Below are 57,671 nucleotides of genomic sequence, written 5' to 3' on the forward strand. Positions count from 1 at the left end.
CGGCGGAATCCCGGCCACGCTCGACCTGCTGTTCAAGTTCACGGGACTGTCCGGCGGCATCATCGGCGATCTCGCGCCCAATCCGCCGACCCCGCCGCTACCGCTGCCACTGCTGTCCAGCAACTGGATCATCGACTGGCGGCGCTACTTTGAAGTGCTGGCCACCAATCCCGCTGACGTCAGGCTCAATCCCTCGCGCAAGCTCGATCCGTTCGTGGTGCCGCAACTGCATACGCTGCCGGGCGGCGGCGGCAGCCTGCCGTTCCGCAATTTGAAGCGCGGCGTGCTGCTCGGATTGCCGTCGGGACAGGATGTCGCCAAGGCGATGCGGATCAAAAACCCGCTGACTTCGGCCGAGATCGCCAAGGGCACCGACGGCGCGGTGGCCAAGAAGCATGGCCTGCACGAGCATACCCCGCTCTGGTACTACATCCTGAAAGAGGCCGAGCAACGCGGCGGCGGCGAAAAACTCGGACCGGTCGGCGCCACGATCATCGCCGAAGTCTTCGTCGGCCTCGTGCATGGCGACCGCCAGTCGTATCTGTGGCTCAAGGGCAAGAACTGGAAGCCGACGCTGCCTTCGAAGACGCCGGGCGATTTCACCATGGCCGATTTGCTGCGGTTCGTCGGCGATGTCAGCCCGATCGACGGCATTTCGACGGTGTAGCGGTAAAATCACCGATGAATCCTGCGATTGCGTTGTAAATCACGGCGCGATCGCAGGCTGGCGATCAGGCTTCCGCTCTGGTATGGAATCGCGATACCCGCCCGATTCAGCGGGTTCGCGGTCCCGTAGCTCAGCCGGATAGAGCGACGGTTTCCTAAACCGTAGGTCGCATGTTCGAGTCATGCCGGGATCGCCAACGCTCAAATGCAAGAAACCCAATAAATACAGGCGTTTTTCGCCGTACGCACTCTGTTCGGGCGTGAAATGGAGACTACGAAGGCCATTACGCCCAGTACACGCTATTACAATGGGTTACGCCCAGTACCGTCTGCTCCATGCAACACCGATGCAACACGGAAGAGGCGCTTTGTTCGTCATTCGTCCAGCGCCCGATCGCTCGGTCGGCGAGTGCCGCATCCGGCGCCGTATGCGTTGAGGACGACATTGATGCTGTGTGCCATCCCTCCCTGAAGTGGCCAGACGTTATTCAGGGAAGCTACCGCAGGGGCGCAAAGTTGCGGATGTGTTCCCTAATCGCTTTCAATATCATCCCTCATCTTCAGTCGTGCTCGCGATAGACGTGACATCACCGTACCTACCGGAACGTCGAAGACCGTGGCTGAATCCGCGGGTTGCTGTACATAGACGCCCTTCAATTGCTTGCTCAACTCCCCGAATAGCAGCGCAGCGTTCTCTTGGCGGTCGCGGTCGAGGACCTTATCCTACGCAGATGCGGCGAGCGTCCCGAGCGTCCCCGTCGGAACCTTAATGTCGCGACTTTCCCGGGCACGAGAGAAGCTTCTGCAACTCATGAAGATAGGGACGGACTCGCCATATCTTGGAAAGCCGAAGCTGCGGAGGGTCAATGAGCAGGCCCATAACGGGTGATGATCTGCACTCATACGACGATGGTCTTCTGAACGCCGTGAGGCGTGCCGAGGTTGCCGATTATCTTGACGCCCATCCGGATGTGGCTCGGCAGATCGACGGATATTTGAACCAACGAGCGATGCTTAGCGCGGCCTTGGCACCGATCGCGGAAGAGCCGCTGCCGACGGCCCTTAACTTGTCGCGCATATTGGAAACAAAACGCAGACGGCGCGCCTGAGCTAAGGGCCCACAGTCCTCCAGGATGGGCTCCGATCGCGGGATAGCCTTACGGCGGGTTGAAACCTCAGCAATGCCACGGTGCGTGCCCCCAGCGAGGAAAGCGACCGGAACTCAGCCCAGTACCTTCGTCTGGATTTTCTTCATTGCCTTGTCGTCGTCTTCTCGGGCATCGAACAAGTGCCCGTAGGTGTCGAAGGTAAGTTCGATCGATGCATGGCCCATCATCGTTTGGATCTTCTTCGGAGAGAAGTTCGCGTCGATCCAAAGTGATGCGCAAAAGTGTCTGAATGCGTGCATGCCGAATTTGGCGCGAGCTTTCACCACCTTCCTGCCATCCTCGGTCGTCGTGGTGGTCCTGATGACGATGCCAGCCTCGATCTGCATGGGTCGCAGGAAGCGATTCATGATGTTGGCGAGGTTCTGCACAGTGCCGGTTAACGAAGGAAAGACGAGATCGAGGTCGCTGCGCGGGCATCGCAGTTTCCATTTCTTGAGCTCGAGCGCGAGTTGAGCCACAAAGCGCACGTCCCTCGTGCCAGCTTCGGATTTCGGCTTCGCGATGCGTCCCCATTTGTCCGCGCGCTGTCTGACCGTTAGGATGTGCGTTTTCAAGTCGATATCGCTCCAGGTGAGCGCTCTCAGCTCGGACGCTCGCAGCCCGGCAAAGATCAGTACGAACACCATGACGAGATGATCTTGCCAGGCCATGGTCGTCGTGGCGATCATCGTCTTCATTTCCTCCATCGTCGGCATGGGGGGCCGCTTGTAGTCTCGCTTGGCGTGCTTGTAAGGGGTAAGCGCGATCGGGTTACTGACGACCCAACCCTTGCTCTGCGCGTAGCGGAAGATCGCTCCTGCATTGATCCGCACGCGGCGAACCATGTCGCGCGAACGGCACTGGTCCAACAAACTCTCGTAGAAGTTCTTTGCGTCGACCGTCGTCATGGCGGCGAGCTTGTAGTGTCCGATGAAGGGATTGATGTGGTCCTTGACGCGTTGGCGGTAAACGTCGAGCGTCGTCTTTTCGAGTCCGTTGCGCTCGCAGTCCTTCAGCCACTCATGCGCCGCCTCTTCGACCGTCTTGGAGGCAGACGCCGCGACATGAGTGCCGGCGGCGGCGATGGTCGCGGCGCCGGTGATCGGCGGTTGGTCGATGGCTAACTCCCGCGAACTCGTCGAGAGCGTCTCGTCCGCGCTTGAGCTGCCGCTGACCGAGGTGACCGGTCACATGCGTTTTTTGCGTGAGGAGGGTTTGGTCACGACGGGTGGAAGGGGGATTACGGCTCCGCGCATGACGCATCAAGACGCCGCGTCGCTCATATGTTCGCTCTACGGCGCGGCGTTGATGAAGGACGGCGTGACGAGCGTGAAGGCGTTGAAGGCGCTCCCCGCGGTATCGCAGGGCGTGCGGCGCCCAGCCGCTTACAGTCACGCGGGCGGCCGCGCCTACGACGGGCGCGTAGATCTCCTCGGGAGCGAGCCGCAGGCCGGCGTAGTAGCAGGTCTCGCGGCGGCCCTCCGGCTGCTGGGTCGCGGGAACGAATTCATCCGCTACGCGTCCCACCGCTTTCCGGAAGCCCAGCTGAACGTGAGATTCAGCGTCCAATATCCGCAGCATTTTGCGTCTCTGACCGTACGGTTCGTCGGTGTCTCCGACATCTGGACCTTTGGGCAACGTGGGAAGCCACGAACGAGGAAGACGTCAGCCTGTGACGAGGTCGGCTTGACCGAGATCGCGAAATGCTTGGAGGCGCCATGAGCGGCGACGCCAAGCTGGATCTGCTCAAAGGAGCCGACCAGATATCGGATTTCATGTTCGGGACGAAGGAGGAGAGGCGGCAAGTCTACCACCTCGCCGATCACCATTGTTTGCCGGTGATCAAGATGGGCAAGAAGCTTTACGCCCGAAGGTCGTCGCTCGTGCAGTGGCTCGCGGATCGGGAAGGGAAGGCAAGCCGAGATCCATGATCCCAGCTTCAGAGGTCCAATGTTTGACGTGCGAAGCTGTGGAAGACTTCTTCGATAAAATGGGTCGGCTTTCCTAAGGATAGCGCCGGGGGCACGATGACGGTCGAAGCTAGAAATCCCTGTGAAGGTATGTCGAAATGCGAGGTCCAGGCATTCGAACGGATTGCCTTCGGAGCGCCTCCGCGCTGTTCGGCAGGGACCATCGCAAACCTTCTCAACGCCGCTCTCATCGAACGGCACGAGGTGATACTCGCGGTAGATCGTCTCGGACCGGTCTTCAATACGAGTACTCGGTGCCGATCGCGATCCATTTTCAATGGTGCGAGTATAAATCCAGGCCGAAAGCGAGAAGCCGCCGGGTGAAGATGGCGGCCGTGGCGTCGGTCGATGGCTTGCCGCTGTTCAAATCCTAGCGTGGTCTCAACTGGGTTGAGGTGTCGCAGAAGGCAAAACCGCCGATCTCAGCAGTTGACAGCTTTCCTCTAGAATGGACCGGTGCAGTCCAGCTTCGGATATTTGCGTCACGCGCTTCGCCGGCAAGAATCGCTTCATTTCCGCCAGGAATGCCTGTGCCGTCGCTTCGGTGGACAGCTCGGTCAGGCGCTGCGAAGCCTTTTCCTCGACCTCGAGCGTTCCATAATCGCCGAACTTCTTGGCGACGATTCCGCGATCGGCTTTTGCTTCCAGGCGGTCCTGGAGAAACCATACGTCCCATACATCGCGGAATTTGAGTGCGGTCCGGGCGGTGAGCGCCACTGCCTTGTCGGCCAGTATTTCGTCCGGCGTTTCCACCGTCAGGATGACATCGTCGACCTGCACTAGTCCCGGCGTGGCGCGTACCGGCATGGGCTTCGTGGCGTAAGCGGGAACGTTGGCGAACTCGATCTTGATCCGCGACTTCGGGGCGTTACGGATCGCCTCCACAGGCACGATGATTTGCCAAGCCGCGACGTTGACGCCGGACTCCTTGACGAGATCGGGATGTGGAGGCTTCTTTAGCGATATCTGTGCGGCATCGATGCCAAAATCGCGGCTGAGGGTCTTTTTCGTGGTTTCCAGGGCCGCTTCTATGAGTGTCTTGAACTCGACATCGCTGAAGTAAGATCCGGACTTACCGCAGACGAAATCCAGATCCTCGCTGTAGCGTTCTCCATCGTAGCAGAGGCGCAGGGCCGTGCCGCCCTGAAAGACCGCGTGCCGCAGAATGCCCGCTTCGGACATCGCGGACAGCAGGTGCAGATGGATGGCCTCCTTCACGAGATTCTGCTCCATCTCCGCCGCGATGCCTTGGCGGCGCATGAATTCTTCGATGGAGCTCTTAAGCGTGGACGCCTTGCGATTCATGGCTTTGCTCCTCGGCGATGGCATCTGCCAGGGTATCTTCGTCAATGAGGTCGACGTTTCGTCCGACACGGCGAAGATCGCGCGCGGCGCAACGGATCGTTGCCTCCAGCGTACCGTCGTCCCCGCGATAGACGTCCGCGCCGAGATCGATACCGCGGCCGGTGTGCGTGAATTCGACGATGCCCCAAGGCGTTTCGAACGTACCTGAGGATCCCGTGGTCATGCAGGTCAAAGCCGTCGCGACTTGCGAAATGGCCCCTGCCTCCGACAGCTTGGTCTCAAGACTGACGTAGCTGATCTCTCTGGGACGCAGGAAGCGGATCAGGCCACGCCGAAGGTCGGAGGGTAGCGAGCGCGCCGAAGGATTGACGTACGTTCCTCGGGCCGCCCGCGTGAGCACGCCTTGGTCGGCAAGCCGCTTCATCATGAGCTTGATGTATCGCGGGTCGTCTTTGCCAAAAAGACTGCCGAACGAGCAGGGTGTGAAAGCCCACACGCCCGAACGATCCGCCGCGTTCAGTTTTTCAACCAATTCTCGTCTTTTCATGTATAATACAATAGTTATCAAAAAAGATAACTTCAAGGCAGCTCATGGGATTGCTTTGGAATTAAATCAGATATAGGTTATCAAAAAAGATATCTTAGAAAATCGATATCTCGTTCGGTTAGCGGATCGTTTGCGACTTGAGCGTCCACGGATGCGGCGCCGAGGCTATAAAACAAGGGGTTTCGTGAGATAATGACGGCATCGTTTCCGACCATTTCCGGACGATGGTAGATCACCACGATGAATGCAGCCGCATCAGGCTCGACGTTATGGCCGCGCGCCGGCGCCTCGCTCGAGCTGCTGCAGATCGAACGACCGGCGGATGCGGGAAGAGGCCGCAGGAGCCATCGCGTCGCCGGCAGGAGAGGTTGGTTTCGTTGGAAGGTTAGCGGATGTTGGAGACCGCGTGACCCGGGGACGATGGGTCGCTTCGTCGGCGGCGACCCGCGGAGACGAACTGCTCAGGTGGCGATGCGCATAGAGCCGACGTCGAACAGCGAAATCGCCGGTTGACCCGTTTCTGCCGACGTGACGCCGGTTTCGATCGTGACCTGCGTTCCAGCGCCATCACTGCGGAGGGAGGCCGGCGATTGCGCGGGCCTCTGCCGCGCTCATGCCACCACCACGCCGGGGCCGTACGGCCTCGGGCGAGGGGTCCAAGATCTGGCCGGTCGAAAGAGCCAGCAACAGCCGCCGAGTCAGAAAATATTTGCCGGCGATCTCGCAAACGGCAAGGCGGCCCTGGCGGATGGAAGTGCGCAATGTGGGTACTGTGATGAGCCCGTCCGGCCAATGCAATTCCACCGCCTCCTTGAGTGTCATGAGCTCGTCCATCTCCCACGATCGGGGGTCGGGACGCGCTTCGACACGCTTCGATCGCGCCGGCTTCGTTCCTTTCGTCATGGCGGTCTCCTCAACACCTGTCCGAATAACGATCGATCGCGGACACGGCCTGCACCTCGAGCGGAGCGTCCTGGCGGCCGTAGATCTCGCTGCGGAGATAGTCGCGTTCGCGCTCGAGCCCCTCGTCGGCGACGTCCAGGTACCAGCCGCGTCGAAAGCCGCTTCGTCCCTCCCAGCGGTAGCCGCGGGCCTTGAGCGCTTCGCGGGCGGCAAACGGCGCGCCGGTTGCGCGGACCCGCCAGCGGGTGGCCCGCGCCTGCTCCAGCAGCGCCGCCATGCCAGGTCTGCCGCTGCGGGGCAGCGGCAGGGCGAGAATGGCGATGGCCGCCACGCAGTCGTCCAGCGCCCGGTGGCCAGCAAAGTAGAGGCCATGGCCGATCGCCAGATGGCCTAGACGGGCGCTTTCGAATCCCTCGTCCGCCCACGGAACATCGCGGTAGGAACAGCCCCAAGGGAGCGCGGCGAAGCGCGGGCACAATCCCTCGCAGAACGGACGATCGAACGAGCTGTTGTGGCCGACCGCAAGCGAGGCTCCGGCCAGAAAATCCGCGATCCGATCGGGATCGATATGCTTGCCGGCGACCGCCTCGTCGGTGATGCCGGTCAGTCGGGTGACGAAGGGCGGCAGCGGTCGACCGGGATCCCGGAAGGACTGGAAGGAATCGGTGATGCCCAGGATGCGCCCGTCGATCGAATAGTCGAAAGCCGCCATCGCGAGTTCGATGACTTCGTCGTGACCGTGCGCGAGGCCCGTGGTCTCCACGTCCACGAAAACCGCGCGCCTGGTCTGGCTTCCGTCGGCCGGCAGCCGGGGCGGCGGCTTCAGGCGCCGCAGCACCCGGTACGTCCCCGCCGCCTCCAGCATCGCCGCCATCCGTTCCAGGTCCTCCACCGTCGCAGCCGTGCCCACAGCCGGTGCCGACGCTTCTGCCTGCGTCGCGCGCCCCGGCGCGGGAAAGCGGAACTTCGACGCGGGCTGGCGCAAATCCAATTGCAGGTCGCTCGTCATGGACATCTCGTAGGATTGATCTCTGGATCCCGCCAAAAGGCGAATGGCCCGGCTGGTCGATTATGCAGTCGGCCGTCGGCGGGACTTGCCGTATGCGCTCAGCGTGTTGCGGATGAGCCAGGAATTCGAAAGGTCCCGATGAAGCGCGCAGCGGCCGGGCAGGTTGCGCAAAACGAACGAAAGAGCCGCCGCAGCCGCCGCATCGCCTCCGACCGCGAGACGCAGCAGCGCAGTCATCGCGAGATCGATCTGCGGCGTGATCTCGCGCACGGGCATGAATGTGATCACGAGCCGGATGGCGGCCGCCGGGTCGCCGTCGATAGCGGCCCGCCAGTCCTCCCGACCGAAGATCACGGTTCGATCCAGGAGTTCATCGATCGCGCGCACATCCGCGTCGTCGAATTGCGCTGAGCGCAACGTCCTCCACTTCGCCTTCGGATCGAATGCGGACGCCAGTGCATCGGGTCGGTCGCCACCGCGGGTCGTCGGCGCCTTCCGTGCCCGACTGCGGAAAATCCTCTTGGTACTCATACTGTCGTCTCCACGCTTACTGAAATAGAAAGGAGCAGCCCTTTCGGGCTCTCGCCTTGCCGCGCCACGCCGGGCCACGCCCCGCCACGTCATCCCCGTTAGGGGCCGGGGACCTCTTCAACCGCGAACTTCCCGAATTTCGGCCGCCAATCTCCGACGCCCACCAAGGCGCCGGCTATCTTGAAGAACGTCACGACCTCTTCTCGGTCGAGAAGAGACGGCAAATACGATGCCGTGAGCTCGGCCGACCAGACCGGAAACCGCGGCCGCGTCCGCATCGTCTTGGAGTGGCGGATCCGAACGCCGGCTCGTTTGCGGAATTCTGTGTTCTTCCACATCGTCGGCAGATCGCGCGGACCGTCGTGATGGATCATCGCCGGTGCGACGATCTCCAAGCCCGCGGTCGCTTCCCGCCCTTTCCGCTTGAATCGCGCGCCGTCCACAAAGACGCTTTCGAGCACGTGTTCGGGCAGGCAGGGCTGCGAATCGTGCAGCCAAAGGCTTCCGTACCATTCGAGCTCGGCGATGATCTCGTGATCGGCCTTCGTCTTCGATCGCTTGCCGGTGAATGCCGCAAGATCGACCGAATGCTGGTCGAGCGGGTCTGCGAGGGCGCCGTTATGCATGAGGAGCGGCCGCATGCCGGTGAGGCGCAAGGAAATCTGCTCGAAATCATCCATGGCGGCGGTATCCCATAGTAGGGTCGAAGAGCGGCACGGGGCGCTCAAATAGCGGCGCCGTGTCGACGACGATCGGTCGGATCGATGCATAGCGACGGCGGCGAAGCGCGTCCGTGATCGCGTGATGGCAGTAGCTGCAGAGGGCCGTGAGGTCGCCCACAAGTTCGCTTCCCAGGCGCTGATATGTCCTGTGATGCACCTCCAGGCGCGCCTCGTCGTCCGCGGCGTAGCAAGTCCGGCACCGGTGGCCGGCCGCTTCGAGCTCGGCCAGACGCGCGGTGCTGCTACGCCACCTATTGCTGCTGATGTATTCGAAGTAGGTCATGTCTCTTCTCGCCAGCTTCATAATTATACGTTATAACGTATAAGACCGAGCGTGTCAATAGTGATATAGATCTGGGGTCAGTCGATATGACGGACGACAAGAAGGAAGGACGCAAGCGCGTGCCGAAAGGCAAGCGGCAGATGCTGTGCATCCTGGACGAGGACGTGATCGAGCAGGTCAAGATCGCCGCGGTCAGGCGCAACTCGCGCGTCTCTCACGTCGTCCAGATCGCGATCGTGGAGTGGCTCGCAAAACAAGAACACAGGATCTAGACAATCAAGGTGTCGAAATCAGCTCTTGTCGGGCCGGGAGAGAAGGGTGATGACATCGACCTTGAGGGCGGCGGCCAGCCGGCACAACGTCTCCAACGTCGGATTTACGGTTTCCCTGGATCGTTCGATGTCGCTCAACAGGGCCTGTCGTTTGAGGTCGGCCTTTTCCGCCAACTCTGCCTGCGACAACCCGGCCTCTTCCCTCAATCTCAGGACGTTGTCGCCCAGGACCTTCCGGTATCGCAGGAAGCTCGGTGGCTGCTTTTTCTCGTTTCGTCCCATGCGCGCTCGATTCTAAGGTCAAACGCCGTCACTTTTTCTGATTCCCGGCCGCCAGTCCAACGGCCGCCGGTGGGCCGGCACCAGAGCATCTTCCCCCGCCCAACAGTGAGGTTATCATGGCGAGTCGCCCCATTTTGGCCCGTCAGGTCGGGAATGCCCAAGCCACGATATGATATCGGCGTCATCGTCGCGCTGCAGGAAGAGCTCGAATACGTCATCGAGGTCGCGCCGCTTGTCGAATCTCTCGCCTGCGGCGGGACGCATTTCCATGTGCTGGATTTCGGGCCTTTCAAAGCGATCGCGTCGTTGGTCGGTCAGATGGGCCCGCTGCCCGCGATGCACGCCACGCAGCGCCTTCTGGAGTACGCCGACATCGGGCTGCTCGTCATGCTGGGGACGGCCGGCGCCCTCGACGACGACCTGTTCGTCGGCGACGTGGCCGTGGCCACGGAAATCAACGAGTATCAAGCGAATTCCCGGGCGGAAACCGCCGAAGGCGGCTACGAATTCAGGTACTCCGGACGCCATTGGCCGCTCGAATATCGCATCAGGGAGGCGCTGAATAACTTCGAATTCTCGGCCCGTACCTCCTATCAGGCCTGGCGGGACCGCGCAGCGCGGATGTATGACGGCCTGCCGGTGCGGGACAAGGGGGAAATCTGCACCCCGCCGCCCAAATTCCATCGCGGCAACATAGCTTCCGGCAACGTTGTCGCCGCATCCAAGGCGTTCGCGGCCGAGATCAAGCAAGTCGACCGCAAATTCATCGCCATCGATATGGAGGCGGCCGGATTCGCCTATGCTGCCACCGAGCGGGTGCACCGGATCCCCCATCTGGTCATTCGCGGCATATCGGACGGCGCCGACGAGAACAAGAAGAAGCTCGACAAATCGAGCAAGAACGCCTGGCGCCGCTATTGCGTCACGAATGCCGCCACCCTGCTGCAGGCGCTGCTCCAGTGGGAGGGCTTCCAAGAAGCCGTTGGGCTCGCGGTCGCCGCGGACGGCGGACAACCGCGCCCCGACGTCATCCGCCGATTGATCGAGGCTGTGAGGCACAGCCCAGGCGGCGCATGGGCCGCAGGCGTGGCGCTCGGCGTCTACTCCCACGGGCCGTTGGTCGTCGCCTCCGGCAATGCCGTCCCGGTCGACGTGAACAGGCTCCGGGCCAGCGATGCCCGTTTCCGCTCGATGATCGAAAGCATCGAAGGGCGGGTCGAACCTTCCGGTACCTTCTCCGTCGAGGTCGCAGCCGAGGCCGTCGTACGCGCCGTAAAACGCTACCGCGAGGGCTTGTCCAACAGTGCAGCCGACGCTCTGATCGCCGATTTCGACGCGGTTGTCGTCGAGATCGTCTGCGCCGGCGACCAGACCGACGACGCCCAGACGCCGGTCCTGGCCGAAGCCGAACGGCTCGACGAGGATGCGGGAGCGCAGGCCGTCGTCGGCTTCCTGAAGGACCGGATCGGGACAGGCCCGCGCATTCGCGAGCGCTACTTCAGCGCTCTTGCCGACATCGGTGCGGAAGTCTCGATCGTCGAACTGGCGCAATCGCTTGGACCACCCAATCTCACGCGCGGAGAACTCGAGCATGCGATGTTCGCCTGCCCCGGGCAGGACCGGAAAGATCTGGCGGAACAACTCTGGAAACGTCACGAAGCGGAGTTCGGCGACCCGGCCGCCATCCTGACGCGTCAGGAGTTTGCCCGCCGGTTTCCGAGCTTCCGCGCATCAGGAACATAGCTCATGGCCTCAAAGGGACATCCCATCGAAGTCGACCTCGAGCGCATCCTTCCGTTGCTCGCGCGCGAGATCTATACTTCGCCGTTCGCGTTCCTTCGGGAGAACGTCCAGAACGCCGTGGATGCGATCAGGATGCAGCGCTACCGGGAGCGAGGTTCGAAGCGTCGCACCCGGCACGGAATCACGATCGAACTCGTCGGCGATCGCTTGTCCATCACCGATACCGGCATCGGAATGACACGCGACGATCTCGCCAACTTCTTCTGGAGCATCGGAAAGAGCGGCAAGCACACCGAGGAAGCCAGAACGGCCGGCGTCGTCGGTACCTTCGGCATCGGCGGCATGGCGAATTTCGGCGTATGCTCCCGGCTCGAGGTGCTGACCCGAACGCGCTCGAGCGACATCGCGATCAAGAGTTTTGCCGAACGGGCACGCCTCTCCGCCAAGGAAGACTGCGTTTTCTACGAGGAAGGTGCGAAGGATTCGAAGCCGGGTACGAAGGTTACGGGCACGCTCGTCGAACCGATTTCTCTCGACCAGATCTACACGTATCTCGATCCTATCGTCAGATACCTCGACGTGCCGCTCAGGGTTGGCGATCGGACCCTCGGTCAGACGGACTTTCCGACTGTGGAGCGAGACGAAGGCCGGATTTGGAACGTCAAGAGCGGGCCGGCCGAAGCCGCCATATGGATAAGAGCTCTTCAAAACGGTCAGGCCGAGATCGAAGTGGAAGAGTTCAGTTGGGAAGGAAAACAGACGGACGTGACCGCCGTATTCTCCACCATGCGCAACGTTATCTCGGCATATCAACACGGATTCATGCTGGCCAACGTACCGATCACTACCGTGTTCGGTCTGGGCGGAATGATAAACAGTTCAGTCCTTCGTCCCACCGCAGGGCGCGAGGCGGTGACCGACGAAAGCCGGCGGCTGGTCCAGTCGCTCGTGCAGGCGATCGAACGCGGGCTTGCGGAGCACATTTCACAGACCGCAGGACTCCCGGAGCGCTTCTCGTCCTTCTATCGATACCTTTCACAGACGAATCTTTGGAACCTCGCCGGTGCGACGACTGTCCGTGTTCACGGGTCGAATCAAAGACGGCGGCTCGATTCGCTCAAGTCGGTGGCACGAGGGAAACTGTACTACGCAAGAGAAGGTCACGATCAATCGATCGTTCAAGCGTTCGGCGAACAAGGGAAGACGGTCGTTCTACTGTCGTCTGACGGTCAGCGCCAAAGAGTCGAAAGCAGCTATCTGCAAAGCTACTGCAACGGCATCCTGCTCGCTGATCGCGTCACTTGTCTGAAAGTCATCAATCGGCTTTCGATGTCGGAGGAGGTCTTTCGATTTCAACTGCTGGAACGCCTTCGCACGCAATATTTGGTCGACGGTCTGAACCTCAAAGCCGGCGAACTGAGCCACGGCGCGATGCTATGGCCCACGTCGAATCCCGAAGGAGGCGGAAAGGTCCTTTTCGTCGACTTCAGGCATCCGCAGATAAAGCGCCTCGTAGCGCTTCGCGATTCCTATTCGTTCGACGCGGTGTTCGATATCTTCATCCGAGACTCCATCTTTCCATCATTAGAATCGTTCTTTCCCGATCTCAGAAAGCGCGACTTCGACGCTCTGCTCCGTAGGCTTCAGTCGACGGTCGAGTATTTCGAGATCGATCCTGCGGATATCGGCCGGATCCAACAACTAGCTTCCATAACCAAGATGGATCCCGAAAAGGTCGCGTCGGTCTTCGGACGGCGAAGCTCCGGATACGCGCGGCCGACATCCGTCGGAACTGCGGACGTGGTGCCCGTCCCCTCCCAAGTAAGCGAAGCCGCGCGGCAAAAGGACGGTCAGTCGATTGAAGAGCGTCGACGAGAACTTGAAATCCGTCTTTTGGAAACGAAAATAGATGCGAAGATCCTTGATGCCCGAGACGTGCACGCCGATCTTGGCCTATCCAGGTTCTATCTGGCTCTCACGAGCGACGCTCACGTTCTCTATCGAAGGATTTTCCTGGAGCGCAAGCCCTCCGCGGACTTTTCGTGGGGAGGGTATCGGGGCGGTTATCTGTTCTACAGCGAAGGTTCGGCGGTCGTTTATTACGACATCCAGTTCGAGCACTTGGTCGAGGAGAACGACCAGCGCGAACGCACAGGCAAAGTGACCCTCGAACAAGCTCCCCTCGTTCTCGACAATCAGGTGTTTCTGCCGATACCAGTGGAATTCGAGTCCGAACTCGTGCCGAAGGAGCATGCTCTCAAGTTCACGGTCCGCCATCAGATCCTTGGTGTTCGCGACGAGTGACCGCAATCGCTCAGGGTTACAAGTCATAGATAGCAACAACCATCAACGGAGCCGAGGCATTGACGAGCACGCACAGGGTCGCCCTTTTGGCTGCGGCCGACGACCTTTCTGCAGAGCTCAAGAACCTCGGCCTTCCCCTTCGCTTCAAGCGCTTGGCGACGCCCGAGCGATTTCAGGAAATGGACGGATGGTGGATCACAATCGCATATTGGAAAGGGCCATCTGTACGCGGGATGCTCGCTTGATCACTCGCTAGACTCGGTCTCGGCAAATCGACCTTTTGGACCGGATTCTGGGCGCCAGCCCGACGGAAGCAAGGTCTCATCGATCGAAACGACCAGTTGCTCGATTATCGGCAGGTCTTAACGCGGCCCGCGTGCAGGAACGCCTCGTCCAACGCCAGCGGCGATTCAAATAGCGATCTCGCGATCGCAACGCGGTTCGTTGGTTGCCTGCACGCCTCCGTCGGTCCCGGCGAGCCCAACCGAAATCACCGACCTCCTCAGGAAGGACCCTGCTACGTCGGAAGATGAAGGGGCATCTAGCAGGATTGCATTGCCGCCCGACCGAATTGATCGACCGGCACCGTGAGGCCGTCATCGCCGTGGTCGATCGCTTGCATGAACGCAGGCACCTTTCGGGTAATGAAGTCCGTGATCCTTACGCACGCAGCCGTCCCGATCGGGGGCGGAATCGCCTTGTCATCTGAAGGTAACGAATCCAGCACATACGGTGATATCAGGGGTGCGAATCCCTCCCTCTCCGCCACCCCCTCGAAAAACAGCAGTAAAACAGCGGGGCATTTGATCCGATAGGGTTTTTTGCGCCAGTCCGGACGACCGTCGGTACACAGAAACGGTACACGCGATGGTCACGGCGCTCGGCACCCCGAAGCGGCATCCGAAAAGCGGATTCTATCTGTTCAGGAAGCGCGTTACCGAACGGCTGAGGCAATCCGTCGGCAGGCGCGAGATCAAGTTCTCGCTGCGCACGCGCGACCCGGTCGTCGCAAGGATCCGCAATCTCGAAGAGACGGCGCGGCTCGAACGCGCATGGTTACGCTGTTGGCCTGACGACTATTTCGCAAACGTCGACGTCCCCGGGCCGCGCGACTCAAAGGCGATGACGCGGGCTATTTGCATCAGGGAAGTTCCGAACACTTGCATATTCTTCTCGATGCTCGCCTCTGCCTTAAGTCGCCTGGCACGCTGGGACGGCAGCAGACTTGAGACTAGGGAAGGAGAGTCTCGTGGGAGAGGCCCCTATCTTTTCCTAAAGCGTCCCGGCAGGCCTTCCAATAGCGACAGATCGTACTCCAGGCCGATCCAAGTGCCGGTGCTATCCTTCACCTGGGCGGCTACGGTGAACGGGCGCTCCGTGTCTACCTCCCTGAGTACGGCGTATTTTCCGTCTCTAATCTTTCGTATCCATACAACAGCTTTAGCGAACTTGTCGTCCAAATGGAAAATCACCGGACCGTCGAGGCGCGTGCCGTCTTCAGCAGAGACGGTGAGATTGAAGAAGAAATATTTCGGCCGAATCTCGTCTAATTGCGCGGTAAGCTTGCGGCCGCTTCTCTCGGAGAGGCCTCCCCAGCGTCCTCGTTGCGGATCCTTCGTGTCCAGAACTGGACCCGGTTCGGGTGGCTCATCGGACGACCCGCGCCTTTCCGGCAGTTCGTCACCGGCGACAAATAAGGTCTCGATCGCGCGTCGCCAATTGCCGTAGTGCCGAAGTAATTGACGAAGGTCTTGGCCGAATTCAGATTCTCCGGCGTTGCTTCCGAGGAGCGTGCGAATCACCTCGGGTATGTCTGACGCCTCGTCCGCGCGACGTAAGATCTGCAGAGGGTCGGTAGGGAGATCGGTCTTGCCTGGGCGAGAGATGCCGATGAAATTCGTTCGCAGCGGTTCCTGAGAAAGCAGGCGATCCCTGAGCGAGGACGGCATCGAACCTTGTTGCAGAATTCTCGCGGCCGCATAGCCGAAGGGAACGATCCAATCTTCGTCTCGTTGTGCGAAGAAACGCCGTACCACTTGCATGGATTGGGCTGACTCTTCCGATATGAGCTTCTGAACGATACGCAGTGTGGCTGACCTAACGCCCGTGTCCAAGATCCGAACTGCGGAACGGTCGCTGAGAACTTGTCGAAGTGCGATGCCCAGCCGCTCCAATTCCGGCCCCACCTCGTCTTCGAGCATGGACCGGGTCGCCTTTCCAGCGCGGGAAAGGACGCCGATTTCGGCAATCGAAATCGTGGCGGAGATTTGCCAGCTCAGGCGCTTGTCGAGTTCGAACCATCCGCGCGCCGCCGTTGCCGAGCAGTGGCTACCGAACACCACGGCCGTTCGGAGCGCCGCGAGTTCGGACAGACCGAAGCCTTCCAATGGTCCGTCGAGCAACTCCTCGATAATTTCGTCAATGGTCTGCGCCGACCGCGACCCCTGCAAACGCGCGATTGCAAGTTGCTGGACGGCCGCACGAAAGACCGCGGTACGGGGGCCGGTTTCCGGGGTTTCCGGGAACGGAGCCATATTTGGCACTCTGCTGTCTGAGGCTGGCACTCCCACGGTGCGTGCACGCTTGTAGAGGTCGGCAAAAGCCGCATGCGAAGCCCACGGCCCTTCGCCACCGGAGAACGGTACGTTGAATTGCCAGCGGCCGGTCTTGACCATTATCACCGCTTGTGCCGGATGGGGCCACGTCGAAGTGGTTTGCGCTCCAATACGTTTCGACAAATCCAGCAGTATCGGTTCTACCCTGGTATCGTCGAACGTTCCTAGTTGGGTCGCCGTCCGGGCGATGTGATCGAGTGCGAGGCGCGGAGAGAGGCGCGCGATCATCTCTCCCGGCATCGGTCGATCCGCCGTCCGCGCGAAGAGGTAGTCGCGCGCAGGACTGTTGCGTTCGAAGTCCTCCGCAGCGCCCGCCAAGCAACTGACTACTCCATCGGTCCAGTCGAGATCCACCTCTTCTGGATCCTCGCCACCCAGCAGTCGGTGATATATCCATTCGGCACGATCCTCGATCGTATCGCGACGTTCCCAGAAGTAGTCGATCGCCGACTCGTTGACTTGCGCAAACACCTTCGGATTGCGGCGTCTCATCAAGGGCAGGGTGCGTGCGCGCAGATCCGCGCGGTGCTGAAGCACGGTTCCGTGTTCGAGGACGTCCACCATCCAGACTTCGTTGGCCAAAGCTGCGAAGACGTCCTCGACTTCGTTGCGATCGATATGGCAGAGGTCGGCGAGTTTGTCCCGAATGATCTCGCGGGTCACCCGCCGGACAACCAGACCCGGCCAAGCCAAGCGTTTTGCGACAGGATTTCGCACGTGATCGAGAATCCGTCGTTCGTAGAGGCGGCCGATGAATCCTTCGTCGGCCACCTCGCCGTCGCGGGCGATGTCTTCCGCCAACGCCTGACGCTTCTCGGGGACCGCAGCACGAAGGAGTTCGATCGCAACCCTGATCGCGAGGGGCTCGCGGCGCTCAGGGGGGTCTCCGTCCCGTCCTCCTATCAAAGCTGCCCAATCTTGTTTCCACTCGGACCCCAGCAAATCAGAGCCGACGCACCTTGCCATCTCCCGGGCTTCTTCGACGATGAGTGGTTTCAGGACAAGATGACGCTCCGTAGATCGTACCTCCGCCCGCGTACGCAATTCCGGCACATCGGCCCGTCCTGCGGCGACGATCTTGAGTTCCGGGAACGGGACATGCCTATATTGGCCGCTCAACTCGGAGACGAAAGTAATGACGCCGGCGAGCGCCTTGGGATCGTACTGAACCACCTCCATCGTATCAAGGACGAGAAGGAAGGCCCGCCTACCCATCGTGACCTTGCTTTGCATCAGATCACGAAATTCGTCGAAAAGGTTCGTTCGCTCGCCGGAGGAGACGGGCGGGTCGCCTGAAATCCTGCGAAGGAGCCCGCGGATGTCGTCCGCTACTTCCGGAAATTGCAACGAAACCTGCCGGGCCGCTTCGACGAGCAATAGTCGAGGATCACGGGGCTGAAGGACCGCGCGGTCGAAGTCCAAGTACACGAATGGGAACGGAGTGGATTGGTTCCGCGCGTGATCGATTACGAATTTCGCCACCAGCGTCGACTTCCCTAGCCCGCCTTGAGCCTCGATGAACATCACGGACTCGTCGCGGATGCCAAAAAGGTACTGCGCGCCCTTGTAGGCCCGCGTGAAAAGTCGGCTTATACGTTCGCCGACACTTTCGTAGTCGAGCTCGTCGACGAAGGCTCGCAGCATGGCAAGCTCGCCATGCCGCCCTACGAACCGGTCCTTTTTCGGCGTCTCGTCCCATCCTCCTCTCAGGCCAATCAAGATTCGAAGCGGCTCCAGCAATTCGCTGAGCTCGAACTGTTGACGGACTTTTTCCAGAGCCGGCAACCGCAAACTCGCGATCCGGAGTTCGCTCAGCTGATCCAGCGCTTCCATGGCAGCTCGCAACTCACCGGGGGGCGCCTCTTCAATCTTGCCCGGCTCGTTGTTTAGGAAGCTTCGAAGCCACGCATTTGGAAGTCGCACCGGATCGGCCGATATCCGAACGAAATCCATCCAGTCTTGATGGAGACCCTGATCGAGTAGCCGACGGAACCGCGCTGATCCGAAGACGCGATTTAGAAGATCGGCGCGCGCCGCCGGCGTAAGCCGCAATCTACGCTTCCCGGCGATCATCAAGGAAACCGAATTTGCAAGCAGGACGGCGGTCTCCTCGGCATCGGACACTACGATATCTTCAAGCAGCTGAGACGGACGCAGCTCTTGCGAAGAGCTCAAAGTGAAGGTGTAACTGATCGCGGCCGTGACCGCGCTATCGCTTTCGGACAGCGGCGACAGCCGGGTCTCGGCCGGGTCCATCGACGACTCGGCGGAAACGGAATTTGCAAGATCCAAGAGCTTTCGTCCGAAAGGCGTTCTCCGAAGCTCTTGTTCGAGTTCGCGAGCTTCTTCGTCTTCAGGCTGATTTTCAGAGGCGCTCATGATCGCCTCGATACTCCTCCGCAAGCATGGGGGCCAACATTGCAAACTGCTGCTGCAAAGTCTGCAAACGCTCGGCCGGCCGGCCCAGTTTCGTCTTAATGGCCTCCTCAAGCATTATCCGTCGTAGCGACGCGCGGAGTGGCACTTTGGTTTCGTCCAGCAATGGTTTGTTGAAGGTGTTGGCCAGTGCAGCGATGCATTCCAGAAGCTCGTCCAGCCCGATACGATCGGGGTTGAGCGTTTCGATGCAGATTTGCTCCTCTGGAACCGTATAGGGTAGCCGGCCGAGAAAGAGCCACCGCAAGCGCCTCAACTCTTCCGGGACGTTCGCCTCGTCGAGCTTTCCGCCCAACAAACCCGCGATCAGATTTCGAACTTCCTCGGACAGCGGGATCGGGTCGGACTCCTCGCCTTCGTTCAATCCATCGACGACAATCCAAATTCGATCCCAACGATGCCTGGTTTCCATCAATTTGTCCGCACGTGCCGCCAAGGCGAGGTCTTCTTGGGAAGGAGTTCGACCGCTTCCCTCCAGCATCTGTACGATCTCCTTCGCTTCCTCGACCCGATCAACTTGATATGCCCTTAGACTGCGAAGAATCTTGGCGAATTCGACCGGTACGGCTTCGCAAGCCCATCGATACAGCTTGTCGCCATCCCAATTCCCGTCCGGTAGGTCGATGCTCGGTCTCGGTGGCAGCTGAGCGAGGTCCGAAGGAGGAATGCGCAACTGGTCGGCAATCGCTGCGATGAAGTCGATGGCAGAGAGAGGAAGTGCCTCCGTCGAGGTGCCCAAGACGACGATTCTGTCCAGCGGGCCGCGCCGCGCAGCACGCAGTATGTCCGTCGAGAAGGTCCTTCCCGATCCCTTGAGACGGGCGACCGCAGCATATTGTCGGGCGAACCGGCTGGCCGGGAGCGGCTCGGAGGCTTGTACGATCCAGTCGAGCAGCTTCGCGCGGCCCAAGATCGGTATCGGGGCTTCGATGCTCGTCGAGGCATTCCAGATGCGCACGGATCCCGGGCGAACGAACCCGGTCAGCTTCGGACGAATTTTATTGGCGATGTGATCGAACCTTATCGCCTGGTTCAGTACCGACAGCTCGCCGTCGGGCCGATATTCGGCATTATGCATCCCGATCAACTCGTAATGTTGGTTGAAGCAGGGTGCACCGGACGATCCGGGATCGGTTTCGGTTGTGTAACGTATCCTGGTGAAAGACTGATCGGACTCTCGATACCGCCCGAAGTCGATGCGTAACGGATGTCCATGCGGGTGCTGTCGTATGATGACACGATCATCGAACTGCAGCCGCGCAGGTACGGCGTCGTCCGGGATATCGAACCACAATCGGCGTACGCCCCCCTTCGGCGAACGAGTATAATCGCCGACCCGCTCAGCAAGTCGTATCAACGCGACATCCAGTCGTCTGCACAATTGGCCGAGCTGCTCCTCCGTAGGATTGCGGAATAGACCGTCGCAATCCATCTCGTCACTGCTTTCCTCCAGCCATTTGTTCGCGAACCCGACGAAAAACGGCGGATTACGCTGAACGTTGAAGTCGTCGATCGGGTCTCCATCGAAATGGTCGAAGAACGCACCCAACCGCGCGGTATTGTGATGGAATTCGGCGCCATCCCTGATGTGATGACGCAACACGTGGCGTGCGGTGAGCACTAGATCGGGGCCCACCAGAAACCCTGTGCCGCGGCTGAAGTGTTCCTGGTGGTCGTCGAACTTGACGTAGGCGCAGATCATGCAGATACGCGGGCGTGTTTCCTCCAGAAATCGTGCCAACGCCTGATCGGACAAAGTCGCAGCCCTTTTGACGTGCGACGCTTGCTTTGCGGTGTCATCGTCCGTCGCGAACTCGTTGAGTGCCCTGCCAGCGGCGGGATCCTGCCAAATCTTGTAATAAATGGTTCTTGCAAAACGTCCCGCGAGCCCGAGCTTGTCGTGTGCCAAGACGATGGCCAATGCCAATTCATAGGCGCGCTGGAGCGTATCCTGCGGACCGGCCTTAAGTCGCTCGTCGAAATCCTTGACGATCCCGTACTGTCCGACGACCTCTCGCAGCAAGTCGAGTGGGACGTGAGTCGCGATCACGCTCGCCAACTTTTCGATGCGCTCTTGCTTCCAACCCAAGACTCGCTCCATCACCAGGAGTTCAAATGAACGGCGCCGGCTTTCACCGCAGTCAGGACAATAGGCGCGCTAAACTCAAAAAAACCTCGCCAAATCGTGCCGACGAAGCGCTTCCGCCGGAATTGCTCGGTTGCCGTCGAGAAACGTACCATGATAGTGCAGTCCAGCGACCTCGCACCTATCGAAGCAGAGCACGCATGCACCCGAGTAGCCGCCGATCGTCGACGCATCGTGCAATATGTCGTTCGGAAACGCTCCACCGGAAGGCATCAGTTCGCCAAGGCTGACGCGCTTTCGCCCGTCAGGATTGCCGAAGACGGCCTGAATGTCCTGCGTCAGCTCCGCCGCGGCCACGCGGCCGGGATGTCCGACGACATACATGTATTTCGACGAAGGCGTTGTCGCCGCGAGCACGAGCGGTTGCGCGAAGGCCGCCCCAATGGGATTGACGCGGATCAACGCGGCATCGATCGGATCATTTTCCGCGGACACGAACGGAACGTCCACGCCCGCGTACTTCTTCTCGCGGGCCGTGCCGCTATCGAAGGCGAAATCGATCAGCACTTCGACGCCTGTCGCGATCCGCGCCGAGGTCTTAGCTCCGGGAATTCGCTCCGCCAACGCGATGCCGGGTTCATCCGGAAACAGCACGTGCCGGTTCGTCATAGCGAGGTCCGGTTTTATCAACCAGGCGGTTCCAGCGACCCAGGTACCTAGAGTGCTTGACCGATCCCGTACGACGAGCGCCCCGGTTGCTCCGGCGGCCCGGATCAGGTTTGGCTCTTTCTCCTCGACGAACGTTCGCCAAAAGCCGGAGCCGGGATGCTTTGTGAGATCGATCGACTCGAGTCGATTTCCTTCGACGTTCAACGCGGGGCGTCCGCGCGTGGACAGTACCGCCTCGAGTGCCGCGAGGTTTGCATTCGATAGAGTATCGAAGCTGCCGTCGTTCAGACGAGCTACGGTTTCGCGTGCAAGAGAGAGCAAGCTCGTGGCGGTCGCTTCCGCGACACCGTCTCGCTGGCCGGGAAGAGGACCGCGGCTGGCCCGGTCCGCTTCGATCAGCGCGGCGATGGCGCGCCGATCAATCTCATCAGGCGGGCCTTTTCGAAATTGGGCCGACTCGTGGGCCGTCCAGGTTGCATCCGCATTAAGGCCAAGAAGCCCACGAACCCTCGGGGCAGCATACTGCTTCGGCGCCGAGCCGTTTTCGCTCACAACGAAACCTGCAGAGGCGTACTTCGCTCATTTATACCGCATAGTTTCATTTGTGCCCTCGTTCCTGTCGAGCCGATCATTTGCCGCCTTGGACGCTTGCTGCGCCAACCTCGCCCATCACGACACGCGCAGCGAAACCGGCGAGAAACGCGCCGATCAAATCGCCCCACGAGCCCCAGGTGGGGTCGGGAACCCACAACGTCAGGACCCCGGCGGCTCCGGTACCCAACAGGACCAGCAGGTTCGTGTAAAATTCGTTGCGCTCGAGGCTTCTCTGCAGATCGGCAAGCGAGGAATTCCAGCGCGGCAGTAGCAGCGTTGTCGGCAAGTCGACCGGCGGCACGCTGATAGGGGAGGGGGGCGCCGCCGCTTCTTGCTTGCCGCTGACCTTCGAGAAGATGCGGGCTAGATCCGAGAGGCTGGCGGCAGACGGTTCCGCATCCCTCCAGACGGCCAGTTCGTCGGTCAACTCCGTCAAACGCGCTTTCTTGCCGTCGTCAGCTGTCGCGATCTGGGTCTTGAGCGAGGCGCGCAACGCATCGGCCATTTCTTGCGAGGCCACGTTTTTTTGCGCCTCTTCGACGGCCTTCTGCAAGGGATCGACCCTTGCGGACAAGGCAGTATCGCCACGCGTGGCCGTCGCTACGCCGAGCGCCCGGCTCAACGCGTCGCGCGCCGCCTCGAGTTTGGTCACGTCGGTGACGCCCGATGCGGCCCGGAGAAGCCGCTCGATCGAAGCCAACCATGCGACGGCTTGGCCAAGCGGACGCGCAAGCAGTGGCCAAGCGTTCAAATCCGCGGCGAATGCGGCGATCTTACCTTCGAAAGCGGTGCGATTTTCAGCGCTGGGATCGCGCTCGGCCAGACCAGCGACCATGGCGTCCCGCGGCGCTCGCAGGATGTTCTGGCCGACCTCCGGCAACTTGCCGAAATGCTGCTGCAGTTCGGCTCCGACCATCAGCCGCTTCAGCCAAAGCCTGATCCGGTCGATTTCGGCCGCGACGTCGACGTCTCTTCGGGCATGCCCCTCGGCCTCGTCGATTTCTTCCAAGACTCGCCGGCCGATATTTCGTAGGCTCTCGTCCTGAGTTTCGGCCACGAAGCGCTCTGCCGAGGCCCGGATGCGCGCGATGTCGACGAGTGAGATGGTGGCGCGCCGTCCCTTCGAACGCCACGCCTGAACGTACCAACCGGCTGCGGTGCCAAGAATGATGATCGCGAACGCCAAAAAGGGCGTCGCCTTCACGCGTATCGTTTGGGAGCGATGTGACCAACCGCCACCGACGCCTGCTAGTCCGACGTCGACCGAATACTCACCGGGCGAGAGGGTATCGTACAGCGTGAGGCTGATCGGACAGCTTTTACCGGCGTCGAGCATGGCGCCGCACCCACTAGGATCCAGGGCCGGCATTCTGTTTGTGCCCAAACTCGTCTGCGCATCTCCTTGCTTGCTGGAATAGGACAGGACCGCGGGCGGGACAAATGTGACCGGCTTCGTCGTGCTGTTCCGCAAGGTGAGAATGTACGACCGACCACCTCCGTTCAAAGGCCAGGTTTCGGCCGCCGGTTTAGGCTCAATCATAAGCTCGGACGGTATGGCATCGGCATCGCGCGTGACCACAATGCGGATACGGCGGTCGGGGATTTCGGCTCCTTTGTCATTCTTGCCGTAGCTGTCAATGAAGGTCTCGTACACGCCGACCTCCGGAAGGTCGGCGGAAATTTGCAGGACGATTTCCGAGCCCGGCGTGATCGACTGATCTCCGACCGGTGGCGTGTTTCTTTTCCAGGTAACGGGCCGACCGGCCCCGTCTCCGACGCGCGTCAGCAGCGTACCTAAGCGATAGAACTTGTTTTCGCCGGCGCTCGTGTTCTTTAGTGCGATTTCAGCCGCAAGCTTTGGCACTCCAAGCTTGACAGGGAACTCGGAGACGTTGACCGCAGCTGGCGCGATTTCCACCGACGGGTCGGCTAAAACGGAGCTGGGTAAACCTGCCAAAAGAAAAGCGATGATCGGCATCGCGAGCAAAGTCCGCGGACCTGTTGCGCACTTCGTCCGCCGAAAGCAAGACGAGCGTTCTAAGCGTCCATGATTGTAGCCCGCCACCGACATCTCCCCCACGAACTACCCACCATCCTATCGCTCTTCTAAAGGTTGTAAACATCCTGCTCGGCCGCCGGGCATCCAACGCGGCAGTCCGATTTCCGTTGGCATGCGCGCAGGGCGAAAGGGCGCCCTCAGGCGATTGCGGCACCCGCGTCGCCCAGCTCGCTACGGAGTTCAGCTTCGTCGATGTGCCCGAACGCCTCCGGGTATATTTATGAGTTTCTCCCTACTCTGTTCAAATGCCCAATAAATTGACTGGCGCGAGGGGAGCCTTGTATGGCTTCGCCGCGGCCAACTGGCCGCGGCGAGATCGGAGGTCCGGTTCGTCGACGCTATGCCGACTTTTCCAATAGGGTGAATTGGCACCGGCGACCAACATATGAAATGGTTGCAAAAGAATTCTTCCGTTCGGATCGCTATGTAGAGCCGATCGCATGCTTCTTTCGATATCGAGGAAGCGACGCCCGAGCGACACTTCCAGAGAGTCCGTCTCAGTCCTTCCAGAATTGGGTTAGTAGTGCGGCTCAAGGGTAGTGTTGCCTGGTTGATAGAACTCGTCGCTTCGGGTAGCCCATTGAAAGAGCCATATGGATATGAACCCCGCGGTGGATCCGATCTCTCGCTCCTGTGCGATATGGCGAAGCTCGTGCGCGAGGGTGTGAACACTTCCAGATCGCAGTTCGTCCATGGTATCCGAATCCGTGTAGACCGTGTTCGAGAACGTCGTCGCTCGGCCTCCGTTGATTAAGGTCAGAATCCCGCCGTGTCGGTATGAGACGCTCGATGGGTCGGGCTGCGTTATGCGGCTCGCGTAGGGGCTCATATCCTGCGTTCCCTGTTTCGCGAACTCCTTTCCGATCTCGTTGTTAAAGTCCGGCTTTATCGAACGCGGGTCGTACCGCACGCCAAAGAACGCGACCTTGAGCACACTCATCGCTGCTCCCATCACGAAGCCGGACTTGAAGCCGTCTTCGAAGCTGCGATGCGCGAGGGCATTGTTTGTCCCGGCGCTCAACCCGGCTATGAGCGCATCGTGACCGACCTCTATCACTATGTTGGCGGTGGTTGCCCAGAAGCCTTCGCCGCCGGCAACGGGCAGCAAATTGCCTGTGGCCTCGCCCAGAGCGCCGAAGGCGAAGCCGAGTGCCGCGCCTGTCCAAATCCTTCCTTCGCCGGAAGCAGCGGACGAGGCAGCGCCCAAGGCCGCGCCTTTTAATGCTGCTCCAAGGAGCCCGTAGTACCCCGCAAGACCTCCGATCACCGCGCCGATCAGAGCTCCGACCCAGGGGTTCTCTCCGTTTTCCTTGGCGGCTTGGTAGCCGAGATACGCGCCGATAAGGGCGCCGACGACGACGATGAGAAGTGGAAAGCGACCCCCGGGATCGCGGTAACGCAATGGATTATTGAGCGCGTAGGTGTAGAGGTTGAATGTCCCCGGATTACCAAGCGCTTGATCCGGCCTCTCCAATACGTAGAGATCCGCGGTGATGAAACGGCCGGTCAGCGGCTCGTAGAAGCGGCCTCCGAACTGCATGAGGCCGATGTCGGCGTCTGCGACTTTACCTAGCGGAAATCCTTGTGACGGCACGCTGGCAATGCCGAAGCTCGAGTAACTCGTGATTCCGTGGACTCCACCCGAAGCGTCGGTGCTGAACCTCACGTTACCAAGACAGTCCTGGTGATAGATGGATGTCGTGCTGGTTGCTCCGACCTTCTCAATTCTTGCCACCAGTCCCCCAATGCCTCGAATGTACAGCAGGTTCGTTCCGCTCGCCGTCTCCTCGTAAACGTCGTCGAAAATGATGCCGCTGCGAAGCGTTCCGTCGACCGCGGTGCGGTCGATGGAGGTCCTCCGTCCCATAGCGTCGTACGTGAAGGAGAAAATAGAACCGTCTCTCGCGACGACCTCGGTCAAGCAATCTGATGCGTCGAATGTCAGCCGGCTCAATGCCTCGCTTTCCACGAGACGCCCGGCCGAGTCGTAGCGGCGTCGATGCACGGCGTTCCCAGAATCGTCCACGATGCCGGTCAAAAGACCTGGACGATGTGGATCTTCATAAAGAAGTTGCGACAACCCGTGTTCGGTGTTCCGAAGAATGTTTCCTCTATCGTCGTAGGAATATTCGTAGGAGAAAGGAACGCCGTCGCGAATACCTGTCATGGCTATCAGCTGGTTACGACCATCATAGCGCGGATACCTTTCCTCCTCAAACGACCCCGTCACTTGTGATTTTAGATAGGTCGTGTTTCCGCCTGCATCGTAAGTCTGCTCGAAGCGTCCTAATCTGTCTTCGTTCAGCAGAACGTCAATGGCCGCGAGCCGCTCGGTGGCATCGTAGGCGATGCGGGTCTCCACGCCGTTGACGTATGCTATTCGAATCGCACGTCCGCGCGCATCATATCGGATGTCGTCAACGACGCCCGATATCGATCGTAGTTCGCCAGCGCCGCCGTACCCATAGGATAGGCGCGTGCCATCCGGAAAGACCTGCGCCTTCAGCAGCCCTCTATGGTCGTATTCGAACTGGAACGAGAGGGTGCGGCCGCCTTTGAGCGTTCGTCGCTTCTCGGTGAGCGTGCCGTCCTTAGCGTAAACGAGGACGGTCGCGCCCGAAGCGTCTTCGAAAGCGCAAAGACGATTGGGAGCGGTCGACGCGCCATCGGGCGATCGGTCATAATGGAATTGCCGACGCGACGCGATGGCGCCGGAGCGGTCGATCGTCGTCGTATCGACGAGGCGCATGATCGCGTCGTAGCGCAGCCGTATGCGATCACCGGTCGGCGCCAATGTCTCGACCAGGCTTCCCGCGGCGTTGTAAACGTAGTCGTAGGAGCCTACGTCGCGATGTCTGATGTTTATGCAGCGGCCTAACCGATCGAATGCGTACTCGCACAGCAGGCTTCCATCGGCGTCGTGAACCGAGGTCAATCGGCCTTCCGGGGAATAACCATAGCGGTAGTGTGAGGTTCTCGATTCGTCCTTGCGTTCGATCGACGCGGTGATGCGCCCAAACCCATCAAACTTCCGTTCCAGGCTGGCAGCCTTGCTTCCGGCCATAGCGTTCGCGTCCCGGATGCTAATGGCCAAAGGGTCGAAAGCTTGCGTTCTGCTGCCCCCTGGAAACGTCAACAGCACTTCGCGTCCTGCGGCGTCGTACCGGCGCGCGTAAGGGAGGGAAGTCGGGTCCGGCTTCGTGCTGCCGCCGAAATCTGCAGTGAATTCGGGCCGACCCTCGCCGCTCAAGGTGGCACGCGAGTTGTAAATCCTACCGCCGCTGCGAACCGCGGGGGATGAAGGGAAATCCGTCGCCGGGGCGGTGGTGACCGATTCCAACTCCAGCCCCATCGCGCTGTAGAAGCGCCGATCGACCGTCACGGGCGCTGCCGAGCTATTATCAGGCGAAGCCGCGATCGCTTCGATGACGGAGGCATCTTCTCCTTCATTCCAGGGCACCACGCTGGTGATGGAAGCCGGCCTCTTGGCGCCGCCGCGCTCGAAATCGCCTTGATCGTAGTGAGTTACGGAAGCGAGCCCGAGAGCTCCCGAACTGCCAGTCCGCCAGCGCCTGATCACCCTTCCAAGGACGTCATACTCTATCCGCTCCGTGAACCCGCTGGGTTGCACGACTTCGGATATCTTCTCTACGGCGTAGTCGTACACCGCGGTGGTGGAAAGGCCGACGGAGTCGACCGATCGGATGGGATTGATCAGCCAGCTATCGTACTCCAAATGGGCTTCGTTGCCGAGCGGGTCGCGAACAATGACCGGCCGACCACCCCCGTCGACCTTGATGCGGCTTCGGGCTCGGTACCATCCCGCTACAGCATGGGCAGTTGCGGCTCCCACTAGTTCGTATCCCAATGCCGTCATCTCGCCTGCGCTCGGCGCACGGGTATCGCCGTCCGCGTAGACCAGCTCCATGATCCTCGTGACGACACCGCGATGCGCTTCGCCGAACGGCAATCCGACAAAATCAGGACCATCGTAGTGCCATCGGACGCAGGCGAGCGGCCGGCCCTGTCCGTCGAACGTCGCTCGTTCGCACACCAGACCGGGCATCCAGTGCGGCGAAGTGACTGAAGGATTTTCCACATAGCGCGATGCATGCCGTTGAACGCCTTCGGAGCTGAATGAGCCTTTGGAATCAACCGTCCCAGCTTCCTGCTCAGTCCAAGTCGGATTGAGAAGAGAATCCGGCTCACCGTGGCGTATGACCGTGCGTCGGCCGGCCGTGCCCAAGTATCCGGGCTGGTCCGTCACCGCATCTATCGCGAAGGGGACGGCGATCAATTCTCCGCTCGCGGCCGCCTCGATGCGGGCAGCCCATTGATTTGTGGTTCGCTCTAGGACGCGCCCGTCCGCTTCCTCTATCGGCAGCTCGAGCCGTTCTGTGACCAAAGTGCTGCCTCGAAGCGACCTCTCCTTTAGCCTTTCGCTGAGCAATTGGCGTCGGCGCTGCTCCTCCGTCAGAGCGGGATCTGTTCCCGGATGAAATCGCACGGACAATTGCGAGCCTGCAAGGCTGTGGTCGCCCGGTTCGAACTGTTCGACGACGCCGAACCCGTTGAACGTGCGCTCCAACCCGTCGAAATGACCGTCATGGTACGAATAGGTCGCCACGTTCCTGACGGAAGCAGGAAGATCGTCATTCACGATGCGGTCGACCACCGGCACCGAGAAGGGCAGGAAGGTTTTCCATGTCCTCCCGGTGGCTGCGTCACGGCGGCGATGCTGGTCACTCGTGCCGTACGTGATCGTGGTGACGTGACCGAGGCCGCCGCGCACGCCGACGAGCAGATTGTCGCCCGGCTCCATGCCGAAGGACAGAAACGAATGTGAAAGCCGTCCGGTGGTGCTATCGATCACAGACCAAAACAGTCCGGCGCGGCCGTCGCCCAGCAGATCCACGATCGCGGCATCCGTTGAACCCGACAAGCCACTCACAGGAACGACGACTGGAGACGACCATTTTTGTCCGCAAAGATTGACCGAGATTCGCACATGGTCGTCGGCGATATAGACGAAATCGTCCAAGCCATCACCATTCACGTCGACCAGACGCACGCGATCGACATCAAAGTGCGGGCCTAAGACCGGAGCGGCAGCCATTGTCACTCGGTTGTTCCATCGGCCGTGACCCTCGTATGGCCAATACGCGATGACCCCGTCGCTGATTTCCACGATGTCCGTCAGCCCATCGCCCGTCATGTCCGCGGTGAAAATCTGAGGATCTGAAAAGGAGACGTCGGGAAACAGGTTCTTGTCGCGAATTCGGAGTATCCGTTGAGCCTGTTCGTTCCAACCCGAGCGGCCTTCGTTCTTGAAAAGGAGAAATTCGTTCGTATCGGCCAGTATTGCGTCAATTTTGCCGTCGGCATCTATATCGTACAGTTTCAGTCTTGGATCTGTCAGATCGAAGGGAAGATTTCTTCGATATGGTAGGAAATTCTCCCATTCTCCGCCTGCGGCATTGGGGAAATAACCGGAGCTGTTGGCCTCGCCCCATAGCAGATCGGCGGTGCCGTTGCCCTCGAGGTCGGCAAAACGCAATTCGCCGCGGTCGATCGAAAGCGTTAGCGGAACGTTTTCCAATATCCGCGGGGTGCCGAATCGACCCGGTCCAAGATTGGGCCAATAGAGCCATTCTTCGGAAGCGCTTTGAAGAAACCCGGGGCGGCCGGTCCCCTCAAGATCGATGATTTCGACGCTCGGATCTCCCACCGGCGGAAGCTGCCGTCCATCTTCGCTGTCCACCCGGATCGTACGCGTTCTGCTCAGATCCCAATCGCCATACGTAAAGTCGATGGCGGGCATGGAGAGGCGGCTTTCATCCCGACCCGCTGCTAGAACGATGCGCTCCAGCATGGACGTGGTGCCTTCCTTGGAAAGCTTCAGAGATAGCTCATAGCGCTTGAGCGTTCGCGCGGAACTCCGCTCCGAGTCGACACGGATCTCTCGACAGTAAAGGCCGCTCTTCACGGCGAAGCCAGCCCGCCTTGAAACGAACGGGACAGAGCGACGTTCGTACTCGAAGTTGACGCTGAAGGGACCATACTCAATCCGCGAAATATCCCGCGCCGACCCGTCTTCCAAATATCTAAACCGCGCCGTTTGGCCGGTGGGAGTAACTATTTCTTCCAGCAGCCAGGCAAACGGCCCGCGAAAGGAATGCTCAATTCTGGCGTTGGGTGATCTTCCAAGAATATAGACGACGCCATCTTTCGTGGTGATCTCCCAATGATTCGTTCGGCGTTGGATACGCCAGCCGCGCAAATCTATAGCAGGACGATAAAACTCCCGGTCCAGAGCGACGAGTTCCTCTTCGCCCGCCAGGTGAAATCGGTCGGCCGAGTCGTCGTACTGCGGTATGCCGAACTTGGTGCTCCGCTCAAGGCGCAGTATCGGAACTGACCACCCAAGCCCGAACGGGCCGTCGCCATTTCCGCTCGAATATCTTAGGGACAGGTCGGGTTTGAAACCGTTTTCCGCGACAGGCATCTCGATCTCGATATCGTAGACGCCGCTGCCGGTGTACATATCGGCCCGGAAATTGCCGCCAAGGCCCCTCATCGAAGCCCCTGATGGAGGAAGTGAGAGCAGCGACGACGATGCCGCTACGTCGGTGTCCGCCATGGCAACGCCTCCAGATGCTTAGATCAAAAATCAGGGCAGGATTGCCTGCACTCGGCCTGTTTCGTCGGCAACGATGACCTGTTCGCCGGCAAGCACGGGGCCCGCGAAAAGGGGACCGCCTGCGCGGATTGTTCTTGTCAACGTGCCGGACGAGACGTCTATGACGAGCAATTCGCCGTCGAGACTTCCGAGGTAAGCAGTTGCCCCCCGCAGCTGAATATCACCTCGAAGTCTGCCGAGATGCTGGATGGTCCACCGCGGTGCGCCGCCCGTAAGCTTTACTCGGTGAACGTGTCCGTTTTCGTCCGCGACGATAATCTCATTTTGATAAAGAACTGGAGAGGAGGTCGCCAACGAGCCCGGCAGTCTAACCCTCCACCGAACCGATCCATCAACGCGGGCCAGAGCGGTCAGGTCTCCATCGGCATTCCCGAACAAGACCATGTCTCCAACGACGAGTGGGGTACTCTTGATCTCCGAAACCGTTTCGAACTTCCACTTCAGGGCGCCGGAGGAATCCAGGGCGTACAGCCGCCCATCGAAGCTACCGAAGTAAAGTTCGTCCGATTCGATCGCGAGGCCGCCTTCGACGAATCCTCCGGTCAGGAACGACCAGAGCTCCTTGCCGTCACGGCAGTCGACCGCATGCAAGTTGTTGTCCCTGCAGCCGAATAAGACATCGCCTCCCGATCGCCGCACGACGGATGTGACAGCTGCCGGTGTGCCGAAAGTCCAGGCGGTGGCCCCAGAGGCGACGTCCAGGGCCGATACGCCCTGAGCGTGCCCGACATAGACCCGCGTTTCGTCGACCGCAATTGACGACTCGACCGGGCCGGGAAGCGCCTTCTGCCATTGCGAGGAGCCGTCTTGAATCCGTATCTTGTTGACTTGACCACCGGCGGATCCCACGAAGATATGCCCGTCGCCGAACGCCGGCCTGCCGCGCACGGCACTTCCGAGTTCGATAGTCCAAGATCGAACCAGGTCGAACGCAAAGATATGCTCCCAATGGCACGAAAGGACGAACTTGTCGGCTTCTACCACCCAACTGGTGCTGAAAGGCGAGTCGAATCGCCCAATCTCGCGTCCGCTGCTCGCTTCGAAGACGACCGTCAGCGTCTTGTAGGGTGTGGTGTCACGACTACGGGGTTGCGTGATGAAGCGGCCTTCGCTGAAAAGGCCAGCCGCACTGCTTGGATGACGGTTGCCTTCTAGAACACTCCAGCGCTCGGATCCCGTCCGCGCATCCAAGCAGCGAAAATCAACCGGGGTGTCGTCGGCCTGCGATTGAGCCAATACCACGTTGGTTTCGTCGGCGAATATCGTGCATTCCGCTAGGGTCTGCCGGGACCAAATTTGGTTCCAAGTATCGACAGCAATCGCCTGCAAGCCGCCGCTTGTCGAGCCCTTGGCGGCGCTTGCCACAAACAATCTGCCTTTGGTCAATGCCGCGGCGCCGATGGGCGCTGGAGCATTCGCCACAATCGTCGAAGTTAGAGTACCGAAATTTACCAGTTCTATCGCGGTTCCATGCAGGCGAGTCACCACCAGTTCGTCTTGGTTCTTTCGCATCGCGATTGGAATGGCGGTGCCGTAACCGACAGTTCGACGTGGAGCGCCGCTCGCCTTGTCGAACTCCAAAAGTCGTACCTCGTATCGGACGCCGCTCCCTACCGTTATATGGACGACGGATATTGCGACGATGGTCTGCGGTAGTACGAACAAATCGTCGACGGCACCAGTTGCCGGCGTCCGCCACACCTGCCCGCCGGACCGGATATCAACGGCGATGACCTGGGAGGGGAGAGGACCGTCTGCTGCCCAGGGTCCTATCGTCGCGAAATATGCAAAGTTGCGGTCGGCAACGACGTCGCCCCGAATTCCCGCGCCACCTGCGGCGAATCGCCATGCCTCACTGCCGTCTTTCACGCGAAATGCACGGCAAATCCCATCCATCCCGCCTGCTATCAGTAACTCCCCAATTACCGCCGGACGCCCGAAGTTTCCCCCGATATCCGCGCTCCAGATTGGCTTCATCGATCGTGTCATCTTGGGCCCGTCAGCGGAAAGCGTGTTGGTACGAGAATATAACGGTGATGTCGTTGACGACGGAGAGATCGAGCGCGCGACCGTCCGAACGATGAGCCAGTAGCGGATTATCGGCGGCGCTGATCGAGAGATGGTAGACGTTGGGCACGGGCTGGTCGTGGAACGGGCCCGGCTCCGAGCTCCTCTCCACCGTGGTGATGGGATTGGCGCCGGGTGAGTAGCGCTTGGCTCGATCGCCCCTCGTGCCCGTCCAGAAGCCGACTTTTAGCGGCACCGGCTTTCCGACTTTGTCCACGCACACAAGGACAATATCACGGATCTTCGAATCGACGATATTGCGCGGAAGCATGTCGCCAGGCAGTTGGAATTCACCCTCTCCCGAAGCTTCGAGTTGGCCGAACGTCTCCTGATTTGCGCTCCGTCCGCTCTGACGCAATCCGATCGCGAACTCGGCATCTCCGGTCGCCGGGAGCTGCGCGATGTCCGCCGCTTCGAGCGCTACGTCGTGTTGGCAGAGATAGGCAATTACGAGGCCGACGTCGGCGAATTCGGTCATCCGCACGTCATTCGAACGCAACGGGATGTCGAGCCGCCAACTGCATTGAAGACCGACGTTCTCGAACACGGCAAGTTCGCCAGCCGGCGCTATACCGGCCAAAGCGGCCGCATCCAGCCGCGCAAACGATTTTTCCGGCTGCAGCGGAGATATGATCATTGTCTCGCTCGGATGGACCTTTTTCACGACGGTGCCGTCGGCCAGTCGAACGGACGAGACACCTGCGCAGGCCAAACGGCCTTGAATGCCCTTGCCGGACTGGATCCCGACGAAATCGAGTCCCAGACGCTTGATGCGACCATTGAAGGTGCCAGGCATGTCGGCGTGGAACAATTCAAGTGTAGTTTGAAAGATCGCCGTGCCCGATTTCAAGAAGTCGAGAAATTGCAGCGGATAGTCACGCCGAAGGGAAACGCGCTGAATGATGAGTTGGGATTTGGATCTTGTGGACGTGACGTGGTCGTAGAGGAAGGCATCGATGTCGCGCAGGAGAAAATCCGCTGCATAAAGCTGACCTGCGCCCGACAGGTCGCCGTAATCGAGGCGAATGCGCCTCACTTGGGCGTTGTTTTCGAAGTTGTAAGCGCGTTCCATGGCGGAAGCGGCGCCGATCGCGCGCTGAAGATAGGTACGGGCGGTGTCGCGCACGAGATTGCCTAGATCGAAGTAAAGCTCCGCGGATGTTTCACGAGCTTGCGCATCGGCAAGATTTGAGCGAGCAAATTGACTTCGCCACCGGGCGGCTTGAACCGCGGCATCGGCGGTTTTGGCCCGGCTCTGCGCGACGGTTGTTTGGGCGGCCGCGGCGATCCGAGCGGCCTTCAGTTCTTCAACCGCATTTTCCAGACGCCCGACTTCGATGCCGTAGGATCGCGTGCTGCGCTCGAAGGCCAGCAGTTGGACCAGATCGGATCGCATTCTCTGCGCGCCGGACACGCCGAGGTCATCGAGACCCCGGAACGTCTGTCTCATTTCATCGGAGTCGGGTACCGCAGCTGCGCCCGCCCAGGCGCTGGCCTCGTCTAGCCGCACCATTTCCCAACCCACGCGGCGAAAATGGGCGGCGTTGTCGGCCGCAAGCGTTTCTCGCTGTGCCGCCAACCGCTCGGCCGCCTGCGCGGCTGCTATCTCCGCCGCAGCCTCCCGGCGTCGTGAAAGCTCGATATCCACCCCGGCGTCGGCCAACGCCACCGCCTGTTCGAATTGCCTGATGTTCTGGGTTTCGTCCTCGGCCCGCTGAGTGAACGCGATATATTCGCGATTGGCTTGGGCCGCGAACTGGGCGTAGCCGCGGGCGATCTCCCGAAGATAGGCGAAGGAATAAACCGGTCGCGTGTCGGCCCTCTCGCCCAGAAAATCCAGGCCTGCCGAGATCTGCGCGACACGCTGTTGCACAAGTGCGAGCGCCGCCACGTGCCGCGGCGGATGATCGGCCGCGGGGACTGCGGACGGGTCGGCCCCAAGCGCGCGCAGCCATGCGCGCGCGCGTCCGGCCATTCCGCCCAGCATACCCTGGTAGAGATGGGAATTGGGCGGTACGCCATGCTTGACGACCATCTCGTAGTCTTGCACGGCCTTCGCCGCGTCCCCCGTGCGATACAGGGCGTCCCCGCGCGCGAGATAGGCTTCGGCAAGCCGAAGCCAAAGATCGCGCGGTTCGAACGGTGGATTGATGAATGGGTAGCCTTCCGCCCGCGCATAGTAGGCCAGGGCGCGATCGTAGTCTTGCCCAAGCTGAACGAGGCAGTCGGCGATGCCGAGCGGAATGTCGCCGAAATAGAAGGGCGCCAGATTGACCGGAATATCCTTCGGATCGAGACGGCTTCCCAGCGGTAACGGCGACATCCGCTCCAGGGACCCGGCGATAGTGTTCCTTGCCGACCGGATCGCGTTGGTCAGAACGGTCTCGTCCGGCGCGGGCGAACCCGGATTCAACGCAGCCCAGTCACGGAGCAATTCACCCGCCGTACCCGTCGCGCTGTCGTGCGGATCGACTGGGTTAGAGCTGCCGTCGCCTTCGGAAGGCGGCTCGGGCCGACTGTCGGTTCGGATCTGGAAAGACGGAAAATTCCGCAGCAAAACCAGACGGGCACCCGAAGTCACAAGAGCCTCTGCTGTCAAGGCGCGCTGCTCGGCGGTTGGTCCCGACGGCACGCGAGCGCCGTCGCGCAATTGAGCCGGCAACTCGCCGATGATCAATTGTTCGGCCTTCACAAATGCATTCATCGCGCCGTAGAAGCGCTGCCGGTGCTTTTGTTCCTGGGCCGACCCAAGTACCAGCGAAATCTGCTCAATGATTGGGACAGTCTCGTCCGCCATGACGGAGTCTCAAACAACAAGTAAAAAATCAACTAACAGTAGCATAGCGATCGAAGCGGTGTCGAGCGTTCTCGATCGATTCAGATGGCGCGGCGTCAGCTCGAACTGCCGATCGCAAAGCCGAATCCGATTTTTTGCGGCGCGTCCGCTGCGCGAAGGTACGACAAAGGCGACGTGGGATTCGACAATTTATTCTCTATGATGACTCGCCGCCGTCGGCGGCCCGATCGGCAGGCTCCGGCTCCGCGCATGTCGCGTGGGAAGAGGTCATGGTTCTTTTCGGCGGACTCGCGGTCGGAGCGGAGCGTCGGATGTCCGCCTCCGGTGGGCACAAACAACCCCGGGCAGGCTTCCGAACGACGTCGCCCGCAGCGAATAGGTTGTTGCTCTCGGGATCAACCAGGCGATGGATTGCGCCGCTGAACCGGAAGCGACGCAGGGCGACGGCGCCTTGTCCCCCGAACGGCTAGACGCCGCCGCCAGGCTCGTCGCCGAGGTGAACGGAGCTGCAAAGCGCCGTTGGAAATACTGTACGGCCGGTGATCGTTTCCAGCTGCGCACCTGCGCCCAAACGACGCGCGACAAGAGCCCAAGATTCGCGTTATAGTAGTATTTTAATTCTTTAATTCTTTTCAAGGGGACAGAATGGGCAAGACAGACGAAGCCTCGCGCCGCCTCCACCCCCGCCTTCGGTGCATTCGCAACGGTGCTGCGCCGGTGAATCTTCTGCGTAGCGAGATCGCCTCTACAGTTGCCTCGGCTCCGTCTCTCACGCTCGACTCGATCGGGGTTCCGTTGAACCTCGACCTTACGACGTTGCGTGAAGCCTTGCCGATGAGCCCGGCCGAGGCCCCGCAGCGCTCGCTCCCGAAACTGTCCAAGCGCCCCAAGCTGGCCGCGCAGCCGGCGGCCGAACGCTCGTTCGTCAATGTCTTCGTCGAGGTCTTCCGCGATTCCGGCGAAGGTGACGAAGGCGAGAAAGCCACGCTCGATCGCATTCGCGCCATCGCTCGATCGGCAAAGAACGACGTTGCCGCTGAGGATCGTGCGGTGCTGGGCAACGAGGTTTTGGTTCGGCGCAACTTCGTCTCGGCAACGATCCCCATCGCCGCCCTGACCGACCTGGAACAAGATCCCGGCATCGCCTTCGTGCATCCCTCGCAGCCGCTGACATTCGACGAGCCCATCGATCATCCCGCTCTCAACGGCGCTCCCAACCCGCGGGGCATCGGAGACTCCAAACTCCGCGCCGCGCACGGCGACGGCGACGGCGTCATCATCGGTTTGATCGACGTCGGCGGCTTCGACTTCGCGCATGAGGATTTTCGAGATGCCGCGGGCAAGACGCGTTTCCTGTCGATCTGGGATCAGGGCGGTGACTTTCGCAAGCCGCCATCGGCGAACGGCGCGAGCAAGTTCGACTACGGGAGCGAGCTGACCAAGCCGCTGATGGACGCTGCGATCGCCACCGAGGCCGCAGGCAAGTTCCCGGCGACGATGGTCGAGCGCCAGTCGCAGCGTACCGAAGGTTCGCACGCTACCCATGTCGCCAGCATCGCCGCCGGCAACCGAGGGGTATGCCCAAAGGCGGAGATCGCCGCGGTATTGATATCGGTGCCCGTGCTGAAGGATACGCTGGCCGAACGGAGGGCAACTTTCAGCGATTCGACGCGCATCGTCCATGCCGTCGAGCACCTGCTCGAGATCGCGCGCAGCAAGAAGAAGCCGATCTCGATCAACATCAGCCTCGGCACCAACGGCGGCGCGCACGACGGATCAAGTGGCGTCTCACGCTGGCTCGACGCTCTGCTCTCCGATCCGGGACGGGCAGTGACGGTTGCGGCCGGCAATGCGGGCCAGGAGAAGGGCGTGAACGCCGAGGACCTCGGCTTCATCACGGGCCGGGTTCATTCCAGCGGCCGGATCGCGTCCCGTGGTCTGAGCGTCGATCTCGAATGGACGGTGGTCGGCAACGGCATCGAGGATCTGTCCGAGAACGAGCTGGAAATCTGGTACGGCGCTCAGGACCGGTTGACGGTTATGCTCAAACCGCCGAGTGCAGGCGCCGATTGGATTGCCGTTCGGCCACGCGAGTTCGTCGAGAACCGCAGGCTGCCGAGCGGCACGACAGTCTCGATCTACAACGAGCTCTACCATCCCACCAACGGCAGCAACTACGCCGCCATCTATCTGACCCCTAATTTGCAGCCGGGAAGCATACGCGGCGTCGAGGCCGGCGTCTGGCGCGTGCGCCTTGTCGGCGACGAGATTCGCAACGGTCGCTTCAATTGCTGGATCGAGCGCGACGATCCGGTCGAGATCCGCAGCGCAGGCCCCGTTCGGCTGTTCCGTTTTCCATCCTTCTTCTCGGAGGTATCGAACGTAGATTCGCATTCGATCAGTTCGCTCGCCTGCGGCCACCGCGTCATCTCCGTCGCCAACCTCGACGACGCGCGGCAGCGGATAAACGTCTCGAGCAGCCAGGGACCCACGCGCGACGATCGATCGAAGCCAGACATTGCCGCGCCAGGCACCGACATCATCGCCGCCAAAGGTTTCACCGAGGACGACAAGGTCTGGATCGGCAAGACTGGGACCAGTATGGCGAGCCCCTACGTCGCCGGCGTCGTCGGCCTCATGCTTTCGGCGAACAAGGACCTTACCTCGGCGCAGTGCTCCGGCATACTGCAGCGGACCGCGCGTCCGCTGCCGGGCGCCTCCTTTGAATGGCGCAACGACGCCGGTTTCGGCGTCATCGATCCGGCCGCCGCGATCGACGAGGCGCGCACGTTCAACCAGCGCGTCGAAGTCTAAGGGAGGCGGATTCGTGAAGCTCCACATTTTCCAGTCCGCGAAGGGCGACTGCCTTCTGCTCGAGGCGAAGGACGGTACCCGCATTCTCTGCGACGGCGGCATGGCCGCGAGCATGCGCACCCATGTCCGTGACGAGCTGGCCAAGCTGCGCGAGGCCGGCAAGAAGATCGACTACGTCTACATCTCGCACATCGACCAGGATCACATTTCGGGCGCTCTTCAATTGCTCGAAGACGAGCTCGAATGGCGGCTCTTCGACTTTCACACGGAGCAGGGTACGCCGATCCGCGAGCCCAAAGTGCCACGGCCGCCGGAGATCGGCGGGATCTGGCACAATGCGTTCCGCGATCAGATCGGCAAGAATGTCGGCGAAATCGAAGACATGCTGGCCGCCGCCGCTCCGACGTTGCTTGCGAGCGCCGTGCCGAAGATAGTCGAGCTCGGCGAAGAGCTGCAGCAGATTGCGGTCTCGATTCCCGAAGCGATCAAGGTTTCGCGCTACGCCTCGGCTGAGCTGCTCAATATCCCCACCAATCAGCTGCCCGGATCGCATGAGAAGCCAAAGCTGCTCATGGTGCGCGACGGCCAGACTGCGTTCGACGTCGGCTCGATGCAGCTCACCATCGTGGGACCGACGAGCGACGAACTGAAGCTGTTGCAGAAGGGTTGGAACAACTTCCTGCGGGACGCGAAAGGTAAGGAGCAGATCAAGAAGCTGCGCGCGGAGATTAAGCGCAAGATCGAAGCGTTTGGATCGGAAACCTTCGACCTGCGCGACTGGAACGGGATCGAGGACTACAAGGGCGTCACCACGCCGAACATCGCGTCGTTGATGTTCATGGTCGAGGAAGATAGCAAGCGTCTGCTCCTCACCGGCGACTCGCAGCAAGACATCATCATCAAGGGTCTCGAGCTCACCGGGTTCCTCGACGCCGGCCATCTTCACCTCGACGTGCTGAAGACCCAGCACCACGCCTCCGAGCACAACTTCAATCCTGCATTCTGCCGCAAGGTCTCTGCCGACAACTATGTTTTCTGCGGCAACGGGTCGAACGGCAATCCTGAGCTCTCAGTCATCCAAATGATCTACGACTCGCGCCTCGGCCCGAAAGCCAAGCGTGCGCTGGCGCCGGAAGCCGACGGCCGCAAATTCAAGTTTTGGTTCAGCACGACCTCCGACATGCAGGCCGAGGAAAGCTTGCAGCGCGAGAACTTCTCGAAGGTCGAGAAGCTCGTCGACAAGCTTATCGAGAAATCGAATGGTCAACTGACCGCCGTCTTCAACGACGACGTCAGCATCACACTGAAGATCTGACGAAACACGACGAGGACGTCGGGGCAGACGCCGGGACAAGGGAGGTGCCTGATGGAGCCGATCGAGCGCGCGCGCCGCGACCGCGATGCCGTCTTCGGAGTTGCGCAAGAGCCCGACCAAGGGGCACGGGACCTCGCCACGGCCGGGCCGGACGCTGCCGAGCCGCGTCGTCGCATGTTCACGCCCTTCCTTATGGAGGATCAGCAACGCGCCGCGACGCTCGCCGAGCATTTCGCTGCGCAGGCCAACGCGCAGCCGCAGGCGAGCGACGCCGAGCGCCTGGCGCTCGTCATGGACACGGCGCGTGGCTTGGCCGACCGGGGCGAGATCGGGCTCGCGCAGCATGCGCTGGGTCTCTTTCTAACCCATCATCCGCTCGGTCAGACCATGAGCGTACCCTCGTTGCTCAAGCGCACCGCGATCGCGGCCCAGGCCGCCGCGCCCCTTCCGGTCGAGACGCTCGGTAGCCACGCCGACGGCGAGGAAGCGAAGCTCGACTGGTTTCGTGAAGATCCGCTCCTCAACGAGCACCACGAGCACTGGCACTGGGTCTATCCCAACCGCCGCGGAGAGGGCGAACCGATCTACAAAGTGAAGGAGCGTCACGGCGAGCTATTCTACTACATGCACCAGCAGATGCTCGCGCGCTATGATGTCGAGCGCATTGCCGTCGGGCTTGGGAAAGTGGCTGCAATCACCAATTACAACGCGCCGCTCGGGCACGGTTATGACCCCGGGCAGCTCTCGCAGTACGGATTTCAAGTGCGCGCGACCGACAGCGTCATGGTGCCGTTTCGCGAGATAACACCCGACGTCGAGGCGGGTTTCCGTGAGGGCCTGGACCGGGCGATCGGCGACCGCGCCATGAAGAAGCCGGACGGGGCCATCGTGCCGCTCGACGGCCATGCCGGCTCGAACGTGCTCGGCCTCACCAGCGAGACCACCGAGGCAACGGTCGACCGCGCTTATGGCAACCATCACGGCAACGGCCACGTGCTGATCGGCGACCTCGATCGCAATCCCGGCGTAATTCTCTCGCCCTCGACCGCGATCCGGGATCCCGCCTTCTGGCGCTGGCATCGCCACGTCGACGACCTGCATTTCCGGTATCAGGACGGCCTGGACGCGCACGCTTTCGACGACGCGCCACCGGTCGATTTAACCGGCCTCACCGTCGCCTTCGAACGTGACCACCCCGGCTCCGACCAGGACGGCGTCGATCTCACGCAATCGGCCGCTGCGGCGCTAGGCGGAGCGTCGAACGTGACGCTAGAGACGACGATGCGCACCGGCGCGTATCAGCTGCTGACGGGGAATCGCTACCGTTATGAATTCCTGACCCATACACCCTTCTTCGTCGCCATCCGCCTGCACAATCGTGATGCCGCGGCCAAGGCGGTGACGCTGCGGCTATTCCTGATTCCCGATCAGTTTTTCGACGTGGACGCCGATCCGACGACGGTCGACGGCCGCCAGATGCGCCGTTTCTCCATCGAGCTCGACAAGGTGCGCCTCGACGTCCCGTCCGGTCAGCAGGTCTTCGGACGCAGCGGACGGCAGATGTCGATCATTCGGCGGCCTGCGATCGTCGATCCGGTAGAGGTCGTCGACATCGATGGCGGGCAACTGGGCGGCGACGCGCGGACGTGCACCTGCGGTTGGCCCTACGGGCTATTTCTGCCGCGTACTACCGAGACAGGCATGTCCTTCAAACTCTTCGCGATGGTGACCGACAACGACACGGACAAGGTCGGCAGTCAAAAGCGGTGCGGGTCGATGAGCTTCTGCGGCGTCGGCGACGAATATCCGGACGCCCGACCTATGGGCTATCCGTTCGATCGCCGTTTCGGCGATCCGTTCGCGGACATCGTCGCCCGGCATCCCAACATGATGATGATCCCGTTGGTCATCAAACGCGTGGATGCGACCGCCCCCGTCGCGAAAACGTCTCGACTAAGCCGAAGCGAACATTTGACCGAGCATTCGCTCGTCGCCGGTGACATCCCCCAGATTGAAGATTGTTACCATTGTCTTCGCACCGATCATGCTCGGAAACGGCACGAAATTCAGTTCGACACGGTCGACAAATCGATGCAGGAGCGCCGGTTCGGCCATTACCGATTCGAAACGATCTGCGGCCTGTTTTTCCGTGGCATAGAGGGTGAAAGAAATGGGCGTCATCTCACCTGTCCGGACGTCGATGGTCGCGTCCGCGACGACTGACCCGGTACCTAGGAAGGTCTGCAGAAAGGCGGCCTCGACGATGCGGCAACCCTCGATGTCCAGCGAAAAGCCGAATCCCTGATTGGTCACGACGATCGGCACTGTGCGGAGTTTTGTTACCATGGCCTCGTCGAGACCGAGGGCTTTCGCCGCCACATCGGGCCTCGACCGAATCGCGGCAGCCTTGCGGATCGCTTGGCCGGCGGCCTTTTTCAGCTTCCCGAAGTGCTGGAAACGCTCGTATGGGTCGGCAGGGAACAACCAGCACTTGACTTCGGCGACGAGCAGAACGTCGCCAAGGCGGATCAGCAGGTCAATCTGTTCGCCGAGGTCTGATGTGGCCTTGATCTCACGCTCGGCGCAGCGCACGTCCGAAAAAAGCTTGTTCTTGGCGATCGCCGCGCGAACCGCCGTCCGATACTCGGCCTCATACGTGTCGCCGCGGTGCTGTTTCAGCGTGGAGTCGTCGAGTCCTCCCTTTTCAAGCCACATCTCGACCTTCCGGAGGGGGTTGCTCATCACTAACACCGGCAATGCCATCGCGAACTTATCGGTGCCGGGGACCGGAACGAGGGGAGCTGCCCACAAGCCCCGCGTACCCTTCTGGCCAGTGACTTTGGGACGGAACGTGAGGAAATCGACGATTTCGCGAGCGTCATTCTCTCCGATCTGGAGCGCTTCGCCGAGGATTCGCTGCAATTCGCCGCGCGAGACCTGCAATGAGACATGCTTGAGGTCGTCGATCTCAAGTGTCTCGATCTTCCGGCTTTCCTTCGCGAGCAGGAGCGCCAGATCAAGGATGACGTGCCAAGCCGCCAGAAGGTCCCGACAGGTCCGGCCGGCCAGATTCGGAAGCGGATGCTCGAGGAAGAATGCGAGATAGCTGCCCTCGAGTCCCGCGCGCTCGATAACGAACGGCGGCGCGACCCTGGACAAGCAATCTGGCCGGCCAACCCGCGCACGCCATCGCTTCCTCGCCGTCGCCTCCACGACCGTACGGGGAAGTGCCCGGGCTCTCCTGCCTTCTCGATCCATCATCGTCCACGCGGATTGGTCGATGTGCGGATAGTTCATGAAGTTTTCGGCCTGCCGGACGCGCGTCGCCTCGAGAAGTTTGGCGGATTCGACGTTCGCCGGCCCCCACAAGTTGACGCCGTCTTGGACGGAAGTTGGTCGCCATCCTTCCCACAGGCACTGCTTCCAAATCGAATTCATGCCGTATTGAAAGCTGTAACGCTGGCCTATGCGCCCGGCCAGGGAACGTAGGTCCGCTACCGGGCCGCCAGTGGCTCGCTTTTGGGGATCGATATCGAAGAGCCAGGATTCACAGGCGTCGACGACGGTGTCGATTGCGGTGAGGGCATCGACCTTTTGGCCCCTGCCGGTCTCGAAACGAGACCCGGTGGCGTGACTATAGGAAAGCGCCCCCGCGGCCATCGCCTGGCGAGCGGCTTGAGCGGACAAATCCATCACGGCGAAGTATTCGGCGTTCATGGACGCGACGCAAAGACTGGTTTCGGCTGCCGCATCGAGCGCCTGGCGGTCGGACTCCGGCGGCAGTGCGCGGAAGGCCTGCATTTCTGCAGCGATCAGAATTGCGCCGGCGATCAGCTCCAAATCGGATAGGCTGGGGTCCTTATCCAGCAACGACTTCCATGCAGCGATATCAAAATCAACGCTCGTCGGCGCTTTCAATTTCGTGATACGTCGGTGAAACGGGGTGTCGAATTCGATCATTCTGGCGTTGGGAAGTGGTCGTGACGGGGCTATATTACCTAGTGATGTTGGGCTGCGCCCGCAACCCATGCGCTGTATTTGGGCTAAGACGACCCTTCGACGCCTAAACGAGACCGGCAATGTTCGGCGGGAGGGTGTCGGGTGACGGCTCCTGAACTCGTGGACCTGTTGGTACGCCGACCGGTTCATCGAAGCATGCCCGCGAGTGAATCCGCGAACCTTCGACGCGGGAGTGGGCCGGTTGGGTGCCGCGGTCCGGCGATAGCAACGATGCTCCTGCGTCCCCATCGCCGTTCGAAGTGGCGAGGAGCCACTGAAGTGTGGGTGGCCAAGCATCATAGCGGAAGCCGAGTCAGTCGGCTTCCCGATGTTGTCTGCCAGCGCCTGCGCATCCCGTTCCGCCGATCGACGCCTTTCAAGCCGCTGCTGCGGTCTTCACGTTAACAGGTCCGCATCTCTCCTCGCAACACGGTTGCAACACTTCGTAGCTATGTGATTGATCTCTAACGGTGTAAAATGGTTTCCTAAACCGTAGGTCGCATGTTCGAGTCATGCCGGGATCGCCAGTTTCCAGAATCCAGCAACGCAAATTAAAGACGGGGTTTCGCGACGCGCGCATGTCAGGCGGTCGGCGGAACGCGCTCGAACAGGTGCTCGTAATGCAGCACCAGTCCGTTCTCGTCGACCACCAGATCGGCTTCAAAGCCGAGCGACAGTCCAAGATCGACGTAGCGTAGCCGTTCGGGGCCTTGCCGGTCGTAGCGCTGGCGCGACCGCGCCACCGTCAGCGCCGGGCCATCGATGAAGGCGGTATCAAGCGGCAGGCTTTCTCCGGCGCCAAGCGGCGTCCTGCGGATCGGGAAGCTGTTGCAGAATGGCGTGATCGACAAATCAGGCTCTTCGGCCCCTTCGAGGTCCGGCCGCAGCACACCATCGACCCGCCAGCCGGTTCCGGCGCGTTCCAGATGCAGCCGACCATGGCCTTGCGCGTTCCAGCGCTCCACGGTGACGGTCAGCGCGTGCCATTCGGGATCGAGCCGCCAGCGGTGATCGATGCGATAGCCGCCGGCGTCGAGGCAGATCGTGGTCGCGGTGGCCGTGATCCGGTCAGGCTCGATTGCCAGTTCCAGGCGCTCGAGGCCCTCGATATCGGTCCGGCGCCAAAACAGCACGGATGTGCTCATGGCAAGTCTCCTTGCTTTCCCCAGCCTTTATCCTACGGGGGCAAGGATCATGCGTTACGCCGCCGCGGATCGAACACGCACACGTGTTCGAGGAGGGGCTGTCGGCGATCTCTGAAGGTTCAGCTGGTTCCTTGCAACATCAGCCGCCCTTGGCCATTCGCGCCCTCAGCGCTCGTAGCTTGCCGGGTCCGCGCTGTCTGACGGATTTGCGAATGCGCTCCGCAAAACCTTAGGCATCGGATTGCGGAAATTGAGGCCGTTCGGCGGCACCGGCGATTCGAACCACTTCTTGTAGATCACCTCGATCTCGGGGCTGCGGTACAGGTTCGCAGTCGCGCGATCCGCCACGGTCTTGAACGGCGCATCGTCCTTGCGCAGCATGATTCCGTAGGGTTCGGCCTTCGAAAAAGCCTCCTCGCTGATGATGTAGGCCGACGGGTCTTTTGACCGCGCGATCGCGACGGCGAGTTGCACGTCATCGAGGACGTAGGCGGCGGCGCGGCCGGTCTCCAGCATCAGAAACGCCTCCGCCTGGTCCTTGGCGACCAGCACCGCAACGCCGAGGTTTCGTGCGCTGCTGGCCTGGGTGAGCTGCACCATATTGGTCGAGCCTGAGATCGCAACGACACGATAAGAAAGTGATATTATCGAATGTAAATTCATTCCATGGAAGAATGAATGGAGCGCGCGACCGAAACGCTCCTGGGGAGCGGCGCGCATGGCCACGGTTCAGCTCTCGCGCGATGGCTAGATCGAAACGGGGAACGCATGTTCAGTCTGAAGCAGGTCGAAGCACTGTATTGGATTGCGCGGCTCGGGACGTTCGAACGCGCCGCGTCCAAACTGAACACCACCCAGTCAGCCATCTCGAAACGCATTCAAAAGCTCGAACTCGTTGCCGGCACGCCGTTGTTCGACCGGAGCCAGCGGAGCGCCCGCCTGACCGAGCAGGGCGATCAGCTGCTCGCGCTCGCGCAGGAAATGCTGGCGTTGCAGCAACGCGTGCTTCATCTGAAAGACGGAAACGAGATACCGGTACGTCGGCTTCGGCTCGGCATAACCGAGCTGACTGCCCTGACGTGGCTTCCGCGCCTCATCGCGAGTCTGCGCGCGAAATATCCAAGGGTCACGATCGAGACCGAGGTCGATATGAGCCGCGATCTCTACGATCGTCTTCAGGAAGACAGGCTCGACGTCATCATCATTCCAGAAGCGTTTTCTGATGCACACATCACCGCGGTCGAGCTAGCCCAGAACCGAAACGTGTGGATGGGAAGTCCAAAGCTCGTACGTACGCGGCGCAAGCTCTCGATCGCGGAGTTGGCTGAGTACACGATACTGGTCCAGGGAAACCGATCGGGCACCGGCCTTTGGGCGAGCAAGTGGCTGAAGTCTGAAGGTGCAATGCTTCCCCGCCTGTTTTCCAGCGACAGTCTGATCGCGTTGCTCGGACTGACCGTCGCTGGCCTCGGCGTGACATATCTGCCGCTGCAATGCTTCAAGCCACTTGTCGTTGAGGGGAAGCTCAGGATCATCCGGACCGATCCGGAGCTGCCGGCGATTCCCTACGTCGCGATGTATCGCCACGACCGCCCCAGCGCCTTCACCGCTGGTGTCGCCGAACTCGCGCGGACCACCTGCGATTTCTCGCGTCAGCTACAGGGTTGATCGGTGGCTGACGATCAGCATTTTCGTGTTGCGGCGCCAGCAGCATGCGTGCTGCGAGACCGGATCGGCTTCTTCCCAGGTGATCGCTGCGGCCAAGTCGCTTTCCGGCGAAAGCAGTCGGCTCAAGCGCGAGATCGGCCAGTTCCTGAGTCTCGGTCCGCGCCGCCTGAAGACACGACGGCCTCAGGACTTTTCGCCGAGTCGCGCGCCGCGGGCGATGGCCGCGGCCGTCTCCAGGCCGACGTGACGGACCAGCGGATCGGCATGGCGATGGACCAGCTGCCATTCCGAACCTTGCTTGCGATAGACCTGAGTGACGCGGAGTGACCAGTCCTGATCGGGCAGGCCGCCGACCTCGCCATGCTGGCGCTCGATCATCACGAGAACCACCAGGCCGCCGGATGCGTAGCTCTGCACCAGTTCGAGTTTCGCGTCGCCATTTCTGAAGTATTTGGCGAGCTGTACCAGACGTTCGGGGCTGGCATTAAAGCCGCGGCTGGCCGGGCCGCCGAACGGCTGCATCAGCGTGAAGTCATCGGCGATGCGGATCATGCGAGACCATTGCTCCATCTCGCCGCGCATGAAGGCGACCGCTTGCGCTTCGGTGCGCTGGACCAGCTCAACGGGCGGGTTTCCCGCGCTGGCGGCTGAATTGGCCAGGCATCCCGACGGCCGGAACGACAGGGATGCCGTCAGCGCGGCCGTCATCGCCGCGCGCCTAGACATGCCGGCGAGCGGGCAAGCAGTAGGTTTACCTTGGTCCAATGGCCGTCGTGTCCTGCGCAAGAATCCGAACATGTGAGCACTCCCGATTTGATTTCGGCCGGATCCAGGACGTCCGGCGGAGTGCATTTGCCACTTCATCACAGATGAATAAAATGATATGATTTCACCGATATGATGAACAAAATTGATCTATCCAGGGCCGACCTGAACCTGCTGGTGCTGTTCGAAATCCTGATGGAGGAGCGCCACGCCGGGCGATCCGCCGAGCGGCTCAACCTGTCGCCATCGGCGGTCAGCCATGGCCTCGGACGCCTGCGTAAACTGCTTGACGATCCCTTGTTTCTCAGGACGCCCAAGGGCGTGGTGCCGACCGCGCGGGCCAGCGAACTCGCGGCGCCCGTTGCCGAAATCCTGACGCGCATCCGGGGCGTGGTGTCGAGCAGCGCGCCGTTCGATCCGGCGCGATCGACGCGCCGCTTCGTCGTCGGCGCGCCGGACGGAACGTCGGCGGTGTTCCTGCCGCCATTGCTCGAAGCGTTACGGAAAACAGCCCCGGGAATCGATATCGGCATCCGCCAGATTCTGCCGACGCAGGGCCAGCCCACGCCCGACCTCGCCTGGAAGGAAGCGCTGGGCGATCTCGAAGCGCGCGGCATGGATATCGCCGTGATCCCGTTCGACGATGTGCCGGTGCGCTTCCACAAGCAAACGCTCTATCAGGAAGAGTTTGTCATCGCGGCACGTGCGGGGCACCGCTTCCGGAAAGCATCCAGCCTGCGGAGTTACTGCGAGATGCAGCATCTCGTCGTCTCGCATACCGGAGATGCTTATGGCTTCGTCGATGTCGAACTCGCCCGGCAAGGATTGTCGCGCCGTGTCGCATTGACGGTGCCGAACTTCACCTTTGCCCTCGGCGTGCTCGCTGAAACCGATCTGATCTCGGCGTTGCCGCGACGGTTCGTCGAGATGCATGGTCCGCGCTTTGGAATCGTCGCTGTCAAGGCGCCGATCGCGCTGCCCCACTTCGCCATCAACGCGGTTCTCCCAAAGGTTGCAATGATGGATGCGGGCGTTGCCTGGCTTGTCGCGGCGCTCGACCAGTTCAAGACGCCCAAGACGCCCGGTACACGCAAGCCAAAGCACTCCATTTGAGCGATCGGCGCGAAAACACGCCCCCTCACACCTGGCTGCCTGCGCGAGACGGTAACGCCGGCCGGGTACTCAGGTGTTCCAGGGCGACTACAAAGCTCAACAATATCAATACAACCGAGTCCCTGCCGCCGCCCAGTGCATGCTTAAAAGTTCGCTAACAAGTCCCGGCTATATTGAGACAGTCGTTTTCCCATCCCAGGCCCAGGATTTGACCCGATGTTCTTTTCCCGCATCAGCTTCAAGCTTGCCGTCATGATTGGTCTCAGTCTCGCCGGCATGGTCGTGATGGCTCCGATCGCGCTCTACACCATGCGCGCGCAGATGATGTCGGACCGTCAGGTCAAGACGCAGCAGATGGTCGACATCGGAAATGGAATCCTGACCCATTATCAGAAGCTCGAAACCGACGGAAAGCTGTCGCGCGACGACGCGAAGAAGGCGGCGATCCAGGAAATCAAAAGCCTGCGCTACGACAAAGTCGAGTATTTCTGGATCAACGACATGTCGCCGAAGATGATCATGCATCCGATCAGGGCCGAGCTTGACGGCAAGGATCTCGGAGAGATGAAGGATCCGAACGGCAACCGGCTGTTCATCGGATTCGTCGACGTCGTGAAGTCGAAGGGCGCCGGCTTCTACAGCTATCTGTGGCCGAAACCCGGCTTCGACCAACCGGTGCCGAAGATTTCCTATGTGAAGGGCTTCGCGCCCTGGGGCTGGATCATCGGCACCGGCATCTATCTCGACGACGTCGATGCGGTGTTCCGGCAAACCGCCCAGATGTTCGCGCTGGTGTGTCTGGCCGTGTTCGCGCTGGTGCTGATCAGCTCGTTCTTCATTGGCCGCAGCGTGACGCGGCCGCTCACGACCATCACCAACCTGACCGACCGGCTGGCGTCCGGCGATACCGCTTTCGAGGTCCCCTATACGCAGCGCAAGGATGAGGTCGGTGCGCTCGCCAAATCGCTGCGCGTCTTCAAGGACAATGCCGAGGCGGTGACCAAGATGCACGCCGAGCAGGCCCAGCTGAAGACCGATGCCGATGCCGAGAAGCGCAAATCGATGATGGATCTCGCCAGCAAGTTCGAAGCCAGCGTCCAGGCCGTCGTCGGCGACGTCATCAAGGATGCGAGCGAAATGCAGGGCACCGCGCAAGGGATGTCCCATACGGCCAGCCAGGCGAGCGACCGCTCCAAGGCGGTGGCGATGGCTTCCCAGGAGGCGTCGTCGAACGTGCAGACGGTGGCGTCGGCCGCCGAAGAGCTTTCCGCGTCGATTTCCGAGATCACCCAGCGCGTCGGTCACGCCGCCCAGATCGCCGACAAGGCTGCCGCCGACGGCCAGCGCACCAACGAAACCGTTCAGGGCCTCGCGACTGCCGCCCACAAGATCGGCGAAGTGATCGGCCTGATCAACGACATCGCGTCCCAAACCAATCTGCTGGCGCTCAACGCCACCATCGAAGCGGCGCGCGCCGGCGAGGCGGGCAAGGGCTTTGCGGTGGTCGCCAGCGAGGTCAAGTCGCTCGCCAGCCAGACCGCCAAGGCGACGGAAGAGATCAGCGCGCAGATCAACGCCATTCAGGCCGAGACCCAGCAGGTGGTCGAAAACATCCAGAGCATTCGCTCGACGATCATGGAAGTGAACGAGATTTCGTCCTCGATCGCGGCCGCTGTCGAGCAGCAGGGCGCGGCCACGCAGGAAATTGCGTCCAGCGTGCAGAAGGCCGCCGCCGGCACCAATCAGGTCTCGCAGAACATCTCGGACGTGACCGCGGCGACGACGGAAACCGGCGCCAAGGCGCACAGGGTGCTGGAGTCCAGCGACCGGCTCGGCCGCAAGCTGAAGGCACTGCAGGACGAAGTGTCGAGCTTCCTGGCCGGCGTGCGGGCGGCATAGAGCAAGACCGGTCCTGGTTGAATCAGGACCGCCGCTCCAGTTCAGGCTCAAGGGCAGCGCGTCCATGCTGCTCAAGCAGCGTCCTGCCTAACGGTCGCTCGATAAATCCCTATTTTTCGAAAGCGCCGTATACGATATTTTTCAGAGCGATGCGAAGCCTGCCGCGGTGCATGACCGTCTGCGACATGAAGACAGCGAACATGTTTTCCTTCGGATCGACCCAGAAAGTCGTCCCGCCAGCGCCTGACCAGTTCATCTCGCCGACCGATCCCTCGATCGGACTGACGCCAACGTCGATGCGGACGGCGAAGCCGAGCCCGAATCCGAAACCGGGTCCCGGCGAATAGGCGGGTCCGGGAGTCACGCCCGATCCCGGCCCGATATGGTTCGAGCCCATATAGGCGACCGTCTTCGGGCTGAGATATCGCTTACCGTCGAGCGTGCCGCCATTGACCAGCATCGCGGCGAAGCGCGAATAATCGCCGATGGTTGAAACCAGGCCGGCACCGCCGGCCTCAAACTTGCGGGCGACGCGCGGGTCGCCCATTTCCGCACCGGGACCGATCTTGCGGTCGCTCGGAAACGGTTCGGCCACCAGCGATTGTTTGGCCGCATCGGTGACGAAAAAGCTCGTATTGGTCATGCCGAGCGGGTCGAACAGGCGCTCCTTCATGAACTGAAAGAGTGATTTTCCGGAGACCACCTCGATGACGCGGCCGAGAATATCGGTCGATTGGCTGTATTCCCATGTCGTGCCGGGTTGATAGACGAGCGGCAGTTTGGCCAGCCGTTCGGCAAACAGAGCGTTGTCAGGATCGCCCTCGGACAGGTTTGCCTCGCGATAGAGCTTCTTGACGGCGCCATCGCCGAAGATCCCGTAGGTCAGGCCGGAGGTGTGGCGCATCAAATCCTGGATCGTCATCGGTCGCCTGGGAGCGACCAGGTCGAGTCCGATCTTGCCGTCCTCGCCCTTCTTCTCGACGCCAACCTTCACGTCAGCGAAAGCCGGGATGTATTTGGACACGGGCTCATCGAGCTGCAGCTTGCCTTCCTCGACCAGCATCATCGCCGCCACCGTGGTGATCGGCTTCGTCATCGAATAGATGCGGAAAATGGTGTCCGGCGTCATCGGCGCCTTGGTGCCGGGATCGCGAACGCCAAAACTGTTGAAATAGGCGGTCTTGCCGTTGCGCTGGATCATCATGATCGCGCCCGGAATCTTCTCCGTGGCAATTTCGTTCTTGAGATAGGCATCGATGCGCGCGAGCCCTGCGCTTGAGAAACCCGTCTCCTCCGGTTTGGCGATGATGGGGCCTTCGGCGAATGCGACGGAGACGGTCGCGAGCAACAATGCGGCGACGGCAACGCCGCGCAAGCGGATGGATGCGAGCATTTCTATCCCCCCTGGTCGGATCTTGACGTCCGAACGCCCCGGCCGCACTGACGGTGGCCCGATGATGCGGGATAGTTGCTTAGCTCGATGGCGCTGACAAGGCCCGCTGTGTCTATACGCCCTGCTCAAGCAGCGTCTTGAAATCGGCGCGGGCGCGTTGCGCTTCGCATCTAGCTGCCTCGGAGGCTTCTCCGAGCCCGAAATAGCCGTGGATCAGGCCTGGGCCGTCATAGTATTTGGTGGCGACGCCGGCGGCGATGAGCGCATCCGCATAGGCCTTGCCCTCGTCGCGGAGCGGATCGAACCATGCCGTGGTGACGATCGCCGGCGCCAGCCCGGCGAGGCTTCTTGCGCGTAGCGGCGAGACGCGCCAATCGGCGCCGTCGGCGGCGCTCTCGAGATAATGACCGCAGAACCATTCCATGACGGCGCGCGACAGGAAATAGCCCTCGGCGTTTTCAGTGCGGGAGGGAAAGCGCGCGTTCTCTTTGATATCCGCGAAATTGCCGAAAACATCGGTGACGGGATAGACCAGCAATTGCGCTGCGAGCTTGATGCCGGCGTCGCGGCAGGCGATTGCGGTCACCGCCGCCAGATTGCCGCCGGCGCTGTCACCGGCGACGCCGACGCGCTTGATGTCGCCGCCGAACTCGGCGATGCGTTCGACGATGTCCCTCAAGGCAGCGAACGCGTCCTCGAAGGCGCCGGGAAAGCGCACCTCGGGCGGCCGCCGGTAGTCGACTGAAATGACGACGGCGCCGGTCTCGATCGCAAGCAGGCGGGCTTGCCGGTCATGGGTTTCGAGATCGCCGGCGACCCAGCCGCCGCCATGGAAGAACACCACCGTCGGCGATTTTTCGTTCGTGTTGCGATAGACCCGCGCGGCAAGGAAACCGGCAGCACCCTTGACCTTGGTGTTTTCTGCGCTGGCGACCGGAGGCGGCGGCACCGCGGCACGGGCATCCGCCAGCGCGCGAAGCGCATCGCGCGCGCTCTGCGGCGTCATCGTCGTGGGGTCGCGCAGCGGCAACAGCGGAATGATCTGGGCGATGACGGGATCGAGCGGCGTAACCATGTAGAATGCCTCGCGTTGGACAGGGCCGCACCTTAGGTCGCGCGCAAAGCTGCCGCAATTAGGTTTGCCGCATGGCTCGAGGATGCCGCGCTGCTGCGCCCGCTCATCTTTGGCGACGCAACATCGAGCGGGGAATGCCGCCGAGTTTGCTAAATTGCGAAGAATTCCATCAAGCAGAATTTGCGCGTCGCTTGGTAGGCTGGTTCCTCGTTTACTCCTGATTATCCGTACCGGCGGAGCGCAGGGAACGGCCGGCCGGGCCGTTCATTGCTCCTTGGGAAGGAGATGCGCGATGAAGGAAGTTGCCGCGATAGACCGTGCGATCGACGAAGTGCTGGTGCAACTCGGGCAAATGGTTCTGAGGCTCTCCAGCCCGCAGGTGACGAAACGGGCCGATGAGCGACGCGCGCTGGTGCGTTCGGTCAACCAATATTCGGTGTGCGCCGCGCGTTCCGACGATCCGCGCGTGCACGAGCTCAAGGCCGAACTCGACGAGACGATCAAGCCGCGGTTGCGGCTGGTGGTCTCCAGATAAGCGCTTCAGAGTAAGCGCCCCAAAGTAAGCGTTTCAAACCACGGGCACGCGCCGGGCGGCGACCGCCGCCGGCGAAATGACGTCGATGTCGAGCGGGACGCGCCAGCGCTCGGTCAGCCGCACGCGCGGTGCTTCGTTGTGCGGGTCGGCGCCGCCGATCACAAAGCCCTCAAAACCGTTGCTCATGACCTCGTTGCATTTCTGCACGTAGATCGGAAAGCCGCCGATATAGGGCATGAAGACGCGCGGCCGGCCGGGGATGTTGGCGCCGACATACCAGGAACTGCAGGTCGACCGCAGCGAAATTTTTGACACCTCGTTGACGTGCTCGACCCATTCATCCTGATATTGCTCAATGGGCTCGATTGTATCAGCACCGATGTCGCGGATATGCGCCATGCAATCGGCCATCCAGTCGACATGCTGTTCGATCGCCTGGATCATGCTCGCCAGCACCGACGGGCTGCCCGGCCCCGTGATGGTGAACAAATTGGGAAAGCCTACGGTCGCCACGCCGAGATAGGCGCGGGGACCGGCACGCCATCTCTCAGCCAGCGTCTGCCCCTTGCGCCCGGTGATGCGGATCTTGTCGAACGAGCCGGTCATTGCGGCAAAGCCGGTCGCGGAGACGATGGCGTCGAATTGATATTCTGACCCGTCGACCTCGATACCTTTGTTCGTAAAACGCTCGATCGGCGTTTTGGACACATCGACCAGTTTCACATGCGGCAGATTATAGGTTTCGAAATAGCCGGTATCGACGCAAAGACGCTTGCAGCCGAACACGTTGGAAGGGCACAGCAGCTCGGCGGTCGCGGGATCTTTCACGATGCCGCGGATCTTGTTGCGCGCGAATTCGGCGATGGTGTCGTTGGCTTCCTTCTCGAACAAGAGGTCGCCGAAGGCGCCGAGGAACGGCAGCCCGCCGCGCTCCCAGGCTTCTTCATATTGTCGCTCGCGTTCCTCCGGCGAGGCCTCCAGCGCCGGCTTCATGTTGAAGGGGAAATAGAAGCCGGTCGGCCGCGCCCGCGCTTTCGCCCGGAGCGCCGGATAATCGGCCTTGATCGATTGGCGGTATTCCGGCGTCAGTTTCGCATTCCAGGCCGGCACGGAATAGGTCGCGGTGCGCTGGAATACGGTAAGCGCGGAGGCTTGCTGCGCGATGATCGGGATCGACTGGATCGCCGATGAACCGGTGCCGATGATGCCGACGCGAAGCCCGGTGAAATCGACCCCTTCATGCGGCCATTCGCCGGTGTGATAGACCGGCCCCTTGAAATCCTCACGTCCTTTGAAGGGCGGATGGTTTGCCGCCGACAGGCAGCCGATCGCCATGATGCAGAACTTGGCGAACACCCTGTCGCCGCGGTCGGTTTCGATACGCCAGCCTTTTGCAATTTCGTCGAAGCTCGCATCCGTGACGCGGGTGTCGAACCGGATGTGCTGGCGCAGATCGAACCGGTCGGCGACATGGTTGGCGTAGGCGAGGATTTCCGGCTGCGGCGCGTATTTCTCCGACCAGTCCCATTGCTGATCGAGTTCTTCCGAGAACGAGAACGAATACTGCATGCTCTCGACGTCGCAGCGCGCGCCTGGATAGCGGTTCCAGTACCAGGTGCCGCCGACGCCGCCGCCGGCCTCATAGACCCGCGCAGTGAAGCCAAGCCCGCGCAGGCGGTGCAGCATGTACATGCCGGCGAAGCCGGCGCCGACAATGACGGCGTCAAACACCGCATCAACCTCGGCCGGACGCTGTTGTCGATCTTGCTTGCCCGCAGCCATGCGTTTTTCCCGATGAAGACGAAAGCTGCGCCTACATCAGACCAAAGCGCGCGAAGCGTCAATCGCGCCACCGCATGGTCGGGTTGCGCAGGGTCGCGGCCGTTCGTTTCCGCAAGCGTGTTGCATCGCGGCCGGAGCCAGCCCGGCCTGCGCGGCATCATGTCTCAGAGCGTCTTGAGGTACTCGATGATCGCCTTGCGCTCGTCGGGAGCCAGTTTCTTGCCGATCACGCCCTTGGTCTTCGGCGGCTTGTCGGCGAATTCGTGGCCTGTGTTCCAGTTTCCGCGGATCGAGGTGTCGAATTCGAAGCCGTTCGTGAGCTTGTCGTATTTGTAGCCGAGATTCACCGGGTCGTACTCGCGGTTGCCGAGATAGAATTTCTTCGGCCTTTCGTCGACCGGAGACAGCAGCGCGTAGACATTTGGAACCGAGCCGTTGTGGAGGTAGGGCGGGGTCGCCCAAACGCCGTTCAGTGGACGGACCTTGTATTCAAGCTTGCCCTGGATTTCGTTGGGCACGGCATTGCGCACCATCGGCTGCATGATGGAGCCGTTATACTGCACCCAATCGAACCACGGTGTGTTCCAGATCCGCGGGTAATGCACCGGCGCCGAGGAGCCCGCGTAGTTTTCCGGCTTCTTCAGGTCGATTGAAAACACCTGATTGCCGATCCGGTTCAGCGCGTCCAGCCGGCCATAGCCTTCGAGCACGCTCTGGGAAGCGACGGCCTCCTCGAGATTCTTGACGGCCTTCAATTGCGTGAGGACCTGGTCGATCTGGTATTTCAGGATCTCGCGATCCGCGACCGCCGAGGCCGGCCCCAGGATCCGTTCGGCGAACCGATCGAAGCGTGTGGGGATCAGCCGCGTATAGAGCAGCGCCACGCCCATTCCCTGCTTCAGCTTGAACAGATCGGTCAGCGCCGGCCCGCCATCGATGATGACAGCGGTGTCCTTGTAGGTGAACCGCCCGGTATGGCAGGCCGCGCAGGTCAGGCCGACGCCGGTCATGTCCTGCTTGTTGCGCGGGTTGCGCCAGGGCGCGCCCGACGGGTCGAGCATCGGGCCGCCCTGCGCAATGCCGATCGGGAGCGCCTTCTTGCCGGGGATAATGGTGTCCGGAATAAAGCCGTAGCGATCGAGATAGGCCGGGTCGCTTAACGGGTCGGCCTCGGTGAAGACCAGCCACGGAATCGTCGGCTGCTCTAGCGCCATGAACCATTCAAAGGGCATGCCGAAGGTCCGCGTTCCCTGGTCGGCGTGGTAGAACCAGCTGAGTTTTTCTTTGCTGATGCCCTGGTCGAGCCAGACAGTCTTCTTCGGCTGCGGGTACTCCGCGATCCTGACGTGAAGGTTTTCCCAGAGTTTTGCGATGTCGTCCTTGAAAGCGACGTAACCGGCGACGGCGATCAAGGCTGCGATAACAATTTTGGTCCTGCCCCGCATGATCAGCCCTTTGTTCAATTGCGCCGCCCGAGCGCGAAATATGCGTATCTCATTAAAAAATCGCCAAACACGTACTCAGCCTTGGCGTGCGATCAAATATCTCGCCATCTTATAGTAGCATAAGCCGCCTGTCCATAAAGCCGGTTCTGCGCGTTGTGCCGTTTTGCTGCAGCGGAAGGTGCCGTTTCGAATCCGCCGGATGGGTTCGCCGAGCGCGTTTGCACGCGCCGCCCCTGAATGTAGAATCAAGCGGTAGCATACCCCGGGATCGCCGATTTGAAAGCCGCCACAGCGCAACCGCTCAAAATCGAAATCACTGCTGCGGACCCGGTGTCCGCGCTGCTGATCCATCCGCCGCTTGCGCGCGTGTGTTACGTGTTCGCGCACGGGGCGGGTGCCGGCATGGCCCATGCTTTGATGGAGACGATTGCGACAGGTCTCGCTGACCGCGACATCGCGACGCTGCGCTATCAGTTTCCCTACATGGAAAAGGGCAGCAGGCGGCCCGATGCGCCGGCTGTTGCGCACGCCGCGGTGCGGGCCGCCGTGGCGGAAGCCGCGCGTTGCTGCGGCGGGCTGCCGCTGATCGCGGGCGGAAAATCGTTCGGCGGGCGCATGACCTCGCAGGCGCAGGCGATCGATGCCTTGCCCGGCGTTCGCGGGCTCGCCTTCTTCGCCTTTCCGTTGCACCCGGCCGGAAAGCCTTCCAGCGACCGCGCCAAGCATCTCACCGCGGTCGAAATACCGATGCTGTTCCTGCAGGGGACGCGCGATGCGCTGGCCGAATTGAGCCTGCTCGAACCCGTGGTCAAGAAGCTGGGCAAGCAGGCGACGCTGCATCTCGTGAAGGAAGCCGATCATTCCTTCCACGTGTTGAAGAGTTCAGGCCGCAACGACCGCGAAGTGATGACCGAGGTGTTGGATGCGTTTGCGGCGTGGGCCGGGACGATCGGCGCAGGATAGCGTTGGCAGAACGGCGCAGCGGATGCTAATCAGGCCCCATGGCCAAGATCCT

General features: G+C 61.1%; 38 protein-coding genes, 2 tRNA genes and 3 pseudogenes (2 of these 43 only partly in view). 20 read left to right on the forward strand and 23 right to left on the reverse strand.

Annotation, left to right across the window (positions count from 1 at the left end):
* From JQ558_RS06710 to JQ558_RS06720, 4 genes and pseudogenes are all read left to right on the forward strand, one after another.
* Positions 1-667 carry the final stretch of a heme peroxidase family protein gene (locus JQ558_RS06710; RefSeq protein ID WP_212209737.1) on the forward strand. It extends 887 nt beyond the left edge of the window, so the window shows 667 of its 1,554 coding nt (coding positions 888-1,554); its start codon lies off the left edge, out of view; it ends in the stop codon at positions 665-667.
* Between the two features lie 119 nt (positions 668-786).
* A tRNA-Arg gene (locus tag JQ558_RS06715) sits at positions 787-863 on the forward strand.
* A gap of 484 nt (positions 864-1,347) precedes the next feature.
* Positions 1,348-1,555 (forward strand): annotated as a pseudogene (locus tag JQ558_RS37120) (sigma factor-like helix-turn-helix DNA-binding protein); the annotation flags it as partial.
* Positions 1,533-1,775 carry an anti-sigma factor gene (locus JQ558_RS06720; RefSeq protein WP_212293163.1) on the forward strand — a complete coding sequence of 81 codons (243 nt, stop codon included), beginning with the start codon at positions 1,533-1,535 and terminating at the stop codon, positions 1,773-1,775. The pseudogene JQ558_RS37120 and the gene JQ558_RS06720, both read left to right, overlap by 23 nt.
* 113 nt (positions 1,776-1,888) lie before the next feature.
* Here JQ558_RS06720 and JQ558_RS38080 read toward each other — a convergent pair whose 3' ends face one another.
* Complete coding sequence (locus JQ558_RS38080; RefSeq protein ID WP_312014969.1) at positions 1,889-2,932, reverse strand: tyrosine-type recombinase/integrase; 1,044 nt, start codon at positions 2,930-2,932, stop codon at positions 1,889-1,891.
* Between JQ558_RS38080 and JQ558_RS06730 the strand changes: the two genes are divergently transcribed.
* Both JQ558_RS06730 and JQ558_RS06735 read left to right on the forward strand, forming a co-directional pair.
* Positions 2,898-3,536, forward strand: a complete 639-nt coding sequence (locus JQ558_RS06730; RefSeq protein WP_212293165.1) for a hypothetical protein — start codon at positions 2,898-2,900, stop codon at positions 3,534-3,536. The genes JQ558_RS38080 and JQ558_RS06730 overlap by 35 nt on opposite strands.
* Entirely contained in the window at positions 3,533-3,745 is a 213-nt protein-coding gene (locus JQ558_RS06735) for a DNA-binding protein (protein ID WP_249142366.1), read from the forward strand. The genes JQ558_RS06730 and JQ558_RS06735 overlap by 4 nt, the downstream gene beginning before the upstream one ends.
* 420 nt (positions 3,746-4,165) lie before the next feature.
* Here the strand turns inward: JQ558_RS06735 and JQ558_RS06740 are convergent, their stop codons facing one another.
* The 7 genes from JQ558_RS06740 to JQ558_RS06770 form a co-directional block, all read right to left on the reverse strand.
* On the reverse strand, positions 4,166-5,089 hold the full coding sequence (locus JQ558_RS06740; RefSeq protein ID WP_212293167.1) for a nucleotidyl transferase AbiEii/AbiGii toxin family protein: 924 nt from the start codon (positions 5,087-5,089) through the stop codon (positions 4,166-4,168).
* Entirely contained in the window at positions 5,064-5,636 is a 573-nt protein-coding gene (gene abiEi, locus JQ558_RS06745) for a type IV toxin-antitoxin system AbiEi family antitoxin (protein WP_409410498.1), read from the reverse strand. The genes JQ558_RS06740 and abiEi overlap by 26 nt, the downstream gene beginning before the upstream one ends.
* Positions 5,637-6,203: 567 nt before the next feature.
* Positions 6,204-6,539, reverse strand: a complete 336-nt coding sequence (locus JQ558_RS06750) for a hypothetical protein (RefSeq protein WP_212293169.1) — start codon at positions 6,537-6,539, stop codon at positions 6,204-6,206.
* A 10-nt stretch (positions 6,540-6,549) separates the two neighbouring features.
* On the reverse strand, positions 6,550-7,548 hold the full coding sequence (locus tag JQ558_RS06755) for a 3'-5' exonuclease (protein WP_212293170.1): 999 nt from the start codon (positions 7,546-7,548) through the stop codon (positions 6,550-6,552).
* A gap of 60 nt (positions 7,549-7,608) precedes the next feature.
* On the reverse strand, positions 7,609-7,965 hold the full coding sequence (locus JQ558_RS06760; protein ID WP_212293171.1) for a hypothetical protein: 357 nt from the start codon (positions 7,963-7,965) through the stop codon (positions 7,609-7,611).
* Positions 7,966-8,177: 212 nt separating this feature from the next.
* Complete coding sequence (locus JQ558_RS06765) at positions 8,178-8,759, reverse strand: hypothetical protein (protein WP_212293172.1); 582 nt, start codon at positions 8,757-8,759, stop codon at positions 8,178-8,180.
* On the reverse strand, positions 8,752-9,084 hold the full coding sequence (locus JQ558_RS06770; protein ID WP_212293173.1) for a hypothetical protein: 333 nt from the start codon (positions 9,082-9,084) through the stop codon (positions 8,752-8,754). The genes JQ558_RS06765 and JQ558_RS06770 overlap by 8 nt, the downstream gene beginning before the upstream one ends.
* Before the next feature lie 86 nt (positions 9,085-9,170).
* Here JQ558_RS06770 and JQ558_RS06775 point away from each other — a divergent pair, with 86 nt between their 5' ends.
* Complete coding sequence (locus JQ558_RS06775) at positions 9,171-9,356, forward strand: hypothetical protein (protein WP_212293174.1); 186 nt, start codon at positions 9,171-9,173, stop codon at positions 9,354-9,356.
* A gap of 18 nt (positions 9,357-9,374) precedes the next feature.
* On the opposite strand, the gene JQ558_RS06780 is transcribed toward JQ558_RS06775, so the two are convergent.
* On the reverse strand, positions 9,375-9,638 hold the full coding sequence (locus tag JQ558_RS06780) for a helix-turn-helix domain-containing protein (protein WP_212293175.1): 264 nt from the start codon (positions 9,636-9,638) through the stop codon (positions 9,375-9,377).
* Positions 9,639-9,791: 153 nt separating this feature from the next.
* Between JQ558_RS06780 and JQ558_RS06785 the strand changes: the two genes are divergently transcribed.
* The 3 genes and pseudogenes from JQ558_RS06785 to JQ558_RS38315 form a co-directional block, all read left to right on the forward strand.
* A complete protein-coding gene (locus tag JQ558_RS06785) occupies positions 9,792-11,381 on the forward strand; it encodes a 5'-methylthioadenosine/S-adenosylhomocysteine nucleosidase (RefSeq protein ID WP_249142382.1) in 1,590 nt (529 codons plus the stop codon).
* Between the two features lie 3 nt (positions 11,382-11,384).
* Positions 11,385-13,685: an ATP-binding protein gene (locus JQ558_RS06790; RefSeq protein WP_212293177.1), complete on the forward strand. Its 2,301-nt coding sequence runs from the start codon at positions 11,385-11,387 to the stop codon at positions 13,683-13,685.
* Between the two features lie 867 nt (positions 13,686-14,552).
* Positions 14,553-14,735, forward strand: a pseudogene (locus JQ558_RS38315) (DUF6538 domain-containing protein); the annotation flags it as partial.
* 212 nt (positions 14,736-14,947) lie between these two features.
* Here JQ558_RS38315 and JQ558_RS06795 read toward each other — a convergent pair.
* From JQ558_RS06795 to JQ558_RS06825, 7 genes are all read right to left on the reverse strand, one after another.
* Entirely contained in the window at positions 14,948-18,679 is a 3,732-nt protein-coding gene (locus JQ558_RS06795; protein WP_212293178.1) for a hypothetical protein, read from the reverse strand.
* Positions 18,666-20,825, reverse strand: a complete 2,160-nt coding sequence (locus JQ558_RS06800) for a serine protease (RefSeq protein ID WP_212293179.1) — start codon at positions 20,823-20,825, stop codon at positions 18,666-18,668. The genes JQ558_RS06795 and JQ558_RS06800 overlap by 14 nt, the downstream gene beginning before the upstream one ends.
* Before the next feature lie 75 nt (positions 20,826-20,900).
* Positions 20,901-22,043 (reverse strand): serine protease, encoded by a 1,143-nt coding sequence (locus JQ558_RS38085; RefSeq protein ID WP_212293180.1) that lies wholly within the window; start codon positions 22,041-22,043, stop codon positions 20,901-20,903.
* 76 nt (positions 22,044-22,119) lie between these two features.
* The gene (locus JQ558_RS06810) at positions 22,120-24,063 is read right to left on the reverse strand and encodes a hypothetical protein (protein WP_212293181.1); all 1,944 of its coding nucleotides are present in this window, start codon (positions 24,061-24,063) and stop codon (positions 22,120-22,122) included.
* Positions 24,064-24,661: 598 nt separating this feature from the next.
* Positions 24,662-30,784, reverse strand: a complete 6,123-nt coding sequence (locus tag JQ558_RS06815; RefSeq protein ID WP_212293182.1) for a SpvB/TcaC N-terminal domain-containing protein — start codon at positions 30,782-30,784, stop codon at positions 24,662-24,664.
* A gap of 30 nt (positions 30,785-30,814) precedes the next feature.
* Complete coding sequence (locus JQ558_RS06820; RefSeq protein WP_212293183.1) at positions 30,815-32,821, reverse strand: PQQ-binding-like beta-propeller repeat protein; 2,007 nt, start codon at positions 32,819-32,821, stop codon at positions 30,815-30,817.
* A gap of 22 nt (positions 32,822-32,843) precedes the next feature.
* Entirely contained in the window at positions 32,844-35,708 is a 2,865-nt protein-coding gene (locus JQ558_RS06825) for a hypothetical protein (RefSeq protein WP_212293184.1), read from the reverse strand.
* A gap of 717 nt (positions 35,709-36,425) precedes the next feature.
* Between JQ558_RS06825 and JQ558_RS06830 the strand changes: the two genes are divergently transcribed.
* The 4 genes from JQ558_RS06830 (at position 36,426) to JQ558_RS06845 (ending at position 44,363) form a co-directional block, all read left to right on the forward strand.
* Positions 36,426-38,522 carry a S8 family serine peptidase gene (locus JQ558_RS06830; protein WP_212293185.1) on the forward strand — a complete coding sequence of 699 codons (2,097 nt, stop codon included), beginning with the start codon at positions 36,426-36,428 and terminating at the stop codon, positions 38,520-38,522.
* Between the two features lie 13 nt (positions 38,523-38,535).
* Positions 38,536-39,837 carry an MBL fold metallo-hydrolase gene (locus JQ558_RS06835; RefSeq protein WP_212293186.1) on the forward strand — a complete coding sequence of 434 codons (1,302 nt, stop codon included), beginning with the start codon at positions 38,536-38,538 and terminating at the stop codon, positions 39,835-39,837.
* A gap of 51 nt (positions 39,838-39,888) precedes the next feature.
* Positions 39,889-42,060, forward strand: coding sequence for a tyrosinase family protein (locus JQ558_RS06840; protein ID WP_212293187.1), 2,172 nt, complete (start codon positions 39,889-39,891; stop codon positions 42,058-42,060).
* Between the two features lie 2,229 nt (positions 42,061-44,289).
* A tRNA-OTHER gene (locus JQ558_RS06845) sits at positions 44,290-44,363 on the forward strand.
* Positions 44,364-44,417: 54 nt separating this feature from the next.
* On the opposite strand, the gene JQ558_RS06850 is transcribed toward JQ558_RS06845, so the two are convergent.
* Both JQ558_RS06850 and JQ558_RS06855 read right to left on the reverse strand, forming a co-directional pair.
* Positions 44,418-44,981, reverse strand: a complete 564-nt coding sequence (locus JQ558_RS06850; RefSeq protein WP_212293188.1) for a putative glycolipid-binding domain-containing protein — start codon at positions 44,979-44,981, stop codon at positions 44,418-44,420.
* A gap of 165 nt (positions 44,982-45,146) precedes the next feature.
* Positions 45,147-45,608 (reverse strand): annotated as a pseudogene (locus JQ558_RS06855) (amino acid ABC transporter substrate-binding protein); the annotation flags it as partial.
* A 141-nt stretch (positions 45,609-45,749) separates the two neighbouring features.
* On the opposite strand from JQ558_RS06855, the gene JQ558_RS06860 reads away from it, so the two are divergent.
* Positions 45,750-46,649 (forward strand): LysR family transcriptional regulator, encoded by a 900-nt coding sequence (locus tag JQ558_RS06860; RefSeq protein ID WP_212293190.1) that lies wholly within the window; start codon positions 45,750-45,752, stop codon positions 46,647-46,649.
* Positions 46,650-46,832: 183 nt separating this feature from the next.
* Here JQ558_RS06860 and JQ558_RS06865 read toward each other — a convergent pair whose 3' ends face one another.
* Positions 46,833-47,357, reverse strand: coding sequence for a YybH family protein (locus tag JQ558_RS06865; RefSeq protein ID WP_249142367.1), 525 nt, complete (start codon positions 47,355-47,357; stop codon positions 46,833-46,835).
* A 189-nt stretch (positions 47,358-47,546) separates the two neighbouring features.
* On the opposite strand from JQ558_RS06865, the gene JQ558_RS06870 reads away from it, so the two are divergent.
* A complete protein-coding gene (locus tag JQ558_RS06870; protein WP_212293192.1) occupies positions 47,547-48,527 on the forward strand; it encodes a LysR family transcriptional regulator in 981 nt (326 codons plus the stop codon).
* Positions 48,528-48,743: 216 nt separating this feature from the next.
* The gene (locus tag JQ558_RS06875) at positions 48,744-50,426 is read left to right on the forward strand and encodes a methyl-accepting chemotaxis protein (protein ID WP_212293193.1); all 1,683 of its coding nucleotides are present in this window, start codon (positions 48,744-48,746) and stop codon (positions 50,424-50,426) included.
* 109 nt (positions 50,427-50,535) lie between these two features.
* On the opposite strand, the gene JQ558_RS06880 is transcribed toward JQ558_RS06875, so the two are convergent.
* A complete protein-coding gene (locus JQ558_RS06880; RefSeq protein ID WP_212293194.1) occupies positions 50,536-51,819 on the reverse strand; it encodes a serine hydrolase in 1,284 nt (427 codons plus the stop codon).
* A gap of 112 nt (positions 51,820-51,931) precedes the next feature.
* Complete coding sequence (locus JQ558_RS06885) at positions 51,932-52,894, reverse strand: alpha/beta hydrolase (protein ID WP_212293195.1); 963 nt, start codon at positions 52,892-52,894, stop codon at positions 51,932-51,934.
* Between the two features lie 292 nt (positions 52,895-53,186).
* On the opposite strand from JQ558_RS06885, the gene JQ558_RS06890 reads away from it, so the two are divergent.
* Complete coding sequence (locus JQ558_RS06890) at positions 53,187-53,429, forward strand: hypothetical protein (protein ID WP_211998296.1); 243 nt, start codon at positions 53,187-53,189, stop codon at positions 53,427-53,429.
* Positions 53,430-53,462: 33 nt separating this feature from the next.
* On the opposite strand, the gene JQ558_RS06895 is transcribed toward JQ558_RS06890, so the two are convergent.
* Together JQ558_RS06895 and JQ558_RS06900 are read right to left on the reverse strand one after the other, a co-directional pair.
* Complete coding sequence (locus JQ558_RS06895; RefSeq protein WP_212293196.1) at positions 53,463-55,211, reverse strand: NAD(P)/FAD-dependent oxidoreductase; 1,749 nt, start codon at positions 55,209-55,211, stop codon at positions 53,463-53,465.
* A 164-nt stretch (positions 55,212-55,375) separates the two neighbouring features.
* Complete coding sequence (locus JQ558_RS06900) at positions 55,376-56,674, reverse strand: di-heme-cytochrome C peroxidase (RefSeq protein ID WP_249142368.1); 1,299 nt, start codon at positions 56,672-56,674, stop codon at positions 55,376-55,378.
* A gap of 258 nt (positions 56,675-56,932) precedes the next feature.
* Here JQ558_RS06900 and JQ558_RS06905 point away from each other — a divergent pair, with 258 nt between their 5' ends.
* Together JQ558_RS06905 and JQ558_RS06910 are read left to right on the forward strand one after the other, a co-directional pair.
* Complete coding sequence (locus JQ558_RS06905) at positions 56,933-57,619, forward strand: alpha/beta family hydrolase (protein WP_212293197.1); 687 nt, start codon at positions 56,933-56,935, stop codon at positions 57,617-57,619.
* A gap of 38 nt (positions 57,620-57,657) precedes the next feature.
* Positions 57,658-57,671, forward strand: partial view of an aspartate/glutamate racemase family protein gene (locus tag JQ558_RS06910; protein ID WP_212293198.1) — the start only. The gene runs 715 nt beyond the window's last position; 14 of the gene's 729 nt are visible here — the first part of the coding sequence; the start codon lies at positions 57,658-57,660; its stop codon lies beyond the right edge, outside the window.

The sequence above is a fragment of the Bradyrhizobium sp. AUGA SZCCT0160 genome (assembly GCF_018130105.1).
Taxonomy (GTDB): Bacteria; Pseudomonadota; Alphaproteobacteria; order Rhizobiales; family Xanthobacteraceae; genus Bradyrhizobium.

What these genes read in the sequence shown, in the direction of transcription:
- JQ558_RS06720 (WP_212293163.1), top strand. Translation starts at nt 1,533, where the DNA reads ATGAGCAGGCCCATAACGGGTGATGATCTGCACTCATACGACGATGGT.
- JQ558_RS06730 (WP_212293165.1), top strand. Translation starts at nt 2,898, where the DNA reads ATGGTCGCGGCGCCGGTGATCGGCGGTTGGTCGATGGCTAACTCCCGC.
- JQ558_RS06735 (WP_249142366.1), top strand. Translation starts at nt 3,533, where the DNA reads ATGAGCGGCGACGCCAAGCTGGATCTGCTCAAAGGAGCCGACCAGATA.
- JQ558_RS06740 (WP_212293167.1), bottom strand. Translation starts at nt 5,089, where the DNA reads ATGAATCGCAAGGCGTCCACGCTTAAGAGCTCCATCGAAGAATTCATG.
- abiEi (WP_409410498.1), bottom strand. Translation starts at nt 5,636, where the DNA reads ATGAAAAGACGAGAATTGGTTGAAAAACTGAACGCGGCGGATCGTTCG.
- JQ558_RS06750 (WP_212293169.1), bottom strand. Translation starts at nt 6,539, where the DNA reads ATGACGAAAGGAACGAAGCCGGCGCGATCGAAGCGTGTCGAAGCGCGT.
- JQ558_RS06755 (WP_212293170.1), bottom strand. Translation starts at nt 7,548, where the DNA reads ATGACGAGCGACCTGCAATTGGATTTGCGCCAGCCCGCGTCGAAGTTC.
- JQ558_RS06765 (WP_212293172.1), bottom strand. Translation starts at nt 8,759, where the DNA reads ATGGATGATTTCGAGCAGATTTCCTTGCGCCTCACCGGCATGCGGCCG.
- JQ558_RS06770 (WP_212293173.1), bottom strand. Translation starts at nt 9,084, where the DNA reads ATGACCTACTTCGAATACATCAGCAGCAATAGGTGGCGTAGCAGCACC.
- JQ558_RS06775 (WP_212293174.1), top strand. Translation starts at nt 9,171, where the DNA reads ATGACGGACGACAAGAAGGAAGGACGCAAGCGCGTGCCGAAAGGCAAG.
- JQ558_RS06780 (WP_212293175.1), bottom strand. Translation starts at nt 9,638, where the DNA reads ATGGGACGAAACGAGAAAAAGCAGCCACCGAGCTTCCTGCGATACCGG.
- JQ558_RS06785 (WP_249142382.1), top strand. Translation starts at nt 9,792, where the DNA reads ATGCCCAAGCCACGATATGATATCGGCGTCATCGTCGCGCTGCAGGAA.
- JQ558_RS06790 (WP_212293177.1), top strand. Translation starts at nt 11,385, where the DNA reads ATGGCCTCAAAGGGACATCCCATCGAAGTCGACCTCGAGCGCATCCTT.
- JQ558_RS06795 (WP_212293178.1), bottom strand. Translation starts at nt 18,679, where the DNA reads ATGAGCGCCTCTGAAAATCAGCCTGAAGACGAAGAAGCTCGCGAACTC.
- JQ558_RS06810 (WP_212293181.1), bottom strand. Translation starts at nt 24,063, where the DNA reads ATGCCGATCATCGCTTTTCTTTTGGCAGGTTTACCCAGCTCCGTTTTA.
- JQ558_RS06815 (WP_212293182.1), bottom strand. Translation starts at nt 30,784, where the DNA reads ATGGCGGACACCGACGTAGCGGCATCGTCGTCGCTGCTCTCACTTCCT.
- JQ558_RS06820 (WP_212293183.1), bottom strand. Translation starts at nt 32,821, where the DNA reads ATGAAGCCAATCTGGAGCGCGGATATCGGGGGAAACTTCGGGCGTCCG.
- JQ558_RS06825 (WP_212293184.1), bottom strand. Translation starts at nt 35,708, where the DNA reads ATGGCGGACGAGACTGTCCCAATCATTGAGCAGATTTCGCTGGTACTT.
- JQ558_RS06840 (WP_212293187.1), top strand. Translation starts at nt 39,889, where the DNA reads ATGGAGCCGATCGAGCGCGCGCGCCGCGACCGCGATGCCGTCTTCGGA.
- JQ558_RS06850 (WP_212293188.1), bottom strand. Translation starts at nt 44,981, where the DNA reads ATGAGCACATCCGTGCTGTTTTGGCGCCGGACCGATATCGAGGGCCTC.
- JQ558_RS06860 (WP_212293190.1), top strand. Translation starts at nt 45,750, where the DNA reads ATGTTCAGTCTGAAGCAGGTCGAAGCACTGTATTGGATTGCGCGGCTC.
- JQ558_RS06865 (WP_249142367.1), bottom strand. Translation starts at nt 47,357, where the DNA reads ATGACGGCCGCGCTGACGGCATCCCTGTCGTTCCGGCCGTCGGGATGC.
- JQ558_RS06870 (WP_212293192.1), top strand. Translation starts at nt 47,547, where the DNA reads ATGATGAACAAAATTGATCTATCCAGGGCCGACCTGAACCTGCTGGTG.
- JQ558_RS06875 (WP_212293193.1), top strand. Translation starts at nt 48,744, where the DNA reads ATGTTCTTTTCCCGCATCAGCTTCAAGCTTGCCGTCATGATTGGTCTC.
- JQ558_RS06880 (WP_212293194.1), bottom strand. Translation starts at nt 51,819, where the DNA reads ATGCTCGCATCCATCCGCTTGCGCGGCGTTGCCGTCGCCGCATTGTTG.
- JQ558_RS06885 (WP_212293195.1), bottom strand. Translation starts at nt 52,894, where the DNA reads ATGGTTACGCCGCTCGATCCCGTCATCGCCCAGATCATTCCGCTGTTG.
- JQ558_RS06890 (WP_211998296.1), top strand. Translation starts at nt 53,187, where the DNA reads ATGAAGGAAGTTGCCGCGATAGACCGTGCGATCGACGAAGTGCTGGTG.
- JQ558_RS06895 (WP_212293196.1), bottom strand. Translation starts at nt 55,211, where the DNA reads ATGGCTGCGGGCAAGCAAGATCGACAACAGCGTCCGGCCGAGGTTGAT.